General features: G+C 46.4%; 38 protein-coding genes and 1 other RNA gene. 24 read left to right on the top strand and 15 right to left on the bottom strand.

What is annotated here, in order from left to right; genetic code table 11:
• The 4 genes from QUA23_RS25980 to QUA23_RS25965 form a co-directional block, all read right to left on the bottom strand.
• Positions 1–3,635: DUF4347 domain-containing protein (locus QUA23_RS25980; RefSeq protein WP_333110582.1), on the bottom strand; the 3,635-nt coding region annotated here is incomplete at its 3' end.
• A gap of 773 nt (positions 3,636–4,408) precedes the next feature.
• A complete protein-coding gene (locus QUA23_RS25975; RefSeq protein ID WP_333076858.1) occupies positions 4,409–6,505 on the bottom strand; it encodes a prolyl oligopeptidase family serine peptidase in 2,097 nt (698 codons plus the stop codon).
• A 349-nt stretch (positions 6,506–6,854) separates the two neighbouring features.
• Positions 6,855–7,448 carry a recombination mediator RecR gene (gene recR, locus QUA23_RS25970; protein ID WP_333036394.1) on the bottom strand — a complete coding sequence of 198 codons (594 nt, stop codon included), beginning with the start codon at positions 7,446–7,448 and terminating at the stop codon, positions 6,855–6,857.
• A gap of 152 nt (positions 7,449–7,600) precedes the next feature.
• Entirely contained in the window at positions 7,601–7,969 is a 369-nt protein-coding gene (locus QUA23_RS25965) for a translation initiation factor (RefSeq protein WP_333076857.1), read from the bottom strand.
• Positions 7,970–8,209: 240 nt separating this feature from the next.
• Here QUA23_RS25965 and trpB point away from each other — a divergent pair, with 240 nt between their 5' ends.
• The 3 genes from trpB (at position 8,210) to QUA23_RS25950 (ending at position 10,789) form a co-directional block, all read left to right on the top strand.
• On the top strand, positions 8,210–9,448 hold the full coding sequence (gene trpB, locus QUA23_RS25960) for a tryptophan synthase subunit beta (protein ID WP_333076856.1): 1,239 nt from the start codon (positions 8,210–8,212) through the stop codon (positions 9,446–9,448).
• 69 nt (positions 9,449–9,517) lie between these two features.
• On the top strand, positions 9,518–10,024 hold the full coding sequence (locus tag QUA23_RS25955) for a CAP domain-containing protein (protein ID WP_333076855.1): 507 nt from the start codon (positions 9,518–9,520) through the stop codon (positions 10,022–10,024).
• Positions 10,025–10,156: 132 nt separating this feature from the next.
• Entirely contained in the window at positions 10,157–10,789 is a 633-nt protein-coding gene (locus QUA23_RS25950; RefSeq protein ID WP_333076854.1) for a ribonuclease D, read from the top strand.
• A 272-nt stretch (positions 10,790–11,061) separates the two neighbouring features.
• Here QUA23_RS25950 and QUA23_RS25945 read toward each other — a convergent pair whose 3' ends face one another.
• Both QUA23_RS25945 and QUA23_RS25940 read right to left on the bottom strand, forming a co-directional pair.
• Entirely contained in the window at positions 11,062–12,123 is a 1,062-nt protein-coding gene (locus tag QUA23_RS25945; protein ID WP_333076853.1) for a hypothetical protein, read from the bottom strand.
• A 604-nt stretch (positions 12,124–12,727) separates the two neighbouring features.
• Complete coding sequence (locus QUA23_RS25940) at positions 12,728–13,855, bottom strand: HetZ-related protein 2 (RefSeq protein ID WP_333076851.1); 1,128 nt, start codon at positions 13,853–13,855, stop codon at positions 12,728–12,730.
• 136 nt (positions 13,856–13,991) lie between these two features.
• On the opposite strand from QUA23_RS25940, the gene glyS reads away from it, so the two are divergent.
• Both glyS and murD read left to right on the top strand, forming a co-directional pair.
• The gene (glyS, locus tag QUA23_RS25935) at positions 13,992–16,139 is read left to right on the top strand and encodes a glycine--tRNA ligase subunit beta (protein WP_333076849.1); all 2,148 of its coding nucleotides are present in this window, start codon (positions 13,992–13,994) and stop codon (positions 16,137–16,139) included.
• 332 nt (positions 16,140–16,471) lie between these two features.
• On the top strand, positions 16,472–17,818 hold the full coding sequence (murD, locus tag QUA23_RS25930; RefSeq protein ID WP_333076847.1) for a UDP-N-acetylmuramoyl-L-alanine--D-glutamate ligase: 1,347 nt from the start codon (positions 16,472–16,474) through the stop codon (positions 17,816–17,818).
• A gap of 138 nt (positions 17,819–17,956) precedes the next feature.
• Here the strand turns inward: murD and QUA23_RS25925 are convergent, their stop codons facing one another.
• The 4 genes from QUA23_RS25925 to QUA23_RS25910 all read right to left on the bottom strand — a co-directional run bounded on the left by QUA23_RS25925 (position 17,957) and on the right by QUA23_RS25910 (position 19,184).
• The gene (locus QUA23_RS25925; RefSeq protein WP_333076845.1) at positions 17,957–18,130 is read right to left on the bottom strand and encodes a hypothetical protein; all 174 of its coding nucleotides are present in this window, start codon (positions 18,128–18,130) and stop codon (positions 17,957–17,959) included.
• A 36-nt stretch (positions 18,131–18,166) separates the two neighbouring features.
• Complete coding sequence (locus QUA23_RS25920) at positions 18,167–18,529, bottom strand: hypothetical protein (protein WP_333076844.1); 363 nt, start codon at positions 18,527–18,529, stop codon at positions 18,167–18,169.
• Positions 18,498–18,680, bottom strand: a complete 183-nt coding sequence (locus QUA23_RS25915; protein ID WP_333076843.1) for a hypothetical protein — start codon at positions 18,678–18,680, stop codon at positions 18,498–18,500. Before QUA23_RS25915 ends, QUA23_RS25920 begins: the two co-directional genes overlap by 32 nt.
• A 93-nt stretch (positions 18,681–18,773) precedes the next feature.
• The gene (locus QUA23_RS25910; RefSeq protein WP_015177100.1) at positions 18,774–19,184 is read right to left on the bottom strand and encodes an MAPEG family protein; all 411 of its coding nucleotides are present in this window, start codon (positions 19,182–19,184) and stop codon (positions 18,774–18,776) included.
• A 31-nt stretch (positions 19,185–19,215) separates the two neighbouring features.
• On the opposite strand from QUA23_RS25910, the gene QUA23_RS25905 reads away from it, so the two are divergent.
• The 5 genes from QUA23_RS25905 to QUA23_RS25885 all read left to right on the top strand — a co-directional run bounded on the left by QUA23_RS25905 (position 19,216) and on the right by QUA23_RS25885 (position 23,686).
• Positions 19,216–19,470, top strand: a complete 255-nt coding sequence (locus tag QUA23_RS25905) for a hypothetical protein (RefSeq protein WP_333110580.1) — start codon at positions 19,216–19,218, stop codon at positions 19,468–19,470.
• A gap of 201 nt (positions 19,471–19,671) precedes the next feature.
• Positions 19,672–20,610, top strand: a complete 939-nt coding sequence (locus tag QUA23_RS25900; RefSeq protein ID WP_333110579.1) for a DUF389 domain-containing protein — start codon at positions 19,672–19,674, stop codon at positions 20,608–20,610.
• Positions 20,611–20,629: 19 nt separating this feature from the next.
• Positions 20,630–22,207 (top strand): sodium:proton antiporter, encoded by a 1,578-nt coding sequence (locus tag QUA23_RS25895; protein ID WP_333076839.1) that lies wholly within the window; start codon positions 20,630–20,632, stop codon positions 22,205–22,207.
• 264 nt (positions 22,208–22,471) lie between these two features.
• Positions 22,472–23,251, top strand: a complete 780-nt coding sequence (locus QUA23_RS25890; RefSeq protein ID WP_333076838.1) for a class I SAM-dependent methyltransferase — start codon at positions 22,472–22,474, stop codon at positions 23,249–23,251.
• A 99-nt stretch (positions 23,252–23,350) separates the two neighbouring features.
• Positions 23,351–23,686, top strand: a complete 336-nt coding sequence (locus QUA23_RS25885) for a cupin domain-containing protein (RefSeq protein ID WP_333076837.1) — start codon at positions 23,351–23,353, stop codon at positions 23,684–23,686.
• A 162-nt stretch (positions 23,687–23,848) separates the two neighbouring features.
• Here QUA23_RS25885 and QUA23_RS25880 read toward each other — a convergent pair whose 3' ends face one another.
• Positions 23,849–24,550, bottom strand: coding sequence for a Crp/Fnr family transcriptional regulator (locus tag QUA23_RS25880; RefSeq protein WP_333076836.1), 702 nt, complete (start codon positions 24,548–24,550; stop codon positions 23,849–23,851).
• Between the two features lie 45 nt (positions 24,551–24,595).
• On the opposite strand from QUA23_RS25880, the gene QUA23_RS25875 reads away from it, so the two are divergent.
• The 5 genes from QUA23_RS25875 (at position 24,596) to QUA23_RS25855 (ending at position 29,868) form a co-directional block, all read left to right on the top strand.
• Positions 24,596–25,114, top strand: a complete 519-nt coding sequence (locus QUA23_RS25875; RefSeq protein ID WP_333076834.1) for a CdiA C-terminal domain-containing protein — start codon at positions 24,596–24,598, stop codon at positions 25,112–25,114.
• Positions 25,089–26,132, top strand: coding sequence for a thiazole synthase (locus QUA23_RS25870; protein WP_333076832.1), 1,044 nt, complete (start codon positions 25,089–25,091; stop codon positions 26,130–26,132). Before QUA23_RS25875 ends, QUA23_RS25870 begins: the two co-directional genes overlap by 26 nt.
• A 69-nt stretch (positions 26,133–26,201) precedes the next feature.
• On the top strand, positions 26,202–26,369 hold the full coding sequence (gene psb34 / locus QUA23_RS25865) for a photosystem II assembly protein Psb34 (protein ID WP_106333461.1): 168 nt from the start codon (positions 26,202–26,204) through the stop codon (positions 26,367–26,369).
• A 430-nt stretch (positions 26,370–26,799) separates the two neighbouring features.
• Positions 26,800–29,070, top strand: a complete 2,271-nt coding sequence (locus QUA23_RS25860; RefSeq protein WP_333076831.1) for a hypothetical protein — start codon at positions 26,800–26,802, stop codon at positions 29,068–29,070.
• A 105-nt stretch (positions 29,071–29,175) separates the two neighbouring features.
• Positions 29,176–29,868: a response regulator transcription factor gene (locus QUA23_RS25855; protein ID WP_333076830.1), complete on the top strand. Its 693-nt coding sequence runs from the start codon at positions 29,176–29,178 to the stop codon at positions 29,866–29,868.
• Between the two features lie 114 nt (positions 29,869–29,982).
• Here the strand turns inward: QUA23_RS25855 and hemG are convergent, their stop codons facing one another.
• Positions 29,983–31,443, bottom strand: a complete 1,461-nt coding sequence (gene hemG, locus QUA23_RS25850) for a protoporphyrinogen oxidase (protein ID WP_333076829.1) — start codon at positions 31,441–31,443, stop codon at positions 29,983–29,985.
• Between the two features lie 25 nt (positions 31,444–31,468).
• On the bottom strand, positions 31,469–31,594 hold the full coding sequence (locus QUA23_RS25845) for a hypothetical protein (RefSeq protein WP_333076828.1): 126 nt from the start codon (positions 31,592–31,594) through the stop codon (positions 31,469–31,471).
• Positions 31,595–32,309: 715 nt separating this feature from the next.
• Between QUA23_RS25845 and QUA23_RS25840 the strand changes: the two genes are divergently transcribed.
• The 5 genes from QUA23_RS25840 (at position 32,310) to QUA23_RS25820 (ending at position 40,988) form a co-directional block, all read left to right on the top strand.
• Positions 32,310–36,545: a PAS domain-containing protein gene (locus QUA23_RS25840; protein ID WP_333076827.1), complete on the top strand. Its 4,236-nt coding sequence runs from the start codon at positions 32,310–32,312 to the stop codon at positions 36,543–36,545.
• A gap of 75 nt (positions 36,546–36,620) precedes the next feature.
• Entirely contained in the window at positions 36,621–37,808 is a 1,188-nt protein-coding gene (gene corA, locus QUA23_RS25835; protein WP_333076826.1) for a magnesium/cobalt transporter CorA, read from the top strand.
• 318 nt (positions 37,809–38,126) lie between these two features.
• Positions 38,127–38,560, top strand: an RNA gene (rnpB, locus tag QUA23_RS25830) — RNase P RNA component class A.
• A 374-nt stretch (positions 38,561–38,934) separates the two neighbouring features.
• A complete protein-coding gene (gene rnc, locus QUA23_RS25825) occupies positions 38,935–39,642 on the top strand; it encodes a ribonuclease III (protein WP_333076824.1) in 708 nt (235 codons plus the stop codon).
• An 89-nt stretch (positions 39,643–39,731) separates the two neighbouring features.
• The gene (locus tag QUA23_RS25820; RefSeq protein WP_333076823.1) at positions 39,732–40,988 is read left to right on the top strand and encodes a Gfo/Idh/MocA family oxidoreductase; all 1,257 of its coding nucleotides are present in this window, start codon (positions 39,732–39,734) and stop codon (positions 40,986–40,988) included.
• 31 nt (positions 40,989–41,019) lie between these two features.
• On the opposite strand, the gene QUA23_RS25815 is transcribed toward QUA23_RS25820, so the two are convergent.
• Positions 41,020–43,065 (bottom strand): sensor histidine kinase, encoded by a 2,046-nt coding sequence (locus tag QUA23_RS25815; protein ID WP_333076822.1) that lies wholly within the window; start codon positions 43,063–43,065, stop codon positions 41,020–41,022.
• Positions 43,066–43,728: 663 nt separating this feature from the next.
• On the opposite strand from QUA23_RS25815, the gene QUA23_RS25810 reads away from it, so the two are divergent.
• The 3 genes from QUA23_RS25810 (at position 43,729) to QUA23_RS25800 (ending at position 45,450) form a co-directional block, all read left to right on the top strand.
• Positions 43,729–44,388 carry a class I SAM-dependent methyltransferase gene (locus tag QUA23_RS25810; protein WP_333076820.1) on the top strand — a complete coding sequence of 220 codons (660 nt, stop codon included), beginning with the start codon at positions 43,729–43,731 and terminating at the stop codon, positions 44,386–44,388.
• A 137-nt stretch (positions 44,389–44,525) separates the two neighbouring features.
• Positions 44,526–44,687, top strand: a complete 162-nt coding sequence (locus QUA23_RS25805) for a hypothetical protein (RefSeq protein WP_333076818.1) — start codon at positions 44,526–44,528, stop codon at positions 44,685–44,687.
• 505 nt (positions 44,688–45,192) lie between these two features.
• Positions 45,193–45,450, top strand: coding sequence for a DUF2811 domain-containing protein (locus QUA23_RS25800; protein WP_050813024.1), 258 nt, complete (start codon positions 45,193–45,195; stop codon positions 45,448–45,450).
• 302 nt (positions 45,451–45,752) lie between these two features.
• On the opposite strand, the gene groL is transcribed toward QUA23_RS25800, so the two are convergent.
• Complete coding sequence (gene groL / locus QUA23_RS25795) at positions 45,753–47,444, bottom strand: chaperonin GroEL (protein WP_333076817.1); 1,692 nt, start codon at positions 47,442–47,444, stop codon at positions 45,753–45,755.
• A 523-nt stretch (positions 47,445–47,967) separates the two neighbouring features.
• Between groL and QUA23_RS25790 the strand changes: the two genes are divergently transcribed.
• Positions 47,968–49,716 (top strand): ABC transporter ATP-binding protein, encoded by a 1,749-nt coding sequence (locus QUA23_RS25790; protein WP_333076816.1) that lies wholly within the window; start codon positions 47,968–47,970, stop codon positions 49,714–49,716.
• Positions 49,717–50,100: the final 384 nt, after the last annotated feature.

Genomic DNA, 50,100 nt, shown 5'->3' with positions numbered 1-50,100 from the left:
ACTTGGCCTGGTGTCACCGGTACGCCGCCATTGGCTGGATCTCCTAAAAACAGGACTGCTTGGTCTGGTGAGGGCAATGTGTTGATGGTGTAAGAGGCGATCGACCCGTCGGGGTCGCTGCCTCCTAATCCTGTGACTAACTGGCTGCTGTTGGGTCCGAGGCTGGAGTTGGCATTGTTGGCTAATGGTGGCTGGTTGTCAGTTGGAGTTGGCGTTGGTGTGGGATTTGGCGCAACCGGCCGCAAGATAGCCGTCACAGTAGCGGCCGCGGGACTGGAGGCGCCGCTGTTGTCTGTAGCGCTGTAGGTGAAATTGGCTCCTGTAAAGTTGCCAGTTGTTTGGAAAAATAGTTGCTGTAACTGTTCTGGAGTCAGGACTTGGCCTGGTGTCACCGGTACGCCGCCATTGGCTGGATCTCCTAAAAACAGGACTGCTTGGTCTGGTGAGGGCAAGGTGTCGATGGTGTAAGAGGCGATCGACCCGTCCGGGTCGCTGCCTCCCAATCCCGTGACTAACTGGCTGCTGTTGGGACCGAGGCTGGAGTTGGCATTGTTGGCCAATGGCGGCTGGTTGTCAGTTGGAGTTGTGGGAGTTGGTGTGGGAGTTGGAGTTGTGGGAGTTGGTGTGGGAGTTGGAGTTGTGGGAGTTGGAGTTGTGGGAGTTGGAGTTGTGGGAGTTGGAGTTGGAGTTGGTGTGGGCGCTATCAGTCCAGATATTGTAGCGGTAGCGGGTGGACTGATAGCACCGCTGTTGTCTGTAGCGCTGTAGGTGAAATTGGTTCCTGTAAAGTTGCCTGTTGTGAAGAAAAATAGTTGCTGCAACTGTTGAGGAGTCAGAACTTGACCTGCTGTGACTGGTACGCCGCCGTTGGCTGGGTCTCCTAAAAACAGGACGGCTTGGTCTGCTGGGGGCAGAGTGTTGATGGTGTAAGAGACGATCGACCCGTCCGGGTCGGGGTCGCTGCCTCCCAATCCCGTGACTAACCTGCTGCTGTTGGGCCCTAGGCTGGAGTTGGTATTGTTGGCAACTGGCGGTTGGTTGGGAGTTGGAGTTGGTGTCAGAGGTGTGGTGACTGTAGATGCGTTGTTGCCCGGAGTGGGGTCAGCGGTAGTTGAGGTACTTCTGGCGGTGTTGCTGACGCTGCCGGATGCAGATGCAGGTGCGATGAAGCTGACTGTGTTGTTGACGGTGACACCGCTGGCTAAGCTGGGAACGGGCGCGAAGGTGACAATACCTGTATTCTCATCGTAGACACCGCCGTTGACTCCTGTTAAACCTGGAACGATGGTGTCGGTAATGGTGACGTTTTCGGCTGTGCTGGGGCCGTTGTTGACTGTGGAAATTGTGTAAGTAACTATTTCACCCGGTGCTGCTGCCGTAGTCCCGGTTTTGCTGGTAACGACATCGGCACTAGGTGTCAGAGTTGTGGTGACTGTAGCCAGCGGATCAGTGCCGTTGTTGTTCTCAGGAAAAGGATCTGGGGTAGCTGAGGTATTTCTGGCAGTGTTGGTGACGCTGCCAGATGCAGATGCAGGTGCGATGAAGCGGACTGTGTTAATGGCAGGAGCACCGGAAGGCAAGCTGGGAATCGCTGGGAAGGTGACAATCCCAGTATCTGCATTGTAAACAGCCTCGTTGGATAGACTAACTATTGTTAAACCGGGAACAATGCTGTCGGTAACGGTGACGTTTTCGGCTGTGCTTGGCCCGTTGTTGACTGTGGAAATTGTGTAAGTAACTGTTTCACCCGGTGCTGCTGCCGTAGTCCCGGTTTTGGTGGTAACGAGGTCGGCAAGAGCAGCAACAATTGTAGTTGAGACTTGAGAGATGGGTTGGGAACTATTGTTGTTAGCTAGATTTGGGTCGAAAGTGCTGGAGGTGCTATAGGCAGTGTTAGTTAAGGGAGCACTGAGTGTTGGGGAAACTGTGGCGGTGATGGTGCGGGTTTCACTAGCACCGTTAGCCAGAGTCGGAATCGCCGGCCAGATGACCGTCCTCGTTGTGGGATTGAAACTACCGCCGTTGTCAGTGCTGACGAAAGTTAAGCCCTCTGGGAGCGGATCTTGAATCAGGACGCTTTCGGCGCTGTTTGGCCCGTTATTTGTAGAGGTAATTGTATAGGTAATGGTGCTATTGGGTATGGCATAGAGGGGGCCTTTTTTAACAATGGAAACGTCGGCTACGAGTGTAGGCGGATCTATACTTTGGACGATGACATTGTTAACTTCGTGAATGTTTGTGTTTCCCCCTGTCGAAGCAGCAAAGCCAAATTTAAAAGTAGGTGGCACTTCTCCGTTTACGCTTGCCAAATTTGGTATATCGAGCAGTGTTTCGCCCGCATCAAATGTGCCGTTGCTGTTCAAGTCGAAGGCAACTGTCAGACGGTCAGGTGTTGCTGAAGTCGTCGGGAATAATGTAATTTGGACGCTTCTTTTAGTATTAGGAGTAGTGCGAATGGGTGCAGCTATATTATCTATCCCACCGGGAACGACAGTGCTAGTTAAAAAATTATAAGCTGTGCTTTGGCTGCCTCTAAGTCCTACTGCATCAGGTAGCTGCCCAGTGCCACCCACACGCCCTGCATTATTGTTGGAAAAAAAGCCAAACTCGTCTAATCCGACACCTAAATAACCTCCTGAAAGACCAGTTGAAAACAGAGCAGGATTATTGGGATTATTAGTCTGAGCATAGCCGAGAGAGCCGCCGTAGCCTCCGGCTTGTGTTGGCGTAGCTGTTCCGTCAATGAGGAAAAAACTAATCCCATCCGCACCAAGGAACGGACCCCCCGGAGGAGGGACAGTACCTCTGTTATAGGCAAAGAAATCAAAGGTAACTCTCAGACCTTCAGTGGCCGAGATGGGGTTATTGTAGATTACAAAAGCTGCTTGGTTTAATTGATTTGATGTTAATCTCAAAGTACCTGTTCCGAGTGCATCGCCAATCCCTAAAGCGGGAATAACGCCGCTGGGGTTGGCTGTACTACCTGCGGTTAAGCCGGGGCTAGGTGTAAGGGTGTTGCCAACTCCATATATCCAAGGCCCGATTACTGTTGTATTTTTAAATTCTTCAGCCGCTAAGGTAGCCAGGACTGATGTGTAGCCTTCTAGGACTGCTTTTTTAAAGGCTATTTCGGTATTTATTTGTCCTGTAGTAATTTCTAATTCCCAGTTGCCACCTAGTGCTGCACTACCAGTTAAATTATTGGAAGCTGCAACATTTGCTCCTGTTATTTCGCTGAGTTTTTGTATAAAATTTAGACCTGATTCCCCGGCGCCTGTGTTGCAACTTAACAGCAGAATACTACCTGTTTCTTTGAGAGCTTTTCCCCACTGCTGCAATTGGCTGGAATAGGTTTCTATATTGTGAATATTGAGTTCTGTTGAGCCGATTTCTACTGATGCTGATGCGCCGTGAGCAACTATTTGAATGCTGTTGAGGCTGTGCCGCGAGGCGGCAATTTCGGTGATTTGTTCGATTCCATCCCGGTACCTATCGAGCAGGATTACTTCTGTATCGCGTTTCACTCCCCTGAGAAACTCTTGGTAGTTTTCTACTTGTGAATCCACAATCGCTAGATTTTTTCGGCTAGCCGTCTCTGCTTTATGGCTAGCTTGTCTCAAGATTTTAGTTTCCATATTGGTAGATTTCCGTGTTTGTGTAGATGACCAATTTGACAGATTAGGGATGGTTTTGATTTTTGGTTAATTTGGTTGCTAAATCTAAGCTACCCCTTTTCATAGATGACGATAAACTTTAAACTATAAAGTTTTAAAAATTATTTTATTTACAAATTATAATAGTTACCTGTATTTGTTATTTGTGATGTTAGTCAATCATTAGACAGGAATTACTGCGATCGCCCTTGGATGTCCTGATGCGGCAGATGGCTGCAAATTCTAACATGAATAAGGGGTGACAGCCTTTGTATTAGCCAAGATGCTCTATTTTTGGGAAAAATGATATCAGGTCTAAGGTTAGTTATATGGTAAATTACTTACGGATTTATCAGCATAAGGGGTGAGACCCCTCATACCGCTGTTCTTCGTCTGGTGATATCGAGGCTGGCTCAGACAGCTTGAACCGTAAATATACTGAAAATATTAATTTTCTAAAAAGTGGCAGATTTTGACTTTGAGATGCGATCGCTCTTAAAAGTTGAGAGTACCGTATTTCTAGAGATTTATACTTATACTAATTTGGCGTGCAGTAAACTCACAGCCATGTAATAATAGCCACTAAACGCTACAAAAGTTAATAAAAACAAAGTGGAAAATTATATATGTTAATAGCAGGATTGCGGTCACAAAAAAAACGATCGCCCTTCATTTCAAAAAGTACGATCGCCCTTTACACCGTCTTTCTATCTAAATCATCAAACTGCGTCGATCGCACCCTCTAACGCGGCTTGCTAAGCGTCAATATCGAGTTCGCGCACTAAAAAAGCCCATTCATCAGCCAATTCTTCAATCACTTTAGCGGTAGGTTTGCCGCCCCCGTGTCCCGCTTTAGTTTCTATGCGAATTAACACGGGTTTTTCTCCCGCGTGGGTTTCTTGCAAAGCAGAAGCAAACTTGAAACTGTGGGCCGGAACCACGCGATCGTCGTGATCGGCAGTTGTAATCATTGTCGCCGGATAAGCCGTTCCCGGTTTGAGGTTGTGCAGGGGAGAATAGCCGTAAATTGTCGGGAATTCCTCGGCATTTTCGGGAGAACCGTATTCCGAAGTCCAGGCCCAACCAATGGTAAACTTGTGGAAGCGCAGCATATCCATAACTCCGACTGCGGGCAATGCCGCACCGAACAATTCCGGCCGCTGAGTCATGCAAGCCCCTACTAATAAACCGCCGTTGCTTCCACCTGCGATCGCCAATTTGGCAGGTTTGGTGTATTTGTTTTCGATCAGCCATTCAGCGCCAGCTATAAAGTCGTCAAACACGTTTTGCTTGTTCAACTTTGTCCCTGCTTGGTGCCATTCTTCGCCGTACTCGCCGCCGCCCCGCAAACAGGCGATCGCATAAACTCCGCCCAGATCCAGCCACACCACATTGCTAACAGAAAAACTCGGAGTTAGCGACACGCCAAAACCGCCGTATCCGTAAAGATAAGTGGGGTTATTGCCATCAAGCTGCAAGCCTTTTTTGTGGGTGATAAACATCGGTACTTGCGTGCCGTCTTTGCTGGGATAAAATACTTGCTTAGTCTCGTAATCGTCGGGGTTAAAATCTACATTCGGCTGGCGGTAAATTGTGCTTTCGCCCGTCACCATGTTGTAGCGGTAAATAGTGTTTGGTGTAGTGAAACTCGTGTAAGCATAAAAAGTTTCGGTATCGTGCCGCTTGCCGCCAAATCCTCCCGCCGAACCGATTCCCGGCAAAGCTATTTCTCGCGCGAAACAGCCGTCTAAGTTGAAGATTTTAATTTTGGTGTAGGCGTCTTTCAGATAAGAAGCCACAAATTGATTGTTGAGGATGCCAATACCTTGGAGGGTTTCGGCTGCTTCGGGGATAATTTCTGTAAATTTCCCTTGACTGTCATCGCCAGCGAGGGATAAAGGAGGGGGGTTGTTGGTGTCGATCGCAATTACCCGGCCGCAGGGTGCATTTAAGTCAGTTTGAAACCAGAACAGAGGGCCTTCATTGTCGATGAAACTGTACTCTGCCTCGAATTCGTTAATCAGTTCTACAACAGACGATTCAGGGGCAGTTAAGTCTTTATAAAAAATCAGGTTTTTTGTTTCAGTTCCCTGCCAAACTGATATAATTAGATATTTGCCGTCTTCAGTGACGCCGCCGCTAAATCCCCATTCTTTTTGGTCTGGGCGATCATAAATCAATACGTCTTCACATTGTGGTGTTCCTAATTTGTGGTAAAACAGTTTTTGGTAATAGTTAACGTCTTCGTGCTTGCTTTTTTCGTTGGGTTCGTCGTAGCGACTGTAAAAAAAGCCTTGACCGTCGTGAGTCCAAGAGGCGCCTGAGAATTTCACCCACTTTAAATGATCCGATAAATCTGCACCTGTTTCGATATCGCGGACTTTCCATTCTTGCCAATCCGAGCCGGAGGTTGACAAACCGTAAGCCATATATTTGCCGTCTTCGCTGATAGCTACGCTACCCAAAGCAACGGTTCCATCTTCTGAGAGTGTGTTGGGGTCAATTAATACTTTGGGTTCGCTGTCGAGGGATGTTAAAGTATAGAGTACGGATTGATTTTGCAGACCGTCATTCTTGTAGTAGAAATAGCGAGATCCTTCTTTGAAAGGTATGCCGTATTTCTCGTAATCCCAAAGTTGAGTCAGGCGCTGTTTGATTTTTTCCCGCGCCGGAATTTCGTTGAGGTAGCCGAAGGTGACTGCGTTTTGGGCTTCCACCCAAGCTTGGGTTTCCTCAGAGTCGGGATTTTCCAGCCACCTGTAAGGATCGGGTACTTGGACGCCGTGGTAGTCGTCTGTTTGGTCGATTTTGGGGGTTGTGGGGTAGGTGAAAGGTCGATCGAATTTGGTCATGATTTTTTACTACTCTCGGTAACTTTTTCCAGTTTACCCTTTCGCGGCAGTGACGACAGGGAACAACGAAACTCAAGACCAAATAGCAAATACCAAATACCCGACAGGTTGAAACCTGTCGCTACACAGACAAAACCCGCCGACGCGGGTTTCATATCTTACAAATTTGTCATTACGAGCCTCAGCGAAGCAATCGCAGAAGCTTAGGATATAGCTGTCGTCGCATCAATTGTAAACTCTTCATCCTCTCTTCTCTTCCTACCCTTCGGGAACGGCTTCGCCGAACGTGTCCTTGGCGTCTTCGCAGTTCGTTTCTCTTATTTTTAAATCAGCCATCACCCGTTTTCAACTAATCCAACTCCCTCCTTCCTTCCAAAGCGCGAGCCAATGTAACTTCATCGGCATATTCCAAATCTCCCCCCATCGGCAAACCAAAAGCTATGCGCGTCACTAGGGTAAAAGGTTTTAATAAGTGACCGATATAAAGAGTAGTAGTTTCGCCTTCCACGCTGGGACTAATAGCAATAATTACTTCCTTAACCTTTTGCTGACTGACGCGCCGGACTAACGGTTGAATGTTCAATTGTTCCGGGCCAATTCCATCCATCGGCGAGATAACGCCGCCAACAACGTGATATTTACCCATATATTCCCGCGTTTTTTCTAAAGCGATTACGTCGCGGGATTCTGACACTACACAAATGGTATGAGTGTCGCGGTTGGTATTGCGGCAAATTTCGCAAACAGGGTCAGCAGATAAGTGAAAGCATACTTGACAGAAACCTACTTGCTGTTTGGCATCAATCAAAGATTTAGCTAGGGCTTGCACTTCTTCTTCGGGTCGTTTCAAAATATGTAAAGCTAAACGCTGGGCTGTTTTTGGGCCGACTCCTGGCAAGCGCTGCAATTGTTCGATTAAACGAGCTAAAGGTCGAGTGTACATTAAAAATTGGCGGTAATTGGTAATATCATTTCTGGTTGATTCGCGACCGTAGAATTGGCGCGATGTAGGGGCGGGTTTTACCAACCATCTATGTTTTAAACTAAGTATATCATAAACTCGTCCCGCCCATACACTGATGACTATTGACTAATTTACCCTCCACTAATTTTAGCTTTGTAGCCTAACTTTGTGATAATTTCTAGAAGCTTTTGCTTGTGTTCGCCTTGAATTTCGATTTCATTATCTTTGACTGTGCCGCCAGTACCGCATTGAGCTTTTAGCTGCTTGGCTAAAGTTGCTAATGTTTCGGGTTTTTCCTGAAAGCCGCTGATGACTGTAACTGTTTTGCCGCCTCGTCCTTTTCGGGATGCTTCGATTTTGAGGTTTTGTTGATTGGGGGGAACTTCGGCAACTCCCCGTTGGAGGGCTGCCGAGTTGTCAACGTTGCCAAATTCGGAGTAAACTATTCGTTTGCCCTCGGTTGTTTGGCTGTCAGAATCTTTGCGTTTTGATGCTGCCATAGGTTAAAATGCTTGAACTTTTTTTACTGGTATTTCTAGTTTTAGCGGATTGGGGTATGGTTGCGATCGCTCGGAATGCGCTCTATCTTCTACTTATTGTATTAGCCCGTCAAGCGTTCAAGGAATTATAATGAAATTTGTGCGATCGCCTCAAGTCCACAACCGATTTGGTACGATCCATACCAAGCCTCTAGCTTACCCGCGAATCTAAAAAATCTAAAATCTAAAATCTAAAATCAAATGACAGTCACCCCTCTGCATCTCACCACCGAAACCAGCGCCCAACGCCCAGACTCCCTCGGCAGATTCGGCAAATTCGGCGGCAAATACGTCCCCGAAACCCTGATGCCCGCTTTATTTGAACTAGAAGCCGCTTTCCACAAATACCGCAGCGAACCGGAATTTCAACAGCAACTCCAACAATTGCTCAAAGATTATGTCGGCCGCCCCAGCCCTTTGTATTTCGCGGAACGCCTCACCGAACACTACGCTAAAGCAGACGGAACTGGCCCGCAAATTTACCTCAAACGCGAAGATTTAAACCACACCGGTGCTCACAAAATCAACAACGCTTTAGCTCAAGCATTGCTGGCAAAACGTATGGGCAAAAAGCGGGTAATTGCTGAAACTGGTGCCGGTCAACACGGCGTTGCTACTGCCACAGTTTGTGCTCGTTTCGGTATACAATGCGTTGTCTACATGGGCGTTCACGACATGGAAAGACAGGCTTTAAATGTGTTTAGAATGCGCTTGATGGGAGCCGAAGTGCGGCCGGTGGCGGCGGGTACGGGAACGCTGAAAGATGCGACTTCCGAAGCGATTCGCGACTGGGTGACAAATGTCGAAACAACTCATTACATTCTCGGTTCCGTAGCGGGCCCGCATCCTTACCCGATGATGGTACGCGATTTCCATGCGGTAATCGGTGAAGAAACCCGCGCTCAGTGTCAGGAAAAGTGGGGTGGTTTGCCGGATATTTTATTAGCTTGCGTCGGCGGCGGTTCTAATGCAATGGGTCTTTTCCATGAGTTTGTCGGGGAAGAAACTGTCAGATTGATCGGTATTGAAGCGGCGGGCGAAGGCGTGGAAACTGATAAACACGCTGCTACTTTGACTAAGGGAAGTGTGGGAGTTCTACACGGGGCAATGAGTTATTTGCTGCAAGATAATGAAGGTCAAGTGATTGAGCCACATTCGATTAGTGCGGGTTTGGATTATCCGGGTGTGGGGCCGGAACATAGTTATTTGAAGGATGCGGGCAGGGCTGAATATTATAGCGTAACTGATGCAGAAGCGCTGGGAGCATTTCAGCGGCTTTCGCAGTTGGAGGGGATTATTCCGGCTTTGGAAACTGCTCACGCGATCGCCTATTTAGAGACTCTGTGCCCTCAGCTAACAGGCAATCCGCGCATTGTGCTTAACTGTTCCGGACGCGGCGATAAAGACGTGAACACTGTAGCGAAGGTTCTGAATATCTAGGTTAGCGGAATGTGGGGCGATCGCTCTGTAGGAATTGGTAACAATTAACTTTATTTCTCGTTTGATTTCATGTCCAAAGGTTTAATTTTGATGTGCTTGGGATTGTTGACAATCCTGCCTAAGTGTGACACCTCTATTCCTACGCGATCGCTGCCACAAACTCCCATGAATACTAATGTTGCTTCGAGTGCTATTACTGACTTAGAAAAAGCGGTTAACCAACAGATCAATCAATACCGAGCATCTAAAAAGTTGCCACCGCTGACTATCGATCCGCGAATCACTCAGATAGCAAGAATTCACAGCGAAGATATGGCTAAGGGTAAAGTAAGTTTTAGCCACGATGGATTTGAAGGGCGGGCGAAAGCAATTACGATTCCTTATAAAAGTGTAGCTGAAAATCTTGCTTATAATTTTGGCTACAGGGACCCGGTACGCAATGCTGTTGAGGGTTGGATTAAAAGTGACGGCCACCGCAAAAATATGGAAGGTCAGTTTAATGTGACAGGTATTGGAATTGCCAAAAATGCCAAAGGTGAGTATTATTTTACTCAGCTTTTTGTTCTCAGTCGGTAATTTGAAGGAAGAAGGAAGAGGGAAGAGGGAAGAAGGAAGAAGGCAGTTAACAGTCAACAGTCAACAGTCAACAGTTAACAGTCAACAGTCAACAGTTAACAGTCAACAGTCAACAGTCAACAATTACTAATAATGGAATTTGCAGATTTTCAAGTGTGCGATGGTGATATTCCCGATTCTCTCTTATCTTATTATTTGACAGCAGAGGCGATCGCGGTTGATACGGAAACAATGGGTTTGCTACCTTGGCGCGATCGCTTGTGTTTGGTTCAGTTGTGCAATCCCGAAGGTAAAGTTGCAGTGGTGCGGATTGCCAAAGGCCAGACAGCAGCACCGAATTTAAAGAAGTTAATGGAAGCCGAAAATATTGAGAAAGTATTTCATTTTGCGCGCTTTGATATGGCAACAATGCGTTACAATTTAAGTATTGACATTGCACCAGTTTTCTGCACCAAGCTAGCTAGTAAACTTGCTAGAACTTATACCAACAAACACGGATTGAAAGAATTAATTCTAGAACTCGAAAAGGTAGAATTAAATAAAACATCTCAAAGTTCCGACTGGGGAAATGCGACTAATCTTTCGGACGATCAACTAAATTATGCTGCTAACGATGTCCGCTATTTGCTGAGCGCTAAACAAAAGTTGACTGCTATGTTGCAGCGAGAAGAACGCTGGGAAATTGCACAGCAATGTTTTCAGTGTTTGCCCGTTTTTGTGAGTTTGGATTTATTGCAGTACAAGGATGTTTTCGAGCACGGCTAATACAATTTTAGATTTTAGATTTTAGAAGACTTGGAATGAATGATGAATACCAGGGTTTAGAGTACGGGCATAAAGTTCGCTTCTTTTTGGGGAACTGGTATAATATGCTGTCACCTCGCAGAACTGCCATCAAATTGGTTTGTAGTGAAAACTTGAGTTATCATAAAACTCGCTCGGACTTTAGTCCTCACTACAAACGTAATTATTATTATTTGACCGGACTTGATGTGAGTTAAAAAAGATTCAAAACAGTCATCTATTGCTGATTAGGGCTACTCGGGATTGTGTTCGTGCAGTAAAGCCTCAATTTGGTCGTCAACATTTCTAACCACCTGTTCCAAAGCGGGCAACCCCTCTAAAGGCACAGGAGAAAGCCGAGTTCGATCGCGAATTTGATTCACTTTCCGCTGCAATTCTTCGGCCAGCCGCAGGGCGTCCCGACTCAAAGTAGACAACTGCTGCTGCTGGTAAAACCTCAAAGCTGCCCCCCGCAAAACTTGCAGGGTGGCTTCTTCCTTGCCACCCACCGTCATTACCCGCAAGCGCAACAGCAAATGAGTGTTTTGATATATGCGCTCAACTTCGACTTGTTTGGGCTGTTCCACCGGGCAAACAGGCATATCTGTAAGCCGCTTCAACTCGTCGATGACCTCTTGGAAAAGGACGATATCAATACCTTCGAGCATCGATTTCAAAACGCCATCTTGACTCCAAAGAATGCGACCTTGGGACTGGTGCCGCTCAAAAAACAGGCGGCCGATACCCTCTCGCAGCACTCTACCGAGCAATTCCTGCAGCAGTTGGGGCGCGGGCAAAGTTGCCAAAACTTCCACTTGGCTTGACAAGTGCAAAGCCTCGACATTCAAAACCGATAGCTGTGTCGGTGTCGGGGGAACCTCAGCGCCAGCAGGTTTAAACCGCTCAGGAGCGGGCATCGAGGGTTCTGGCACAGACAGCAGCGTTGCTGCATTGGGGCCTGAAGTTGCTGGTGCGGGTTTTTTGGGTGTTGGGGCTGCAGCGGTTTCTGTCTGGCTCGGTTCTCGGAGTTGGTTCCCGTGCAGCAAGTAAGCTGAGAGCATCGAGCGCTGAGTTTCCGAGGCAATTGGCTCTGTTGTGACTGAGCAATTCATGTAAGCTAAAATCCGCTGCACGTAGTCCAAGGCGGAGTCATCTTGGGCATCGACTACACCCAATTTAAACAGATTACCTTCTAGAGATAAAGGCAAAACTTGATAGTAAAGGCAAGCTTCAAAGGGGACAACTGTATCGATTAGGTGAAATATTCGATCGGAGTCCATTGTAGCTGCGGAGTCTGTTGAAGATGTATGTACCATTAGCTGCTTTGTAGTTGGAAGCGCGATCGAGCGCGACGCACCAACCTGATGCGATAAAATTAAACGCTGCAACTTCCCTGACGGAGGAATTGGCCTAACAACCGGAAGCTTTTATTAAAGAAAAATCCTTAGTCCCAGAATTTTCTCCCTTCTGTATTGCAGCCTCAAACTCTACCAACAGATTGAGAACTAGATGATGACTAGCGCAGTCTAGACCCACTATCATCGATCGCCCGAGATTGATGCCCGTGGCTGGCAACAATAGAATTATGTCTTTAATGCACAAGTATTAGAGATGCACCACAACCGATGATTTACGGGCAACCGCTGAATTTAGGATTGGTTAAAAAATCCTCAAAAGTCGATCGTGCTGCTAGTATCTTACCTCAGAGAGCTGACTGCGATCGTCTCGGAGCGCGATCGTCACGGCAGGGCTACAAAATCCCGATCGATCTAACCTGATTTGATACAAGCGGCATCGCCCGGTTTTCCACAGGGAAACTCGCAGCAGTCTGTGGCTGTTGGGTAATTGATTTGTAGCGCGGATTCTGAAAAATGCTACCGCCAATTAACAATTAGCAATTGCCTGCCACCCATTACCAATCTACTCGTTGCGGAGCGATTGAGCTGCTAAATAGAGTTTGCTCCACTCGCCGATGACTTGATTGGTTTTCAGCTTTAATTCCGATGCGATCGTCTCTACACTTTTCCCTGCTTTCAACGATTCTAGCAACTGCCGCTGCACCGGTGTGAGGTCTTGTAAATATTGCTGCCACTGAGCGGGAGTCAAGCCCAAACTGTGTTCTTGGAGCGAAGTTTCCAGCCAGTTGGCGACTAATTCCGGTGCTTGTTTGACCGCAAAAACCCGAATCGCGTGGTAACTAACTTTTTCTCGCAAGCGGTAAATTTGCTTGATCGGAACCTTCAACTCCTCGGCAATTGCCTCTTGGGAACGGCCTTGCAGGTAAAGCCGCAGCCACCGGGAAGCCAGCGGATCGACTTCAGCGGCCAAGTAATTCTCAAATTCTTGTTGGACAATCTGCCGCTGAGTTTGCTGCTCTTCCCAAGCTTGATTTTCTCGATACTCGGACATTGCCTGTTCGTCTAGCAGGCTGAGCGGTTCGTCTGTATCGTCGGGTAGAACCTGTTCCGACACCAGCCGCACCCAGTCTCCTGCAGGCACTTGCGTCAACCCGCCCCGCTGGGCACGCCGCAAGTAGTTGACAAAACGGTACACCAGCAGCGGCTGGTTGCGGATCGGGCGCAAGCAGTATTCTTCTGTGCTCGCTAGCAGCAAAGCATTTCGCAGGCGTCTGTCTGAGGTGCATTCGGCAATCCAGGCGACTTGCTGCTGCAGGTAGCGATCGGAATTGAGCATTTCCTGGATCACTTCTTGCAGTACCTCCACCGCACTCCGCTGTCTGTCGCGACTCAGGGAAACCCACGCTTGGATTTTTTGGCGGAGCACAACCAAGCCGCCGAGCCGCCCGATCAAGTTGCGGTAAGCTTTTTCTGGCGGTACTCCCAGATACCGAGAAATCAAAATTCGATATAAAAAGTCGATCGCCCCAGAGGCAACAGACAATTGAGTTGGGCTAAGAGTGTCAAATCTTTCGGGCTTGTCTCCCAACAGCCAGCGGACAACACTCTCGCGAGTGCTAGAACTCTCCTGCGGGCAATCTTGTTCGAGTCGAGACTTCCAATCTTGTCCTAGTCTTTCCGCCAAGGTCATGGGCTGTCGAGAATATTGTCTTTCACCCCCGATTTTACGTGGTATCCTGGATTTTTGAGTATTTTTCAGATATACGATCGCGCGATCGGATAAATTACCTTAAATTACCCTAAACAAAATTCCATTACGGTGCGATATGCCTAACTTTTTATTAGAACTCGGTACAGAAGAATTGCCCGCATCTTTTGTCGCAGGCAGCGCCCAGCAGTGGCAGCGACTTATACCTGCAACGCTGGCAGAAGAATCCTTGACAAATGACTCTATTAATGTGTACGCTACTCCGAGGCGTTTGGCCGTTCTCGTGAAAGGGCTGCCAGTTCAGCAATTAGATAGAGAAGAAGAGGTAAAAGGACCGCCCGCGAGTTCGGCTTTTAAAGATGGCAAACCGACGAAAGCAGCCGAAGGTTTTGCGAAAAAGCAGGGCGTAGAAATTGATGCTTTGGAAGTTCGCGCTACCGATAAAGGCGATTTTGTGTTTGTGCTCAAAAAGATTCCGGGGCGGATGACCGCGGATATTTTGACAGAACTTGTGCCGCAGTGGATTAATAAGTTAGAAGGCAAAAGATTTATGCGGTGGGCCGACGGAGATTTGAAGTTTCCGCGCCCGATTCGATCGCTCGTGGCACTGTTAGATGATACTGTACTGCCAATTACATTGGTGAGCGGTTCGGATACGGTCAAGAGCGATCGGATTTCCCAAGGACACCGGGTGTTACATCCGCAGCCTGTCTCGATTCCGCAAGCCGAGGATTATGTCGAGTGTCTGCGGGCTGCTTGCGTGGAGGTCGATCGATCCCAGCGCAAAAATCAAATTAAAGCACAAGTAGAAGCCGCAGCAACAAAACAAAGCGGTTACGCCGACATTACGGAAGACTTGTTAGAAGAAGTCACAGACTTAGTAGAATGGCCGAATGCAGTTGTCGGGAAATTTGACGACGAATTTTTGATATTGCCACCGGAAGTAATCACCACAATTATTGTTACAAACCAGCGATATTTTCCGATTCTCAAAAGCCCGGATTTTCCTGAACTGCTGCCCTATTTTATTACAATTTCCAACGGCGACCCGGCTAAAGCGGCGATTATTGCTGCTGGTAACGAGCGAGTAGTGCGGGCGAGATTGGCAGACGGTCAGTTTTTCTACAAAGCAGACTTGGTAAAGCCTCTAGAGGATTATTTGCCCAAGTTGGCAACAGTTACTTTCCAGGAAGATTTGGGGACAGTACGCGCAAAAGTCGATCGTCTGTGCAAAATTGCCAGCCTCATCGCCACTCAACTGCAAATAACAGGCGAAGAACAAGCTTACATAGCAAGAGCTGCCTTACTTTGCAAAGCCGACCTCGTAACCCAAATGGTTTACGAACTTCCCGAAATGCAAGGAATCATGGGGCAGAAATACGCCTTAGCAAGTGGCGAATCCGAAGAAGTAGCCACAGCGATTTTTGAACATTATTTGCCCAAAGGGGCGGGCGACAATTTACCCCAAACTCTCACAGGTCAAGTTGTCGGAATAGCCGACAAATTAGATACTTTAGTCAGCATCTTCGGCTTGGGAATGTTGCCGACTGGTTCATCCGATCCCTTCGCTTTGCGCCGCGCCGCTAATGCAATAATTAACATTATTTGGGCGGGTCAGTTGCCAATCAATTTGCACCAGTTGCTTGCAGAAGCTGTTGCCGAATTTACTGCAGCACGCCCAGAAACACCTGCGGAGTTGCTATCACAGTTATACGAGTTTTTCTTACAAAGAATTCGGACTTTGTTGCAAGAAGAAAAGAATGTAGATTATGATTTGGTAAATGCAGTTTTGGGAGAAAACGACCCAGAATATACTGAACGAGCATTGAGAGATTTGTTGGACGCACTGGAAAGAGCACTTTTTCTCCAAGAAATCCGCAATAACCAGACTTTGGATCTAATTTACGAAACAGTCAACCGTTCAACTCGTTTGGCGGCTCAAGGAGATTTGGATAAAGTTGAATTGGAACCGAAAAATGCGGTGAAACCAGAGTTATTTCAAAAATCGTCTGAACAAGCTTTTTACGATGCAGTAGTGCAGTTAGTGCCGCAAACGCTGCTCTCCAAACAAACTCGCGATTACCAGCAGTTAGTAGATAGCTTGACTGAGATTGCTCCGACTGTCAGCAACTTTTTCGACGGGCCAGAAAGCGTTTTGGTGATGGATTCTGACCCGGGAATTAAGGAAAATCGGTTGAATTTACTGGGTTTGCTGCGGAATCACGCGCGGGTGTTGGCTGACTTTGGGGCGATCGTAAAAGGTTAAAAAATTCACGGTAAATCATCATGCTAGGGTGCGCAATGCGCACCTTATGCGACAAAAAAAATCGGGGTCAAATCATCATGATAGTAAATTAGACAATATTGCAAAAGTCGTAAACTATCTTGAAAGTATCTGCGTTTATCTGCGGTTTCCCTATCTATCAAAGATTTATCCAATAAGCCTATCATAATGGTAGGGTGCGCATTGCGCACCTTACGATAACTTTGTCAAAACAGTCATAATTTAAGCAAAATGGCCAATAGCCAACAACAGATCCCAGGTTAAGATATAAACTTATAAAACCAGGGAAATTCGCTCCATCACACACACAGCTTATGCCGATCGCTCATATCATTGGACTCGGAAAATCAGGAATTGCCGCCGCAAGACTGCTAAAACGCGAAGGATGGGAAGTAACGCTGAGCGATCGCTCATCTTCCCCAAATTTGCTTGAACAGCAACAGGAATTCGCTAACGAAGGAATTCATGTGGAGTTAGGTAAATCTTTTGAACCAGTCGAATCTATAGAATTAATAGTAGTAAGTCCGGGCGTTCCCTGGGACAGTCCAGCATTAGTGCGCGCCAGAGAGTTAGGGATTGAAACAATCGGAGAAATGGCTCTCGCGTGGCGTTACCTCAAATCTCCTTGGGTGGGAATTACTGGTACTAACGGCAAAACTACCACTACTGCTTTAATTGCTGCTATTTTTGCAGAAGCAGGGCTTTACGCTCCCGCTTGCGGCAATATTGGCTATGCTGCGTGCGAATTAGCTTTAGGCGAAAAACAGCCGGATTGGGTAATCGCAGAAATTAGCAGCTATCAGATAGAATCATCGCCATTGGTAGCGCCGCGAATCGGAGTTTTGACGACTTTGACGCCGGATCACCTCAGCCGCCACAAAACTTTAGAAAATTACTACAACATTAAAGCGCATTTGCTGAAAAAGTCTGAATTGCAAGTAATCAACGGCGACGATCCTTGTTTGCGGCAGCAAGGAGTTGACATTTGGCCGGATGCGTGTTGGACGAGTGTCAAAGGTGAAAAAGAACTGTTGGGCGATCGCACTTTTGGATCGTACATCGAAAACGGTTGGGTAATAGCTCAAAGCGAGAAAATTCTACCTGCTGATTCTTTGCGGATGGTGGGAGAACACAATTTGCAGAATTTGTTAATGGCGGTAGCGGCGGCTAATTTGGCGGGGATAGATAAAAGTGCGATCGCCCGGGCGATCGCTAAATTTCCCGGAGTTTCGCACCGCCTCGAACACATCTGCACTTGGGAAGGCATAGATTTCATCAACGACAGCAAAGCTACTAATTATGACGCAGCCCAAGTTGGGTTGGCTTCTGTGAGCGCACCGGCGATTTTAATTGCGGGCGGTGACGCCAAAGAAGGGGACGATCGCGCTTGGATTGATACAATCAAGGCGAAAGCTGCTGCGGTGTTGCTAATTGGGGATGCGGCAGGTATTTTTGCCGATCGGCTCGCACAAGCAAATTACAACGCTTGGGAAATAGTCGAAACAATGGAAAGAGCAATCCCGCGAGCAGCCGAATTAGGCAAACAAAACAACGCTAAAGTAGTGCTGCTTTCCCCAGCCTGTGCTAGCTTCGATCAATACCAAAACTTCGAGCAACGAGGCGATCATTTCCGCCAATTATGCCTCGAATCCCTAGTTTAGATATTTCATTGTTCGCTGTGTACAAATTAAGATTGTTCTACACAGCGAACACTAACAAAATTCAATCTGCGTTCATCTGCGTCTATCGGCTTACATCTGCGGTTAAAAATTAAAACCTCTGATTTCCACCAATTTACTTTAACTAACAGTTTTCCAAACAGTCTTAATCCTATCCTGTTGTTCCCATTCTAGCTCATAAAAAACTACCATCATTTCCTCATGAGTATAATCAATAATGATTGCCGCCAAATGAGCAGCGGTTTCCGCTTCCAGCATGGCTGTTTTTAACTTAGCCATTGCCTCTTTATCCATTAGCACTAAAGTTTGAATATTGACCTCACTTTCATTTTAATTGTGTCTGCAAATGTCTTTTAACTTGGTCTGAAAATCAGAAATCTGAGCAGCGCTTATTGTATCAGAATGCGGCGAGGAGATTTTAAATTCTTCGCTGCAAAGCTGAGAGAGCAATTTTTCATCAATCTCCAGAATCCGGTCTTCGGAAGTGACCTTTTTTTGCAACAAAATTTCGATTTCCCTTTCCAGTTGGCGATAGCCTTGCTGAAAGAAATCTTGAGAGTTAGAACGAAACAAACCGCTATTGACTTGCTGAATGTGGCTGGGTGTCAGCGATTGAGCCGAGACAGCAGCCGGAAATCCCAAAGATGCTGCTAGCCACCAGCTAGAAATTATCTGTTTGAGAATGCTGTTCATCACTTTCGGGAGGAGTTATTACCTCAGTTGGTTTCTCGTTTTCTGACTCGCTTGCTAATTCATCTTCTCGTTCAAGTTTTTCTTGCCACTCGACAAGCTGCTGAAAAAGTTTCGGGTTAATTTCAAATACGGGTTTGTTGGTTTCTGACATATTTACTCCTAACATTTATTACTACATTTAACTGGTTCCCAGGCCGAGCCTGGAAACGAGTAGAAAAACAATTATGTCGCTCAGCAGTTACGCTCAAACCTTCAGCAGCGACATAATTATGCCTGTTAATGAACCCCCAAGCAAAGCTAAAGTAGCTAAGGTACTAATGCCAAATCCTGCCGCTCTTTTTTCGGCAGCTTGATAGTAACCCCAAGCAAACAAAATGCGTCCAATTATCCAAACTGCGCCGATACCGGCGCCCCAAATTGGGCTGATAAATTGCGAGAACAGCCACAGCGAGGGCAAAAATAGAATCATTTGCTCTAAGGTATTTTGCTGAACTCGCACCACTCGCTCAAAGTCTGGGTTTCCTGTCATCTGCGGGGGAGAAACTTTGTATTTGAATCTAGCTCTGCCGACGTTGATGGTAACAACGAAGTAGAGAATTAATGCTGAAACAGTAATTAGACTAGGCCAAAGTGTCGCGTTTGCTTCTGCGAGCATGATTCGGTATTATTGGGGTGGAGTAGATATCTTGATTATAAATCAATTATTGCCGATCGGGTCATTCATCGCCGTCCAGTCCTTCAAGGCAGGGGATGTGATTCAACTGCTGGGTATTAGTGGCGCGCCAATTGCTTTAGAGTTCCGGGACATCCTCGAAAATTTGCTGGCTGGGATTTGGATTCTTTTGCTCGCACCTGCATACGGATACAAGCCCCCGACTCTTGTCGTGAGTAGCCCAAATTTTAGACTCTTATTCAAGAGCACAGATTCATCTGTGGAGTAAATCTAAAATTTAGAATCTAAAATCTAAAATCTAAAATCTAAAATCTAAAATCTAAAATCTAAAATCGACTAATCGCACCTGCATACGGATACAAGCCCCGGATTTAAGGAGATTATTTTGCTCAACCATATTCGAGACCGTCTTAAATATTTCACCAGGAGCAGGATTCCTCGAGAGCATTTAAAGCAAATACGAGTTGACTTGTTGGAAGAATCAACCCTAGATATTAACTATCTGGTCTTAATTCTAGGCTCCTGTATAATTGCCACCTTTGGACTGCTTGCCAACAGTGCGGCCGTAATTATCGGTGCAATGATCATTGCGCCTCTGATGTTGCCAATCCGAGGGTTAGCATTTGGAGCGGTAGAAGGTAATGTTCTCATCTTCCGCAAAGGTTTAGTTGCATTAGCAGTCGGGACGGGGCTAGCAATTTTTCTAGCTTGTTTTTTGGGCGCTTTGGTACAACTTCCAGACTTTGGGAGCGAAGTTCTAGCTCGTTCTAAACCTACATTACTAGACTTAGGAATTGCGATCGCCGCTGGGGGAATCAGTGGCTATGCGAAAGTTCAGCCCAAAGTTTCTGCTACTCTGGCGGGAACTGCGATCGCGGTGGCTCTCATGCCGCCAATTTGTGTTATAGGTTTAGGCTTATCTCAAGCTAATTGGTCGCTCAGTTTGGGAGCAAGCCTCCTGTATCTTACTAATTTGCTGGGAATTACTCTCTCCTGTATGCTAACCTTTTTGATGGCCGGCTACACCCCCCTGCATCGCGCCCGTAAAGCCCTCTTTTGGGCGCTAGCATTGACGGCTATACTTGTAATTCCTCTGGGCGTGAGTTTTGCGGAATTGATCGAGCAAGCGCAACTCGAAGCCAGTCTGAAGCGGGCTTTGCTTAACCGAACTATCACTTTTCAACGGGTGGAACTGATTGCAACTGATACTAACTGGTTGACGAAACCGCCGGAAGTGCGTCTGATTGTTCGCAGCAGCGAAGCTTTGACATCCAAACAAGTGCAGCTTTTAGAAGAATTTGTCGAAAAAGAAATGGGTCAACCATTTACCCTAATTTTTCAAGTCAGTCAAGTTGAAGAAGTGCGGCGTTCGATGCTGAATAAGCCCCGCTCAAAACAGCAGCCTTAACTATTTTATTCCTAATTATATGACCCCAGAAACTCTAATTAACCAAGTGACTATCGAGGGTAATCTGAAGCAATTTCTCTTAGTGCTAGCGGTTTCCTTAACTGTGGCGACGCTGCCACAAATCTTTGGGTGGCTGAGCAAAATTCCCTACACGCTCCTGTTAGTAATTGTCGGGTTGGGTTTGGCTTTTATAGATGTGCGGCTGGTGACACTTTCACCGAAACTAATTCTGTTGATTTTTTTGCCACCTCTTTTGTTTGAAGCTGCTTGGAATCTGGAATGGCCTAAACTCAAGCGGGATTTAGTGCCGATCGCTCTTTATGCGGTTGTGGGTGTTGTTATTTCCGTTGCTGGCGTGGCTTTTGCTCTCAACCAAATAGCGGGAGTTTCTTTAGCGATCGCTCTGTTGGTAGGAGCTAGTATATCTGCTACCGATCCTGTTTCTGTAATTGCATTGTTCCGGGAACTGGGAGTTGAAAAACGCCTAGCTTTGCTGGTGGAGGGAGAGAGTTTATTTAATGATGGCATTGCTATTGTTGCCTTTAGTTTTTTGGTGGGATTCTCTCTAGGGACTGATGACGTTGGCATCCCAATTCTGATTGCGCGTTTCTTAGCTTTTGTGGGCATTGGGGTTGTTGTCGGCAGTTTAATCGGTTTTGGAGTTTCTTATCTGACTCAACCATTTGATTTACCTTTGGTGGAGCAATCGTTAACCTTAGTTTCAGCCTACGGCACTTATATAATTGTTGAGGAATTGGGTGGTTCTGGGGTGATAGGTGTGGTGGTGATGGGCTTGATATTTGGAAATTTCGGCTCTCGTATCGGTATGCAACCCAGTACCAGACTTGCGGTAACACAATTTTGGAATTTTTTGGCGTTTTTTGTAAATTCGATCATGTTCCTGCTGATTGGCGATCAGATGAGGTTTGCTGATTTGGGAACGAATTTAGGAGTGATTGGCATAACTGTGGTGGCGATGTTTGTGACGCGAGCGATCGCTATTTTTGGTTTAGGATGGTTGAGCAATTGGTTAGGACACTCTGAAATTTCATTGCCAGATCAAACTGTAATTTGGTGGGGAGGATTGCGGGGTTCTGTCTCGATTGCTTTAGCTTTGAGCGTACCCCATGTTCTGCCCGAGCGACCAAAAATTATTGCGATCGTGTTTGGCGTAGTTTTATTTACGCTGCTAGCACAAGGTTTAACCACCAAGTCGCTGCTGGAAAAATTGGGGTTATTGAAGAACCAGGAGTTCCGCCAGCAGTATCTGGAGGCGATCGCCCAACGTGTTGCTCTCAATCGGGTTCTCAAGCATCTATCTGAAGAATCGAGCGATCGTAAAATCGAGCCTGAGTTTTCCAATCATCTCGTGAGTCAGCTTCAAGAAAAATTAAACTTGCTGCAAGCAGAAATCAACAAAATGTACGATCGATCTCCTGAACTGCGGCAGATGACTATCGACAAACTCGAAGGGGATTTGCAGGCAATAGAGGCTGATACTTATGCTGAATTTGTGCGATCGGGTCAATTGAATGAGCTGCCTGTTTCTGTGTTGCAGCAATGTTTTAAAGAGCGGAATGAGACAATTGTTTCTTAATAGGATTTTTGTAGGGATAATCCACGTGATTGTCCCGCTGATCTGGAAATTTTGCGTAAGTCATAAAACTCTCAAATTTTTTGTTTTTTATTAGATTCCGTGTGGGCAATCAAAAACAGTCCGAATTGTTGAGGGGCGGACATGGTATAATTCCTGATATTGTAGGGTTCGTTAGCCGACGATAATTTGAATATGAGCTAGATCATAGAAAGATTCTGCAGAATTTTGCAAACTGAGAGTAAGGTTAAATAGGAGGTCAATTTAATGACCAATACTGCTCTCAATTTTAAGACTGCACCCGGACATGAAGTTCTGGCCGCGGCGGGTAAGAAAATGTTGAGGCCGGGGGGGAAATTTGCTACGGAACAGTTATTTGAATGGGCGGATTTTCAGCCTGGGGAGACTGTTTTGGAGTTGGCTGCTAGTTTTGGATATAGTTCGATCGCCCTTGTTGAACGTTTTGGCGTAAAAGTAGTGGGAGTTGAGAAAAATCCCGACAGTGTGGCCCGCGCTCGTGCTAATGTTGCAGCAGCGGGTTTGAGCGATCGAGTGGAAATTGTCGAAGGAGATATTTTTCACTTGGATCGGATTTCCCAACAGTTTGATTGGGTTTTGGCTGAAGCTATCCTGACAATGCAGTCGCCGTCAGGGAAAGCTAAAATTGTATCGGGAATTTGCGATCGGCTAAAACCCAATGGTAAGTTTCTCTCTCACGAACTTTTAGCCCGAAACCGAGAATTAGAAATTCACAAAGCTTTATCAGAAGTGATTCGCGTCAATTCAACGCCTTTGTCTGAGTCTGGCTGGATTGCGGTTTGCCAAAACGCGGGTTTGCAGGTAGAAAAGTGTCAAACCGGGGCGATGGGGCTCCTCAACTTGTCGCGCATGCTGGAAGATGAAGGGTTTGTGGGTACTGTGGGGATTTTGTGGAATATTTTAAGTCGATCGCAAATTCGCGATCGTATCTTAGCAATGCGTCGAGTTTTCCAGCATTACCAACAGGATCTAGGCTACATCGTTATCTCTGCCAAAAAACAATCTTAACCGATTCAATTGATTTTCGATTTTCACTTTTCGATGGAAGAAAGTGAAGCCACTGATAAATTCAAGGCTTGTGACCAAATTAATTAATTGTCAAAAACTATGACTACTACTCTTTTACCGCTACAATCTTCAGCAATCCAACTCCGAGACGCAATTGAATATCCCGCCGCCGGAGTGCTGAACAAAATTTTAGTCAAAGACAAGAATTGTCAGTACAGTTTATTTTGTCTGGCAGCAGGAACAGAAATTTCTGAACACTCTTCGGCACGGAATGCCACAGTTAATGTCATAGACGGAAAGGGTATTTTGACTTTGGAAGGGAAGAATATTGTTTTGGAACCGGGGGTATTTGTCTTTATGCCCGGTCAAGCTCTTCACGCTTTGAAAGCTGAAGAAAACTTGGCGTTTATTTTGACACTTTCTGAAGTAAATTAATTCCCGAAATATAGCTCTTGGGGCGGCTTGAAAACCATAATCCCTTAAATTCAACCTCATAAACCCGCCCCAATTAATCGATTCTGGGGGCGGTTTTATATAGTTAGTGTCAGTCAAATATTGTTTGTGAAAGCAGCCCTACAAGCATTGGGATGTTAACCTTTAGTCTATTTCATCTCCCGAGGCGACATCCTCCAATTTGTTCCAATCCAATACAATAATTTTACCGCCTCGACTGTAGGATACAAACGGCTTGAGTTTCTTAAACAACCGCACGCATTCTTCGTAGGTAATTCCAATACTGCGAGCAATTTGATAGTAGGGAAAACGTTTTTCTAAACATACACTATTATCCGCAATCTTCGTACCTTGCTCGACGGCAAAGTAATGAATAAATCGGGCCAGCCGCACGATCGCCCTTTCCGACACCAAACCGTGCACAGTCTCGTGCAGTTGTTGCAACCGCTGATTAAAAACCGCCAATATTCGCAAAGCAATCTCAGGATTTTCCCGAATTGCTGCTAGCAAAAATTCCCGTTCTGTGGTAAGAACTTCCACATCAGTTTCTGCCGTCACCGTTGCGGGGGCAATGCCGTTGCCTAGCAATGCAGGTGCAGCAAAAATATCTCCCTGAAATAAAGTGCGGAGAATTGTTTCTTTGCCCGCCGCCGCTGTTTTTGCAACCCGCAGAGAACCGCTCAAAAGAGTGTATAATTTTTCGGGGATGCGATCGCCCTCATACATCACAACTTCTCCCTGTCGGTAACTGCAAATTACTGTGTGTTCTTGCAATCGCTCTAATTCAGTTTGGTTTAAGCTGGCAAATATTCCAATTTTAGCCACTTGCTCGACAGTTGCTTTCATGCAGTTAACTCTACTAGCTCGCAGTTCAATAAGAGTACAATAACGGTGAATCCAGAATACATCCAGCAAAGCAGAGCCATCTACGAAAATGCAGAACCAGAATATCGGCGGCATTATTTTGACGAGCTAGCTGGCGGATTTGTGCTCGTCCACCAACACCACAATCTTAATGATTCGGAAAGTTTTGTGGCTGAAGTTTTGGCTAAAATAGGAAACAGAGTTAGACTTTTGAGCGAACAAGCACCGTCGGGAACTAAAACTCCAGACGCTGACGTTGACAGTCAAATTTGCGAATTTAAGGAATTAACAAAAGAGTCGAGTAATCTCAAAAATAGAGTACAAGAAGGGTTTGGAAAAGCCAAAAATCAAAGTGCAAATGCAGTCATTTTTCACGTAAATATAGAAATTTACGACATTCGAGAGATAGACGAAGGCATCAGGCAAGCCATATATTGGGATGTTAAGCATCTCATGCAAACTATCATTTTGGTTTTTAACAACCAATCTGTTCTAAAAATTACTAGAGAGGAATGGGAAAATGGGCAGCGTTTTTCAAGAATTTGAAGAAATCGTAAATAGTGGTATAAAAAATAATATGCCGCGGGATGCAAGATTGATTATTGTTGGAGAGATCCTCTACGCAGTAACTCGGGACGAACTAACCAATAAAGAAGGTTGGCTGCTAGAAAATATGCTCGGAGGCAGAGAAGAATGGGAAAAGGGGCTAGAATATGCTATTTTTGGAGATCCAAAACACGGACACATAACGCCAACCCTAACTATCTCCGATCAACCTCTGGTTATTGCCGGCAAAACTTTTCATTCTCGCTTGATGACGGGGACCGGAAAATATCGCAGCATTGCAGAAATGCAGCAAAGTGTCAACGCTAGCAGGTGCGAAATTGTGACTGTAGCTGTGCGGCGAGTGCAAACAAATGCTCCCGGCCATGAAGGATTGGCAGAGGCTCTCGATTGGACGAAAATTTGGATGCTGCCAAATACTGCCGGTTGTCAAACTGCGGATGAGGCGATTAGAGTAGCTCGTTTGGGCCGGGAAATGGCGAAACTTTTAGGGCAAGAAGACAATAATTTTGTCAAGTTAGAAGTGATTCCCGATGCTAAATATTTGCTGCCAGATCCGATCGGCACTTTGGAAGCAGCAGAACAATTAGTCAAAGAAGGTTTTGCCGTTTTGCCCTACATCAATGCCGATCCCTTGCTGGCAAAACGCCTCGAAGAAGTCGGTTGTGCGACAGTCATGCCTTTAGGTTCGCCCATCGGTTCAGGGCAAGGGATCAACAATGCGGCCAACATTCAAATAATTATTGACACGGTAAATATTCCTGTGGTAGTCGATGCGGGAATCGGAACACCCAGCGAAGCGGCGCGAGCAATGGAAATGGGAGCCGATGCACTGTTGATTAATTCCGCGATCGCCAATGCCCAAAATTCCCCGGCAATGGCAAAAGCAATGGGAATGGCAGCAGAAGCGGGGCGGATGGCGTACTTAGCAGGCAGAATGCCGATCAAAGATTACGCGATCGCCTCTTCTCCGCAAACAGGCACTGTCACATCCAAATAAATTCCTGAATTTTCCTGGGCGCTTTTTTGGTAGAGTTGTAAACATCAAAAATATTAAGGATTGTGACTGATGCCTTACATCAAAGATGACGATGGACGCCTGAACAACTTTGCTAAAGAGCCGAAGGTGTATGAAGCCGTACCTCCCAACAAAAATCAGCAACGCAACTACATCATCATGGGTATTGCAGCAGCCATGTTAGTCGCCGGTTTGGTGTACGTGGCTGCCTCCGTCTGAAAACTGGCCTGAGACTCAAAGCTGCTTCAAATCGCAATTTTAAATAATCCTTCGAGAAACCATGTTTTCCTTTCCCAAGGAAACATGGTTTTTGTGTTTCAATACAAAGCAGGGAGTTGCGACAATCCTGAAGCGTGCCGAGCGAGCTGGAAAGCTAAATAAGACGAGCATAAATTTGGTGTTTTCCTCTCGGCTGTCAGCTTCAGGGACTTGGGTGGCACTTAATCACACTGGTTCGTCACCCACATAAAATTGCCAATTGAAAATCTACAATCTTTTAGTCATCACCGGTGCGATTGACTGCCTTCGGGGCTTAGTTGTGAGTTATGACCGATCGAGATTTCAACTCTCAACTCTACAATCTAAAATCTACAATCCAAAATCTAAAACCTAAAACCTAAAATCTAAAATCTAAAATCGGCTGATCCTGATGTCTATTCCTTCCCAAAAAGTTTCTAGCTCGAACAAGCTGATCTACCAACGCTTGAAACAGGCGATCGACCTCAATTTACGCCGTCAAATTTTTATTGCCGCCTGCGACGACTTGTGCCTGCGGGACTGTCTGGCAGCCCGCTTGCACGCAGAATTAACCGCAGAGAGCGCTGGCTCAGATCCTCGCTCCCCGATCGACTACCCCCGATTTGTCAGTTTGGAACTCGACTTGAGCAATCCAAATCCTTGGGGTTCGATCGCCGCATGGCTGACCCACCACCCACCGCCACAAAACATGGGCAGCTACAGCCCTTTGCCGGGATTTCAAATTCTTGGGGCAGAACACCTGACCAGGCAGTCAGCAGCCGTACAGTGGTCGTTCCTGAGTTATTTGAGAGACATCGAAGCAAACCTGCAAATGTGCGAGTCTACTCTGTTGCTGTGGGTGTCGCGGCCCTGGCTAAGTTCGATCGAGCAATCGGCGCCGGAATTTTGGCACTGGCGAACCGGAGTATTTGAGTTTGAAGGCGAACCAACTCCAGCTAAGGGAGACTTGGGGCACTTTGATGACTTCGGGAACTCCGGAGACTTGCGAAACCTGCGGGACAGCGGAGACTTTGGCAACAAACTTTTAATATCTTCTGTATCTGGACAATCCCCAATTCCCGAACACTCCCCAAGTTCATATCCCCCGTCTCCAGCGCCTGATTCTAAATCCGTCCAACTGACAGATGACGAACCATCCCCAATTTCCCATCCCCCGTCCTCAGCGCCTGATTCTAAATCCGTCGAACTGGCAGATTTGGTGCTAGCAGCAGCCTCTGAGGAGTTGGAAGCAGAAAATGATGCCACATCAGAGGAGAATTTTCTGCCGCTGCAAACTCTGCAATACATCGAACTGCTGCAAGAACATCAGTGTTCTTGCGAAGCCTTGGCTTTGGCCTATCACAGTTTGGGGAATTACTACCGCGATCGCATCCTGGGCGGAGACGTTTCAGAGCAAAACTTGACAATAGCCATTCGCGCGATCGAACAAGTGATTGCATATCTCGACGCTGACAGCAACTCGCAGCAAAATCAACCACTAACTGAGGAATGCGCGCGGCTGATTGCCCAATTGACACAAAATTTAACTCAGTACGCCCAGGAGTCCAACAGCCTACCGCCAATTTCCGATCTGCTTAACGATCTCGGCACTCTCTATTGGATGCTATCGCGCGATCGCACCAATGCCCTCAACGCCTCAAATCCAGTATCCAGCCTTGAACGCAGCATCGCCCTCTACCTTGAAGGTTTGAACCGAACAGATAGCGAAACCGTACCCCAAACCCGCGTTAGATTAAACAAAAATTTGGGCATCGCCTCGGCCGACTTAGCCCGCTATCGAGACAAGACAGAGAACTTGCAGCACGCAGTTGCAGCTTACCAACAAGCGCTGCTGGATCTAGACCCCGCCGTGGAACCTCAGCAGTACGCTGCTGCTCAGAATAATTTGGCGACAGCATACTGGAATTTAGCCCAAGATGGTGAGCCGATCGTATATCTCAAAAGCGCGATCGCAGCTTACACCCAAGCCCTCTCCTGCTACAGTCCCGAACGAGAACCCCTCAACTATGCCGGAGTACAAAACAACCTCGGTACCGCCTGCTGGAACCTCGCCCAGCACGAACCCTCAGAATCCCTTCTAGTCAGGGCGATTTCCGCCTACCGCGAAGCATTGAAATACCGCACCAGAGAATTAGTACCCGCAGCAGCAGCCGCCACCTACAATAATCTCGGTACCGCTTATTGGCATTTGGCGAACCAGTTTCAGCAGAAACGAGCGCGGACGGAATCATTGCAGCAGGCGATTACCGCCTACGAAGCCGCCCTGGATATCGCCGGAGAGCTCGATCGCACCCAACTTACCTTTGACGCCTTGGCCGCCCGCAACAATCTCGGACTAGCCCACTATCAACTAGCCATAGAACCAGATTTTGCCGCTAATAAAGCTGCACAGACAAGCCATTTAGAAGCAGCACTGCACCACCAGTTGCAAGTGTGCGCCGAATGGGGACAACATCTCAATGACAAAGGGTTAACATATGGGGATAAACTCAACCTGCAAGCCCCCGCAAACTCCCAAGCTGCTGATTCCAGGCAAACAGCATTGAGCTATATTGTCAAAACGATTAGAGCTTTCTATAGTGAATGTGGGCTGCCAGGCCAAAATTTAGCCTTATCCAAAGTTCCTGGAGATTTATTGCCTGAAATTTTGCGTAGGTTATAAATAGGGCTATAACTATTAAAAGCTCAATTTTTTCGAGATTTGTATCCAGTTTTCTATTATTATGGCTGAATATTCTTGCCTAATTCTTCAAGCAAACTTGTGGTCATGGCCCCTGTAAAAATCCTTGTGGTTGATGACGACCCGGCAATCCGAAATTTAATTCACCGTTTTTTGAGCCAGCAAGGTTATCAAGTTGAGTCTGGCGAGGACGGTCAGACTGGTCTGGAATTATTTGAGCAACTCAATCCTGACTTAGTAGTTCTAGATGTAAATTTACCTGATACAACTGGCTACAAACTGTGTCAAGAAATGCAAAGACGCACGGGCGTGTTTGTGTTGATGCTGACTGCCCGAACCGATGAAGCTGACAAAATGAAAGGGTTTGCCGAAGGTGCTGACGACTACATTACTAAACCTTTTAGTCTTGTAGAGATTGGAGCTCGCGTTGCAGCAATTTTGAAGCGCAAACGCATTGTTACTCCCGCCGAACAACAAACTCTTACTTTTGGAGAGCTACTAATAGATCCGGTTCGCCGCGAGGTAATTATCGGCAGTCAGATAGTTGCTTTGACTGCTTTAGAATTCGATCTGCTGTACTGTTTGGCCAGCAAACCCGGTCGCGTGTGGAGGCGATCGGAATTGCTGCATGAAGTGTGGGACTACGAGTATGTAGGAGCCGATCGCGTGGTGGATGTCCATATAGGTCAAATTCGCCGCAAAATTGAACCAGATGCCACTCAAATTTCGATGATTCAAACCGTTAGGGGGGTGGGTTACAAGTTTGAACCCACAACCTAGTAACATTCGGCATTGGGCAGCGGATATGAAGGCAGAAGGCTGTAGGCGGGGGTTCACCAATATCTCGGATTAACATACTCGATATTGGTAAACCCGCCCTCCCCACACAATAATTCAGATCGATCGAGTATCTGATTGTTTGTTCTGCAAATACTCACCCACCTCTCGTGCACGCTCAAAACCCCTTCGCACGCAATCTCCCAAAGCCACTCCGCCGATGTAGTTGCTGCACAAAAATACCCCAGGCAAAGATTTTAAGCCCTCATCAATTTGTTGCACGCGATCGAAATGACCCAAATTGTACTGAGGAATCGCCCGCTTCCACACATTCACCGCTAAAACTTTGGGCTGTGGCACATCTGGTTTCAGCAAAATCCGAGACAAATCTCGGTGCACCTCCCGAACGATTTGTTCTGAGTCGAGATTGCCAATTTCCGAGTCGGTTGCGCCGCCGATGAAACTGGTGAGAGTGTGCCAGCCCGCAGGCGTACGAGCGGCAAATAAACTCGATGTCCAAATCGTCCCCAGAGTGCGAATTCCCTGCCCCCTCGGAATTAAATTTCCAAAACCTACTAATTTTTCCTTGACATCTGACTGCGGATATGCTAGTACGACGCAGGCAACCGTAGGATAAGTAAAAGCTTGTAAAGCACTGCTAACTTGCGGTTGCAGAGGCTGCAACAAATCGGCTGTAACGTAAGCGGGCGTTGTCAAAACCACGGTGCGCGCTTCAACTTCCTGCTGTCCGTCGGGCGTCGAGAATACAGCAATGTAAGTTTCGCGTTCTGTACGCTGGAGGCGAGTCAGATGCCAGTTGAGTTTCACTCGATCGCCCAATTGAGCAGCGATCGCCTCTGGCAAAGCCTTCAACCCCTGTTTAAACGAACCCAACTCCCCCGGTCTAGTCTTAGGAACATTCGGGTCTGCAGGCAATTTCTTCGGTCTTTTCCTAGCAGAAAGCAGCGCCCCCGCCACCAGCCCGCCACCCACATCAGCCATCTTTGCTACCCGGTCAAAAGCCGCCGCCGCGCTAAGTTGTTGCGGATCGCCGGCATAAACCCCAGAAACAAAAGGTTCCACCAACCGCTGCATCACTTCCGTCCCCAGATGACGGCGGAAAAATTGAGAAACAGTTTCTTCGTCACCCTGCTGCGAAAGTCGATCCCCCATTGCCGGTCCGACAAAGCCCAAAGCCCCGAACAACGCCCGCAGTTTTCCCGGAAAACTCAGTAACTGAGACTGAATCATCGCCGGTGGAGTCATCGGCACCGGTTGCAGCTTTTTTTGCCAATAAACATAACGAGGCAATTTGCGATCGGCAAAAATCAACTCCTGCTTCAATCCCACATCCACAGCCAACTTCATCAATTCTGGCGTCGGCGAAAAACTGTTCGGGCCCTCCTCCCAGAGAAACCCTTCGGCTGTCACAGTGGTGATGTTCCCGCCCACACGTCCCTGACTCTCAGCGACTAAAATCTTCAGTGGCGGTGCACTCGTTGCTTCCTTGTGAAGTGCGTGCGCCAAACTCAAACCGCTAATACCCGCACCCACAATCAAGGTATCTAATAGTTCCATATTACATAGAAAAATATCGCAATCTTTATGTTACATGGCTTTGCACGGCTTGCGTTCTTTGCTGGGCGTACTGCCAAACCGCTTTCAGATTACCGAATTGGGAATTGGGAATCGGGAATTGGGAATTGGGAATCGGTAAGCTGTCGGGCATTTCTTAAGCATTTTTCTCGTAGGTTGTGGATTAACCCACCTCCCCGTCTCCCCGTCTCTCGATCTCACTTTTTTATCCGCTGGGTCTGGTTTAAAAAAAGAGCATCTGCTGTAATTAAGCTATATTTCCAAATATACTATTTATTTAAAATTTTTGTATTATAGGGAACAGCGCCAAAAATTGCACCGGGAAAGGCAGCAGTAACGCAGCAGTACAGTGCCCAAAAAGATTTGAGTGGGTTAAACTAACTTTAGGCAAATTTTAGAGCTTAAGCAAGTCACCACCCCGCTCTGAAGAGATTGGGCTTTATGCCCTAATCAAAAGAGAGAGTTGACTCGCTATCGTCTTAACTGATTAGATTATCAAAAATATGGGTGTAAGCCCAAGCTGCTATGCGATCGCGGGTGAAATATTGGAAACGGTAATTGTTCCGTTGAAAATAAATCGTAAAAGTACCAAGCGACCAAGTAGCCCCGTGTAGGAATAATCAATATTCAATGCGGTGAAAACTGCCTGATGCGTGCTACCTCGATCACTCTACTCACATCTTGCACAATTCTCAAGAACAGGCTTTCCGCCCTGTTCCACAAAGAGTTAATTTCTTGTGGGGTGGGCATCCTGTCGGCTCATAAAAGCTTATTGAAAATGGTGCAACATATGAGTCTAAAGACACGAGGTTTTCATAATACTAAGCTTTTCTCATGAAAAAATACCCATGCAGGAAGTTATCAACTCGTTTCAGTCTTTTTTCTCTAACTCTGTTGATGCTTTCCTAGAGTGCGATCGACAGCAAAATTATTTATCGATCAATCCTATTGCTGCGGCTTGGATGGGATTAGATCCTGCTGAAATAGTCAACAAAACTAATCAGGAATTATTGAAATTATATCCTAATAATCCTGCGGTAAAAAATATAATCTTGCAGATTGATTCTTGCCTGCAACAAGTATTTATAACCGGGAAAAAACGGCTGGCAATTCATGAGGTGACGGCGGCAGACGGCGGGATTAAAATTTACGAAACGGCTTACACGCCAGCGGTGGATGCCTCTAGCAACCAGATGCGGGTTTTCGGCGTTGGTAGAGATATCACCAGGCACTACCGCTGGCAGCAGCAGAAAACTCAACAGTTACGCAGATCGAACCATTTACTGTGGTTGAATGCAGCTAACAGTCCGCTGGCAATGGTGGGCTGGGATGAAGATTTTCGCATCGTTCAGTGGTCGAAACGGGCCGAGGAAATCTTTGGCTGGACATCCGATGAGATGATGGGCAAGCAGTTCGGCGATTTGGCTTTGGTTTGCGAGGAAGATAGAGAGGCTATAAGCGCGATCGAGCTTGAACTAGCCACCGGCAACGGCAATACTTCAATTAACCGCAACTATACTAAAAGCGGACAGGTGATTTGGTGTCGCTGGTTCAACTCAATTATTCGCAGTGGCGACACTTTTACCGTGCTTTCTTTGGTGGAAGATATCACCGATCGCAAACGATTGGAAGCAGAAAAAGCCCAAGCTTCTCGCCTGACAGCAATGGTAGCCGATGTGGGTATTGCCCTCACCAAACACCCTCAAGATATCCTGCTTCCCTGCTGCGAGGCAATGGTGCGGAATCTTGATGTCGCTTCTGCTGAAATTTGGACTTTCAACTCTCAACATAATCTTTGGCAATTGCAAGCAGCCTCTGGAATATACAGCCGCACAGACGATCGGGCTAGGTTTATTGAAAGTAAGGTTAACTCGATCGCCAAACAGCAAAAACCGGAATTTGACTGCGGATTTGAACTGAATAATTTTGGACTCTCAGATGAAGAATCCCCGAAAGCAACACCGCCACACAGTTCCGAAGTAGCAATTATCAACACCAGCCAAAAGCCGACAAATTGCCCAATACCTAAGCAAATTCTCACCTTCGCCGGCTATCCTTTGATAGTCGAAGAACGGCTGGTGGGAGTCATGGTAATTATCAGCCGCCAGCCCCTGACAGCACCCTTTCAGGAAACTTTAGCGTCGGTTGCCGATGTCATCGCTTTAGGCATCGAACGCAAGCGTGCAGAAGCTGAATTAAAATCAGCTAGAGGCTTCCTCAATTCCGTAGTAGAAAATCTGCCGGTGGGAGTTTTTGCTAAAGATGCTTCTTCGCTGAAATTTGTGCTGTGGAATAAAGCGGGAGAAACGATCGCAGGTGTTACCTCTCAAGAGGCGATCGGCAAAAATGACTACGATATTTACCCCAAAGAACAAGCTGATGTTTTTACTGCTCAAGACAGAGAAATATTGACCGGCGATCATAACCAATCTACTGTTAAAGACATAGCCGAAGAGCCGATCCAAACTCGCCACAAAGGTATGAGAATACTGCACACCCGCAAAGTGCCAATTCTCGACGCCGCAGGCCGTCCTCAGTACGTTTTGGGGATTACTGAAGATATTACCGAACGCAGGCAGGTAGACGAAAGCGTGCGCCTCTACGACCAAATTGTGGAGAATATGCAGATTGGTTTGTACGTCTACCATTTAGAAAATATAGACGATGACAGCACTCTCAGGGCGATCGCCTCAAATCCTGCAGCTACCCTATTTACCGGATTAGAAATGGCGGATGTTTTGGGAATGACAATCGACGAGATTTTTCCCCATCTGCGATCGAAAAACATTCCCCAAGCATTTGCTGCGGTAATTCGCACCCAGCAAGCCGTAGAACTTGAAGATATTGACTGCGATGAAGGGGGTCGAATAACTCGCGCTTTTTCTATTAAAGCTTTTCCATTACCCAACAACTGCGTCGGTGTTGCTTTTGAAAATATTACTGCTCGCAAGTGCCTAGAACTAGAACTGCAAGCGTCTTTGGAAAAAACCGAACGTTCCGAACAACTCCTACGCACAGTAATAGACAAAACCAGCGACTGGATTTTTGCCAAAGACAAAAATTTTCGCTATATTTTGGCAAACAGGAGTTTCGCTCAAGCGATCGGCAAAACAGTCGAAGAAATAATTTGCAAATCCGATTTAGAATTAGGATTTTCTGAAGATCTCGTGTTTGGGAATGCGGTCAAAAATATCCGAGGCTTCCGCACAGACGACTCTGCTGTACTGGCCGGCGAAATCATCCACAATGCCTGCGATCCGGCAACTATTGCTGACGGTTCAGTACATATTTTTGATACCCAAAAACTTCCCCTGCGCGACGCTGAAGGTAATGTATTTGCAGTGCTAGCTTTCGCTCACGATATTACAGAACGACATGAATCGGAAGCAGCTTTGCGTAGAAGTGAATTAAGATTTAGGTCTTTGGTAGCTAATATTCCCGGAGTGGTTTATCGCTGGAGGTGCGATTTTTCGACTAATTTTATTAGCGATGCCGTTTACTTATTAATCGGCTACCCTGCGGCAGATTTTATTTTGCGTTTGGACAGGAGAGGCCGGACTTTTGCTAGTATTATTTACCCGGAAGATTTGGCAAAAGTAGAAGCAACTATTCGGCAAGGTATAGAAAAGAAAGAGTCTTATAACTTGGAATATCGCTTGCTAGCAGCAGACGGCACGGTTAAATGGGTGTGGGATAAAGGTTCTCCTGTGTTCGACGCAGATGGAAACGTCTGCTATTTGGATGGGGTGATTTTTGATATTAGCGATCGGTACTACGCCGAGGAAGCATTGCGCCAAAAAACTTTAGAGTTAGAAGCAGTTTTTCGCGCTTTGCCTGATTTGTATTTTCGACTAGATGCTGACGGTATAATTGTGGATTATTTGTCAGGAACTTCCTCGAATCTATACGTACCTCCCGAACATTTTCTTGGCCAACGAATGACAGACATATTGCCACACAATGTCGCCAGCCAATTTTCCCAAGCAATCTTTGAAATTTCTGAAACAAGAAATTCAATTGATATAGAATATTCGCTTTCCATGGCGGATGGAGAAAAAACTTATGAAGCCCGACTGTTGCCGTTTAATTCCGATCAGATTATTATTCTAGCCCGCAATATTACCAAGCGCAAAGAAGCCGAAGCTCAATTAAAACATAAAAATCGCCAGCTAGAGCAAACATTGAAACAATTAGGCCGGACTCAAGCTCAACTAATTCAAGCGGAAAAAATGTCGGGTTTGGGACAGCTAGTGGCGGGAATTGCTCACGAAATCAATAATCCTGTCAGTTTTATTTACGGTAATATTACTTACGCTAGTGAGTATGCCAATAACTTGCTGGAACTGTGCAGTTTGTACCAAGCACACTACCCGGAACCTATTGCTGTTATCCAAGATTTGGCAGAAGAAATAGAACTGGAATTCATGAAAGAGGATTTCCCGCATCTGCTGACTTCCATTCAAACCGGAGCCGAGCGAATTCGCCAAATAGTTGTGTCTTTGCGTAATTTTTCGCGCCTGGAAGAATCAGATATTAAACGTGTTAATATTCACGAGGGAATAGACAGCGCTCTGTTAATTTTGCAACACAAGATTAAAGAAAATGGCAGGAATCGTCCTATTCAAATAGTTAAAGAATATGGGGAATTGCCGCCGATACAGTGCTACGTGGGACAGTTAAATCAAGTGTTTATGAATATTTTAAATAATGCTATTGATGCTTTAGCGGATGTCAGGAATAGGAAGTTGGAATTGGCGAGTTATTCGGAAGAGGAAGGGCAAGATTTTGCTAGTTTACCTTTAACTTGCGACACATTGCCGTGGATTCGGATTCGTACGGAGGTGCTGGAGAACAATCGGGTGGCGATCGTAATTTCCGATAACGGGTGTGGAATGGCAGAGTCTGTTAAATGTCGGGTATTTGACCCGTTTTTTACTACTAAACCAGTAGGCAAAGGTACAGGCTTGGGACTGTCTATCTCCTATCAGATTGTGGTGGAAAGACACGGAGGGACGCTGCAGTGCATTTCCGCGCCGGGAGAGGGAACTGAATTTGCGATCGAGATTCCAATTCGGCAGAGGTAAAGAGTCATTGGTAATTGGTAGTTGCACCAGAAAAATGATAATCTAATTAAAGGTTCTAAACTTAGGAATATTAGCATGGTATACAAAAGCATACATACTTCTAGTCCCGTTGCAAAACAAATTAAAGAAGAAGATGATGATGATGATGATGATTCCTATGTTGACTATTTTTATGACGATCCGGGGGCTCCGCCGGGAACTCTCGACTTAGAACCCGATGCGCCGCCTCCGGAGATTGTATTAATTGACTATGGCGAAACAGCCGCAACTCGCGCCCACTTGGCAAATCCTCAAGAAGCTGCTGCGTATTTAGATACAGCATCTGTTTCTTGGGTTGATATGTTGGGATTGGGAAACAAAGAAACTTGGCGACAAATGGGCGAAGTGTTTAATTTACACCTAATGGCTCAGGAAGATGTAGTTAATGTTCCCCAGCGACCGAAAGTAGTAGACTATGAAGAACACATTTTAATCATTGCTTGGATGGTGATGCTCCATCCAGAATTAGAGACTTTTCATAAAGAACAAGTAAGTTTGATTTTGGGCAAGCATTACCTGCTAACTGTTCAGGAAGAACCGGACTATGATTGTTTTGGTCCCGTGCGCGATCGCATTCGTAAAGGACAAGGAATGATTCGCAAACATGGAGCAGATTATCTGGCTTATACTCTGTTAGATTCGATAATAGATGGATTCTTCCCAGTATTAGAAATGTACGGAGAGCGCATTGAAGAACTAGAGGATGAAGTGGTGGTGCACCCTACCCGCAAAACCCTAGAAAAAATCTATAAAATCCGGCGAGAATTGCTGACTCTGCGGCGCGCCATCTGGCCGCAGCGGGATGCAATTAATGTTTTGATTCGAGATGGCAGTGATTTGATTAGTCCCGAAGTGCGAATTTACCTGCGCGACTGTTACGATCACACGGTGCAGGTGATGGATATGGTCGAAACCTATCGAGAGTTGTCTTCGGGTTTGATGGATGTTTACTTGTCTTCGGTTGGTAATAAAATGAATGAAATCATGAAGTTGCTGACGGTGATTTCGAGTATATTTATTCCTCTAACTTTTGTTGCGGGAGTATACGGGATGAATTTCAATACAGAGAAATCGCCCTGGAATATGCCGGAACTAAATTGGTATTTTGGCTATCCGCTTTGTTGGGCAACTATGCTAGCGATTGCCTCTGGTTTAGTTTACTTCTTCTGGCGGCGTGGCTGGTTTGATAATTTTTCTACTATCAAAGATGACTCATTAAAGTAACTGAATTGAAGATTTGAGATTTGGGATTGAAGATTGAATAATTAAAAATTATGTTAGGTAAAAAGGTTTCCTGCCCCTAGTGGAATCCGTGCCATAAATCCTTGCATCATAATTCCCAACTTTTCAGCCCCCTGATTCATCCGTGAGTGAATTTAAGGGGATTTGCATGGCAATTTAATTGTTGGGCGGGCTTTCGGGCCGACCGTACAAGAGTTTGAATAAACACAAATGTCCAAATTAAGCGGGCGACAAGTTAAAATCCTCTATCTCAAATCCCAAATTGATTGACGAACGATCGCGTACAATAAATCTGGGGAAAAAGTAGGCGCAGGCGGTTGCGGATTAGCGAAAGCTTGTCTGAGGAAAGTCCGGGCTCCCGAAAAACCAAACTTGCTGGGTAACGCCCAGTGCGAGCGATCGTGAGGATAGTGCCACAGAAAGATACCGCCAATTAGTCATTAGTCAGCAGTCATTGGTCATTAGTAAGTAACTGAGGATTTTTGACTGGGAAGCAAAAACTAATTTGGTAAGGGTGCAAAGGTGCGGTAAGAGCGCACCAGCAGCATCGAGAGGTGCTGGCTCGGTAAACCCCAGTTGGGAGCAAGGTCGGAGGAACTATGGTTGGTTTTTTACCAGTTCCGTTTTTTGGTACCGCTTGAGGCGTCTGGTAACAGGCGCCCCAGATAGATAACTGCCCTCGAAAACTGCTTGCAGTTGAGAGAACAGAACCCGGCTTATGTCCGACTTTTTCCCCACCCAAATTTTGGTAAGGTGCTTAGGGGCAGATTGGTCAAGGTGTAGTTAAGGTGTTTGCGTCATCGTAACCGTTGAGCTTTATTCTTGATATGTTATTTATTGCTAATAATCTATCAAGTAAAGAACATTTATCGATCGCCAGAAGCAGAGATTTCCAGCGTTTGAGGCACTTAGTCACCACCTTGACAGAGCGGAATATAAGCACCCGAAGGACTATTTAGTTTTTTAATAAAAAGCTTTTTAGTGATATGAATTTGAGACATTTTTCAAAGAAATATGCAACTTTAGACAAGCTCCCAGCCCGGATAGTCATCCGTCATCCGCAATTAATTATAAAATCTAAAATCTAAAATCTAAAATCTAAAATGGTATGATTTATCCGGGTCGCCAAAAGCAACTTGAAACATTAATTCAAAAATTGGGACTGCCAAAGAATGATGCGATAAAATGGCATCTCCTCGATTTAGCTTTGACTCATGCGAGCGCGTCAGCTAAGGCAAATTACGAGCAACTAGAGTTTGTCGGGGATGCAGTTGTCCGGCTGGCGGCGTCGGAATTGTTGTTTGAGATTTATCCCGACTGTACAGTGGGGGAATTTGCTGCTATTCGATCGATATTGGTGAGCGATCGCATTCTTGCTAAAATCGCTGAAAGTTACGGGTTCGATCGCTATTTAATTGTTTCCAGCAGTGCCGCCTCGGACAAAACAGGCGCTGAGCCTCGGCTGGCAGATGCTTTGGAAGCGGTACTGGCTGCGCTTTATTTGAGTACCCAGAGCTTAGAATTAATTCGCCCTTGGCTAGATTCTCACTTTCAACGCTTAGCAACAGAAATCCGCAGTGATCCTGCTCGCCAAAACTACAAAGCTGCTCTCCAAGAGTTGACTCAAGGCAAATACAAAACTTTGCCCAAATATAGCGTCCAAGAAACCGGGACAGTGCAGGGCGGAGAGGATCGTTTTACTGCAGAAGTTCTCATTCAGGGAAAGTTGGTAGCAGAGGGAAAAGGTCGATCGATCAAAGCGGCCGAACAAGCAGCGGCTCAGGCAGCTTTTAATAAATTAGTTAATAGTCAGTAGTCAGTCAACAGTGATTTTTTTGAGTTGAAACATAGATAATAATAACAAAATATGCTATAATTCCTGTGCGATTTTTGAAATTATAATCAATGAAAATCGGAATAGCTGTATTGGGTGCAGGTCGCTGGGGAGTTAACTTAATTCGCAACTTTCTGGAACATCCCAACAGCGAAGTTTTAGCGGTGGTAGACCCGAATCGAGATTCATTGGCGACCGTTCAAAAACAGTTTAATCTTGATGCCTCGGTGATTCTAGCTACCGATTGGTCTCAAGTGCAAGCCTTGCCGGGACTGCAAGCTGTGGCGATCGCTACTCCTGCTTCCACACACTACACCCTCGCAGCAGCAGCGCTGCAACAAGGCTACCACGTCTTAGCAGAAAAACCCCTCGCCCTCAACCTCACTGAAGCCATAGAACTCTGCCAATTAGCCGAAAAACAGCAGCGGCAACTCTTCGTTGACCACACTTATCTGTTTCATCCAGCAGTCGATCGAGGCCAAAGAATTATTCAACAGCATCAACTCGGAAAATTGCGCTACGGTTACGCCCAGCGCACCCATTTTGAACCCGTGCGCCATGACGTTGATGCCCTTTGGGACTTGGCCGTTCACGATATCGCTATTTTCAATACTTGGCTGGAACAAACGCCAATTGAAGTAAGGGCGATGGGTACTGTATTTCCGAAGGAAGAAGGAAGAAGGAAGAAGGAAGAAGGAAGAGGGAAGAAGGAAGAGGGAAGAAGGAATAAGGAAGGAGGAAGAAGGAAGGAGGAAGAAGGAATAAGGAAGAGGGAAGAAGGAATAAATCAAGAAGCAGCAGAAATTGAAAATCAATTTGCTCCTGTACCGTTGACTATTAATCCTGCCGAAAAACTAGCAGATTTAGTTTGGGTAACGCTTACCTATCCCGACGGATTTCAAGCATTTATTCATCTGTGCTGGCTAAATCCCGACAAACAACGGCGCTTAACAGTTGTTGGGAGTTTGGGAACCTTGATTTTTGATGAAATGTCGCCAGAAACTCCCCTGATTGTGCAGCGTGGCAATCCTGATTGGGGAGGCGAAGAGAATAACTCTTTTGAAAGTGCGTTAGCGAAGCCCGCCCCTACGGGGGCTACGCCAACGAAGAGGATCGCGCCGCAGCCAACAAGCATCAGACACCGCGAAGTGTTGAGTTTAGAACAAGTAGAACCGCTGAGGCGAGTGTGCGATCGCTTCCTCAACTGCGTGCAAACAAATACCCCCTGTCTTACCTCTTCGGGCGCGGCCTCCGTCGAATTAATCCGCATTCTCAGCACTTTGAGCAAATCCCTCGAACTCGGCGGACAGCCCCTAATACCATTTTAGATTTTAGATTTTAGATTGGGAAAATTACTCCTCAACTTTTGAAATTTCCCTTTTCCGTTACTAAGTCCGGGCTGTGAAAATAAAAACTTGACTGCTGATTGACAGGCAAAGAAATCATCACCGTAGTACCTTGATTCACGCCCGCGCTGTGCAGGGTAATGCTTCCGATCATAGATTCCATTATCCTTCGCGAGATAGCCAAGCCCAAACCGTTACCGCCAAACCTGCGAGTTGTAGAACCATCAGCCATCACAAAAGGTTGAAACAATTTCTGCTGGTGCTCGGGATCAATACCAATTCCCGTATCTTTAATTGTCACCACCACCCAATCGCTTTGACCGCTGGGACCCGTCGTACTTTCCCCACTGCCGTTAAAACTACCAGAATTATTCCTCGATTCTAGCCGCACAGATATATTAATGCTGCCCGATTCTGTAAACTTAACGGCATTGCTCAAAACATTTAAAAACACCTGTTTTAGCTTCTCTGGATCGGCATGAACAATAATCGGATCGTGAGGCTGTGGCAAACTTAACTTCAAGCCTTTTTCCTCTATTTGAGTCGCTTGCAACTCAATCGCGTCTTCAAGTACCTGAGTAATGTCAACTACTTCTAACATCATCGAGAACGTGCCGGATTCTATTTTAGCAATGTCCAAAATATCATTAATGATATTGAGCAATTGCATTGACGAGTCGTGGGCCCGCTGTAAAAATTCCATTTCTTCATCTCGGTCATCGCAGTAGCCGTCCCGCACAATTTGAATAAAACCAATAATCCCGTTGAGTGGCGTTCTCAATTCGTGAGAAATATTCCCCAAAAATTCATTTTTTAATTGATTGGCAACTTGCGCTTCTTTGGTTGCGACTTCCAATTCTTTCGCCCAGGATCTGAGGCGCTGCACCATGCTGTTGAGTGCTTCTGATAGTTGATTAAATTCCCTAATTTGGAAATCTTGGGGCACTGTCTGCGACGCTTCCGTATCTACTTTCATCGCGTAGTCTCTTAGTTTTTCCACAGGACGCGCCAAGTCGCGAGACAGATATAAAGTCGCGATGATACTAGCAGCAACCAAGCCTACAATTAAATTAAATAAAACTTGCTGAATCTCTTCCAAACCTGACAGAGCGTAATCTAAACGAGAGACAGCTAAAATAATCCACTTGCTGTTCTCCTGTGTAGTTGAAGGACTCGGGATAGCGGCGTATCCTGCTAGCAACTCTACACCATTTCTTTCAAAGGAAAATAGATGGAGAAAAGCTGTTCCGCCTGCGATCGCCCTTTTGACAATACTTTTTAGTCGATCGGCATCTGCCTCTTGGGCGATATTGCGGCCCACGCGGTTGATATTCGGGTGCGCCAAAATCGTCCCATCTTGGTCGATCGCCACCGTATAGCCGGCTAAAGAACCCTTGGGAGCGCTGGTTTGCACAGGCAATGCCGACTGCAAACTCAAAGCATAACTCAACTGCAGGGTATTGCCCCGACGAATGTAAACAGGAGCGCTCAACACCAAACTCGCTTGGCTATCGCTGCCTTCTTTACCCGCATCTGGAAAATCCTCAGCCCCCAAAGCCCCCTTCCGATCGTTTGCTGTCCCCTGTCGCTGCTGAGGCAAGGACAGGCTGATGTAAACGCTCTTGTCGTCCAGCAGCGTTTGCTGCTGCTGTACGGGCGGCCAAAATTTTGCCGGCAGCGACTGAATCGGCTGCTGCCCGCAAGTGCTTGCTATCACTTGATTTGTCTTTAAATTAGTCAATTGCAAGCAATCAACCTGCGCTGGCAACCGCTGCCCTAATTGGGCGATAAACTTTTGATAATCCTTCGGATTTACCGACTGCAACATCGAGCTTTCCGAAGCGCCGATCAGATTCGACTTCAGCGATTTCGCCCACTGTTCAATAGTTTCTGCTTTTCTGACTGCACTTTCTGTCAAGTTTTGACGAGCAGTTTCCAGAAGCGTCGAGCGTGCCTTGCGATAGGTAACATACTCCCCCACCAGTAGAACAGGTACGCTGAGCAACAAAATCCGCGACAGTAAAATACGGCGAAAGGAGGATTGACCTAACTTAACCATAGGAAATATCTAAATTAAGGTGCAACACCCAACAGCGACCATTAAAGTGAAATAAACCAGACCGAAAGCATGAATCTGTCTAGGGTGCTCTGCTGACTGGACAACACAGCTTCAGAACAACATTTAAACACAATTATAGAAGCCACTGTAGTAATCTCGATTCTAAGTGTGTGGGCCCAAAGATGCTCAGCAATTTATTTGGCAAATGCCTGTGATTTCGGTCACACTTCCCTTCTCAATTCTCGGAGCGACTGGCATCCGATCGCCCCTGGGCCAATTTTTAAGGCTGCAAAAAGCGTCGGGTGGACATACCGCAGTTGCTTGAAGCTAGAATCGCATCGATGCACTCGCCCCAAATTAACAGGCAAAAAGTTCGGTTTCCGGCTAGTGTACAGAGAGAATTCTTGCTCGATCGGACTTTTTTTTTCCGAATGCCTTCGAGAGATGGGCCAGAGATGGGTGATGCAAGATTTTGCACCCTGTGAAAGATTTCTTTTGCCATCCGGTTGATTCGGTGACAAAATTCACCGATCAAACAAAAAGAATGAGACGATCGACCTGCCGATCGACTTTGACAACCCTAATGTGGGGAACCTTGGTGCAAACAGTGTACCCACGCTCCGTAAATTCGCGGTCTCGGCAATAATCTCCATAGCTTAATCGATGAAAAAAAACTTTAGCAATTATACGTATTATTACACAAACAACCGCCCGAGATATCATCACACTTATTTGATATCTCCCCTATTAGAAATGCTGGCGGCACTTCAGCAGACCAGCAAGACAAAACTCCGAGTTTTGGATCTCGGCTGTGGCAATGGCAGCCTCAGTCACGTTATCGCAGAGCACGGCTGCGAAGTTGTCGGCGTTGACACTTCTGCGCCCGGAATTGCCATCTCCCGTCAAAGTTTCCCCGATTGTCAGTTTATCCAAGCAGATATTTACGACCTCCCAAATACCGATATTCTGAACTCATTTGATGTTGTCTTAGCTATTGAAGTAATCGAACATTTGCTTTATCCTAAAGAACTAGCAAGAACTGCCAAAAGATGCCTCAATCCGGGAGGAAGACTAATTATTTCCACACCCTATCACGGCTATTTAAAAAATCTGGCTTTAGCGGTTTCTGGCAAACTAGATAAACATTTTACCGTTCTTTGGGATAACGGTCACATTAAATTTTTTTCAGTAGAGACGCTGACCAAGTTATTAACATCTGAAGGATACACCGACATAAAATTTAAATTTGCTGGTCGGTGTCCCTATCTTTGGAAATCAATGTTATGCTCTAGTACGTTCTCGCCACCAGCGGATAAATTATGAGTTGGGATTTGTGATTTTTCAGCCCATTAATTTTTCTGAATAAACGACCAGCCCTCATGAAAAGTAAAAGATAACTTTTGGCGTTTGGATATTAGGCGATCAACTTTGGCAGAACCAAGCTGCTATCAACCGCACCGATGATGGATCTTCCCTACAGGGATTTCCTAGCGCGCCACCGGGAAAAACTTCAGTCGATCGATCCCAGGAGCTTTATCTTAGCCAATCTCGACAAAATGCCACCGACAGAATTGGCAACCATCGGCCAAAAAGTGGCAGAGTGGCACTTAGGAAGTCATTAGTCAGCAATCAGTAGTCAGCAGTCATTAGTCATTTGTTATTCATTTGTTAATTGCTACCCATGCCCCATGTCCCATGCCCATGGCCCATGCCCTTTGCAATTCTTATTTTTTCCCTGACTTTTCCCTAAACATTCCACAGCGTTTCCACAGGCAAGTCTGAGGTTTTCCACAGATCCGACAAAGTTTTCCACAGAAATTAACGGCACGGTAGCATCTTGCTGCGGAATTGGGGATTTCCTTAAGTTGCTGCCTAATTCCTCATAAACCCCCCCAACACATAAAGATATGTAACAATAAATGCCCTGGAAAGCTTATTATTTGGTAAACCTTTTTTTTATCTAAAGGACTTTGTAATATTTTGCAACATTGACAAACCCACCCCCTCATAGCGCACAATGATGCGACCGACCTAAAAAAAAGCGCTCTGATTTCGGCTGTGCCTGCACCTGTATCCGGCCGAAGGGGGGGTTCTGTTTTCAATTTATTAGCGAGACTAAAAAAAATGATGAACCCAACAGTCAGTATTTTTGCTGAAATTCCCGAAACGCTGCACGATTCTCTCAAAACTTACCTGGAAACCCATCCCGAATGGGATCTAGACCGAGTATTTTGCGCGGCCCTGTCGCTGTTTTTGTTGCAGAATGCCGATAGCGGTACGCCTGAAGCTTCGCGCAGTTATCGCCAAGCTGCGAGAGTTTATCTCGAAACTCTGTTTCAATCTCCTCAAGACTTGCACAGCAACAATGTAACTCCGTCGTCTTGAAGGATCGGGGGAGAGGGGGAGACGCGGTTTCTGGGAAGGATTTTAGTTGACCGAGAGGGCGCGCACTGCATAGGTGGCAACTTCAGCTTAAAATCCCTGAGAACTATCGCTTATAGCTTAATGTCGAGCCCCATTGCATCTCCCTTAAGAAGGAGACTTGGATAGCTTCAAGTCCCCCCGGACTATCAGGGGATGCCGGGGGAGAAGCTGCCTTAATCGTCAAACACTAGACGGGTAGTACATAAGATGCGCTTGTTTACATCCATAGCGCACTCTACAGACTACAAACAAATGGCTGAAGACTACATCATGCCCATGCCGCCCATGCCGCCCATGCCGCCCATGCCGCCCATGCCGCCCATGCCGCCCATGCCGCCCATGCCGCCCATGTCGCCCATGTCGCCGCCGGCTTTTTTCTTCTCGGGTTTTTCGACAATCACAGCTTCAGTGGTCAGCACCATACCAGCGATGGAACCGGCATTTTGCAAAGCCGATCGCACCACCTTGGCCGGGTCAATAATCCCGGCGGCAATCATATCTTCGTACACGTCGGTGAGAGCGTTGTAGCCAATGTTGAACTCGCTCGCCCGCACTCGTTCGATGACGATGGAACCTTCAACGCCGGCATTATCAGCGATTTGACGCAAAGGTGCTTCCAAAGCTTTCTTCACCAAGTCAGCGCCTACTTGTTCTTCGGTGTCCAAAGTATGTGCGATCGCATCTATTTTTGTAATCAGGTGAATTAGGGTCGTGCCACCTCCGGCAACGATACCTTCTTCCACAGCAGCTTTAGTAGCGTTCAGAGCGTCTTCAATACGCAGTTTACGGTCTTTGAGCTCGGTTTCGGTAGCTGCGCCGACTTTAATTACAGCGATGCCGCCGGCGAGTTTGGCGATGCGTTCGGTTAGCTTTTCCTTGTCGTAGTCGGAATCCGTCGCTTCTAGCTGCTTGCGGATTTGCTCGATCCGTTTTAGCACGTCAGCTTTGTGTTCTTCGCCAGCAACAATGATCGTGTTTTCTTTGTCGATCGTAATTTTGCGGGCGGTACCGAGCATTTCTAGGGTTGCGGTATCGATGCTGAGTCCGACTTCTTCAGAAATCAGTTGACCGCCTGTGAGCACGGCGATATCTTGAAGCATAGCTTTGCGCCGCTCCCCAAAACCTGGAGATTTCGTTGCTGCGATGTTCAATACGCCGCGGGCTTTGTTGACTACCAGAGTTGCCAAAGCTTCGCCTTCAATATCTTCGGCGATAATTAGCAGCGGTTGACCTGTGCGGGCGATTTTTTCGAGAACTGGAATTAGTTCTTGAATAGAGCTAATTTTTTTGTCGGTAATCAGGATGCGAGCGTTTTCGTACTCAACTTCCATGCGATCGCCGTTAGTGACGAAATACGGAGAAAGATATCCGCGATCGTACTGCATCCCTTCGACAACTTCCAATTCCGTTGTCAGAGATTTTGACTCTTCAACAGTAATTACGCCGTCTTTCGTGACTTTTTCCATTGCTTGGGCAATCATGGCGCCGACTTCTTCGTCGTTACCGGCGGAGACAGTGGCGACTTGAGCAATGGCGCTTCCTTCGACGGGTTTGGCCAATTTCTCGATTTCCAGCACCAAGTGGGCGATCGTTTTTTCAATACCCCGGCGCAGCGCGACTGGGTTTGCGCCTGCTGCGACATTCTTCAAACCTTCGCGAATGAGGGATTGAGCTATAACCGTTGCGGTTGTTGTGCCGTCGCCTGCGATATCTTTAGTTTTGGAGGCGACTTCTTGAATTAAGCGAGCGCCAGCATTTTCCAGGGGGTCTTCGAGTTCGATCTCCCTAGCAACGGTGATACCGTCGTTAACAATTTGGGGACTGCCGTATTTCTTTTCCAATAGGACGTTCCGGCCTTTCGGGCCCAAGGTGATGCGGACAGCATCGGCGAGTTGATTGACGCCGCGTTCTAGTGCCCGGCGAGATTTGTCGCTAAATGCAACTATTTTGGTCATGTTTGTCTCCAATCGCTTACATTAGCAAATTTAGCACTCTCTGAGTCTGAGTGCTAAGTCGATCGATTTTTGATTGTAGCGCGCCTCGACGGTGTGGGGGATTGGGGGGACGGATTGGAGATTTGGGCGATCGTTCCGGGTGGCTAAGGACAGGGCATTGCCGTGTCCCCACAGATCTCGTGTTCCCACAGATATAATGGGGTTTGTTACATATCGATATAATCAGGTTTTAGTTAATACCAAAACCTAATTTTGATGGCACGTTATCCCAAAGCAGAATTTTTATTAAAAATTTCTTAACTTGTGTTTTCGGTCATCTACCTTTCGATAGAGCTTCTATTATTTTTTCAAACTTCTACCTTCTATAGCAACACAACAGCCAAAACTATTAGGACGTTGTTAATTGCTGAAAACCTTGGGGAAGACTCCTTCTTCCTTCAGCATCCATCCGTTACATCCGTTACAAAATCCGTTGCCGAACCTTCTTCCTTTCCTCAATTAATCTCAAATTACGCACTAACAAATGGCTCGTTATTCTCGACTGCAAAAACTCGGCTCTTATATGCGCCCGCACTGGAAGCCCACCTTCTGGGGCGTTTTTTCGCTATTAGTTGTCAATGCTGTGGGCGTTTACATTCCCCTGCTGATTCGGAATGCAGTTGACACTCTCCAAGTTGCGACTAAATTTGACCAAGTTTTCAACTTCGTGGCACTAATTCTGATCCTCGCCTCAATTATGTGGGTAATTCGGATGGCGTCGCGGATTTTGCTGTTTGGCGTCGGGCGTCAAGTCGAATTTGACCTCAAACAGCAAATATTTAATCATTTATTAACATTAGAACCGTCTTATTTTGCCGCCAATACGGTAGGGGATTTAATTAACCGCGCTACTTCCGATTTGGACAATATTCGGCGCTTGGTGGGGTTTGCGGTGCTGAGTTTGGCGAATACGGCATTTGCTTATGCTTTGACTTTGCCGGTGATGCTGGGGATTAATGTACGGCTGACGCTGTTGGCGATCGCCGTTTATCCTTTAATGTTAGTTTTGGTGCAGTTATTTAGCGACAAACTTCGCATCCAACAGTTAGCCGTGCAAGAGGAATTGTCGGCGATGAGCGATTTGATTCAGGAGGATATGAGCGGGATTTCCGTAATTAAAATTTACGCTCAAGAAGAAAACGAACGCCGAGCTTTTCGCAATTCCAACGCACAGTTGCTATCAGCAAATTTGGAATTAGCAAAAACTAGAAACTTTATTTTTCCGCTGCTGGGCGGTTTGGCAAGCATCAGTTTGTTGGTGCTGCTTTCTGCTGGTGGCGGGGCAATTGCTAATGGTCAAATTAGCATTGGCGATTTTGTGGCGTTGCTGATTTATGTCGAGCGTTTGGTGTTTCCGACGGCCCTGTTGGGTTTCACAATTACTGCTTACCAGCGGGGAGAAGTGAGTGTCGATCGCATTGAATCAATTCTGACTGTGGAACCGCAAATTAAGGATGCTGTCAGTGCAGTTGAACTGCCAACTCCAGTCAAAGGCGAAGTTGTGGCCCGCCATCTAAATTATACTTATCCCGGTGCTAAGACACCCGCACTTAAAGATGTTGATTTTACCATAAAACCGGGCGAAACTGTCGCAATTGTGGGGGCGATCGGCTCGGGAAAATCAACTTTAGCTAATGCGCTGCCCAGACTGCTGGACATCGCTCCGGGTCAGTTATTTTTAGACGGACAGGATATTACCGAGGTAAAATTGACCCAATTGCGCGGGGCGATCGCCTACGTTCCGCAAGAAAGTTTTCTGTTCGGCACTACCATCAAGAATAACATCCGCTACGGAAACCCTTTAGCGGAACAGCCGGAGATTGAAGCCGCCGCAAAACAAGCGCAAATTCACGCCGAAATCCTCAACTTTCCGCAGCAGTACAAAACAGTTGTCGGCGAGCGCGGCATTACTTTATCCGGCGGACAGCGGCAGCGGACGGCACTTGCTCGCGCTTTGTTAGTTGACGCCCCGGTGTTAATTTTGGATGACGCTCTTTCCAGCGTTGACAATCAAACTGCTACCGACATTTTGCGAAACTTGGCAACGGGAACCGATCGCAAAACGGTAATTTTTATCTCGCATCAAATGTCGGCAGCGGCTAGTGCCGATCGCATTTTTGTGATGGAGAGAGGAGAAATAGTTCAGAGCGGCACTCACCTTGAATTGGTAGGGGAAACAGGGCTTTATCAGTATTTGTGGAACCAGCAAAAATTAGAGGAATTGCTGCACTGACCAGTGACCGATACTTTGAGTTATCTAGAGTTAGACCCTAGATAAATAGGTAGGTGCAAATAAACTGGTGACGAGAATAGCTGGGTTTGTCAGAATAAACTGGCTGCTAGTATAGCTCCCGGTTAAACCAGCCCGCTCCATCTAATGTTTATTTGTAACCACCTACTTAACTAGGAAAGTTAGGGTTGAAATTTATCCCACTACCTGCACCGCTCATCATAGCCTTTGGCTGATAAAAAAGCCACCAGATTCATTGCCCCCGATTTTAATTAGCTACATTACTCAAGGGAATTTCTTCTTGTTCTTGGAATAGACATCTCCGAAAAATAAAATAAAGAGTAGGAAGAGATGGTAAAATATCTTTTTTTCGGGACTGAACATGAG

Origin of the sequence: Microcoleus sp. Pol1C5 (assembly GCF_036701115.1) — a bacterium.
Taxonomy (GTDB): Bacteria; Cyanobacteriota; Cyanobacteriia; order Cyanobacteriales; family Microcoleaceae; genus Microcoleus.
Note: the sequence above shows the minus strand (reverse complement) of the source record. Positions and strands in the feature narration are given on the sequence as shown.

What these genes read in the sequence shown, in the direction of transcription:
- trpB (WP_333076856.1), top strand. Translation starts at nt 8,210, where the DNA reads ATGACAGTCACCCCTCTGCATCTCACCACCGAAACCAGCGCCCAACGC.
- QUA23_RS25975 (WP_333076858.1), bottom strand. Translation starts at nt 6,505, where the DNA reads ATGACCAAATTCGATCGACCTTTCACCTACCCCACAACCCCCAAAATC.
- QUA23_RS25955 (WP_333076855.1), top strand. Translation starts at nt 9,518, where the DNA reads ATGTCCAAAGGTTTAATTTTGATGTGCTTGGGATTGTTGACAATCCTG.
- QUA23_RS25925 (WP_333076845.1), bottom strand. Translation starts at nt 18,130, where the DNA reads ATGGATAAAGAGGCAATGGCTAAGTTAAAAACAGCCATGCTGGAAGCG.
- QUA23_RS25840 (WP_333076827.1), top strand. Translation starts at nt 32,310, where the DNA reads ATGCAGGAAGTTATCAACTCGTTTCAGTCTTTTTTCTCTAACTCTGTT.
- QUA23_RS25870 (WP_333076832.1), top strand. Translation starts at nt 25,089, where the DNA reads ATGGGCAGCGTTTTTCAAGAATTTGAAGAAATCGTAAATAGTGGTATA.
- corA (WP_333076826.1), top strand. Translation starts at nt 36,621, where the DNA reads ATGGTATACAAAAGCATACATACTTCTAGTCCCGTTGCAAAACAAATT.
- QUA23_RS25815 (WP_333076822.1), bottom strand. Translation starts at nt 43,065, where the DNA reads ATGGTTAAGTTAGGTCAATCCTCCTTTCGCCGTATTTTACTGTCGCGG.
- QUA23_RS25965 (WP_333076857.1), bottom strand. Translation starts at nt 7,969, where the DNA reads ATGGCAGCATCAAAACGCAAAGATTCTGACAGCCAAACAACCGAGGGC.
- QUA23_RS25895 (WP_333076839.1), top strand. Translation starts at nt 20,630, where the DNA reads ATGACCCCAGAAACTCTAATTAACCAAGTGACTATCGAGGGTAATCTG.
- QUA23_RS25885 (WP_333076837.1), top strand. Translation starts at nt 23,351, where the DNA reads ATGACTACTACTCTTTTACCGCTACAATCTTCAGCAATCCAACTCCGA.
- QUA23_RS25800 (WP_050813024.1), top strand. Translation starts at nt 45,193, where the DNA reads ATGAACCCAACAGTCAGTATTTTTGCTGAAATTCCCGAAACGCTGCAC.
- groL (WP_333076817.1), bottom strand. Translation starts at nt 47,444, where the DNA reads ATGACCAAAATAGTTGCATTTAGCGACAAATCTCGCCGGGCACTAGAA.
- murD (WP_333076847.1), top strand. Translation starts at nt 16,472, where the DNA reads ATGCCGATCGCTCATATCATTGGACTCGGAAAATCAGGAATTGCCGCC.
- QUA23_RS25855 (WP_333076830.1), top strand. Translation starts at nt 29,176, where the DNA reads ATGGCCCCTGTAAAAATCCTTGTGGTTGATGACGACCCGGCAATCCGA.
- QUA23_RS25915 (WP_333076843.1), bottom strand. Translation starts at nt 18,680, where the DNA reads ATGTCAGAAACCAACAAACCCGTATTTGAAATTAACCCGAAACTTTTT.
- QUA23_RS25910 (WP_015177100.1), bottom strand. Translation starts at nt 19,184, where the DNA reads ATGCTCGCAGAAGCAAACGCGACACTTTGGCCTAGTCTAATTACTGTT.
- QUA23_RS25820 (WP_333076823.1), top strand. Translation starts at nt 39,732, where the DNA reads ATGAAAATCGGAATAGCTGTATTGGGTGCAGGTCGCTGGGGAGTTAAC.
- recR (WP_333036394.1), bottom strand. Translation starts at nt 7,448, where the DNA reads ATGTACACTCGACCTTTAGCTCGTTTAATCGAACAATTGCAGCGCTTG.
- psb34 (WP_106333461.1), top strand. Translation starts at nt 26,202, where the DNA reads ATGCCTTACATCAAAGATGACGATGGACGCCTGAACAACTTTGCTAAA.
- glyS (WP_333076849.1), top strand. Translation starts at nt 13,992, where the DNA reads ATGCCTAACTTTTTATTAGAACTCGGTACAGAAGAATTGCCCGCATCT.
- hemG (WP_333076829.1), bottom strand. Translation starts at nt 31,443, where the DNA reads ATGGAACTATTAGATACCTTGATTGTGGGTGCGGGTATTAGCGGTTTG.
- QUA23_RS25940 (WP_333076851.1), bottom strand. Translation starts at nt 13,855, where the DNA reads ATGACCTTGGCGGAAAGACTAGGACAAGATTGGAAGTCTCGACTCGAA.
- QUA23_RS25950 (WP_333076854.1), top strand. Translation starts at nt 10,157, where the DNA reads ATGGAATTTGCAGATTTTCAAGTGTGCGATGGTGATATTCCCGATTCT.
- QUA23_RS25945 (WP_333076853.1), bottom strand. Translation starts at nt 12,123, where the DNA reads ATGGTACATACATCTTCAACAGACTCCGCAGCTACAATGGACTCCGAT.
- QUA23_RS25890 (WP_333076838.1), top strand. Translation starts at nt 22,472, where the DNA reads ATGACCAATACTGCTCTCAATTTTAAGACTGCACCCGGACATGAAGTT.
- QUA23_RS25880 (WP_333076836.1), bottom strand. Translation starts at nt 24,550, where the DNA reads ATGAAAGCAACTGTCGAGCAAGTGGCTAAAATTGGAATATTTGCCAGC.
- QUA23_RS25845 (WP_333076828.1), bottom strand. Translation starts at nt 31,594, where the DNA reads ATGCCCGACAGCTTACCGATTCCCAATTCCCAATTCCCGATTCCCAAT.
- QUA23_RS25790 (WP_333076816.1), top strand. Translation starts at nt 47,968, where the DNA reads ATGGCTCGTTATTCTCGACTGCAAAAACTCGGCTCTTATATGCGCCCG.
- rnc (WP_333076824.1), top strand. Translation starts at nt 38,935, where the DNA reads ATGATTTATCCGGGTCGCCAAAAGCAACTTGAAACATTAATTCAAAAA.
- QUA23_RS25805 (WP_333076818.1), top strand. Translation starts at nt 44,526, where the DNA reads ATGATGGATCTTCCCTACAGGGATTTCCTAGCGCGCCACCGGGAAAAA.
- QUA23_RS25920 (WP_333076844.1), bottom strand. Translation starts at nt 18,529, where the DNA reads ATGAACAGCATTCTCAAACAGATAATTTCTAGCTGGTGGCTAGCAGCA.
- QUA23_RS25860 (WP_333076831.1), top strand. Translation starts at nt 26,800, where the DNA reads ATGTCTATTCCTTCCCAAAAAGTTTCTAGCTCGAACAAGCTGATCTAC.
- QUA23_RS25810 (WP_333076820.1), top strand. Translation starts at nt 43,729, where the DNA reads ATGAAAAAAAACTTTAGCAATTATACGTATTATTACACAAACAACCGC.